The following is a 57,671-nucleotide window of genomic DNA, read 5'->3' as shown; positions in this document are numbered from 1 at the left end:
TGTAATGTGCCTAGCGAGCGCTCTATAGCTTCACGCGATAACTCATAGGTTTGATCGTATAAAGTACCGCTAATTTGCGTCACCACTGCTCCAATAAGCGCCTCGGCAAGATTATTGTGATTGCTTGCCGAGTCATGACTAGCTCTGGCCGTACCACGCCAAATAGTAGCGCCTGTACTACTGAGTACTAATTTCATGTCAGCTTTAACTACTGCTTGAGAGCTCACAACCTGATACTTTTGCCCCCATTGCCGAATATTAACGTACAACACAGCCTCTGCGCCTGTATGCTGCTTTAATAAATCGAGCGGTACTTGATGCATTTGGACAGCCGTATGCATCCCGTTATCACGCATCAAGCGGGCCACCACATCAACAGGAAACACATAGTAACCACGTTCAGCTAAAGGCTTTGATACCGTCGATAAAAAAATCGATGGGGCATCGACTTCAACCGAATCATTCACTGGCGGCAACACCAAAATAGAACGCGGCATCACGATATCAGCTCTTGGCGTGTGAGGCGCACTGGCGCACCCTGCTAATAGCAAGCACCCAAATAGGCTCAAAAAAAACTTCATTGCCGAACTCCTTGCAACTTCATCGCTTCATCACCGCGCTGCATCATGCCTTTAAGCAAAATAGCCGATTCAGGGTACAGGATTATCTCTCGATCAAACGCCGCTTTAGCCCCATCGCGCTGACCAAGCTCGGCCAGCGCTAAACCTAGCTGTGCATAAACCCCTGGGGCAACCTTTTGCCCAAGCTGTGTGGCCTTTGTAATATCGCGCTCCAGAATCTCTACTTGTCTACGCGCAGTCATTTTGTCCGGTTTGGTCAACTGGGTATGCAATACATTTTCGTACTCCCCCCAATAGTACAACCCGCTAGTGGTTGTCACACAGCCAGTCATGGCACCTAACAACACACCGCCTATAGCGAAAGATATCACCATCGTCGCCCATTGCTGACCTTTAAGCCATTGAAAACCCATATTGACCTGCATTTATTGACTGTGAATTAGTTTGATGTGATAGAAAAGCGCTCGGTTTCTAGGCCTTCAACTAAACGATTCACCGCTTCACGTACCGCTAAATCTAATACTTTGCCATTTAAGGTCGCATCATAACCAGCTTTTGAGCCAAAGCCTAAAACCTCACGTTCGCTTAACGCGTACTCGCCAGCACCTTGCGTGCTGTAGATCACTTCCGAAGTTAAAACATTAATCACATTAAGCTGTACTTTGGCATACGCAATTTGCTGCTTACCGGCACCCAAAATACCAAATAGCAAACGATCGCCGACTTGCTTGCGGCCAAATTCAGTCACCGCCCCTGCTACAACAAAATTAGCGCCTTTAATTTTTTGTGTTTTGGCAAGATATTTAGCCTCAACTTGCGCTTCATTCGCGCTGTCACGATCGACCAATCGAAAGCGATTAGTCTGCTGCAAGTGTGTTTTGAGTACTGTTTTCGCTTGACCAGCTAAAGGGTCTATACCAGTCGAGAACAAACCACGAGCATAGTCAGAGCGATTATCAAAATTGCCGACAACCAACGTCGTTTTTGCACCACTATAAGCTGTATTGTATGACGCAACGGTAGGCGCATCTATGGTTTTAAAACTGGTTTGAGAGGCACAACCCGAAGCAATCGCGACTACGACTAAACAATAAACGCGAACGTTAAATAAACACGCTGATAATAGACGAGATATCATAAGACCTATTCCTGAAAGAAAAATTTAATGACTAAGCCAGCTAAGAATATAGCGCTTAAGTTAATATAACCTGAATAAGCCACTCACCCATAACACGTGAGACATCACTCATCGTTAAACCGTCAGCAGTGCACGTGCTATTTTTGACGCAGCCTTATATGACACCGCCTTGCAGCACGATGCTCTAGCGCCAAGACTAAAGCAATCAATAGCATCATCAAGCCGCCATAAACTCTAGCACTTGCCATGCGTTAGGTTTATGAAAAACCAGCGCTAATAATCTTGCTCCGCAACTTAAGCCAAAAAAGAAGAGAAACGAGGCGAGGCAGCACCTAATGCACACTGAATCTGACCACCGTCTATTGTGTTGAAATGCTCGCTAAAAGCACCCCTTATCAAGGTAAACATGCAGGTTACCCAATAAAGCACAAGCACATGCTGCTTTTTAATGCTTTATGTTAATATCTTGTTTTAATATCTTGTTTTAATACAAAAAATTTGAGCATCAATAGTAAAGATAAGCGATTAACGAATAGAAAACCCTGCAAAAAAATCATCATAAACGCAAGTCATCTGAGGCTTTGTGCGCCTGCAAAGTCTACCGCTCGCGCATCCATGCTGGTGTTGGGCGCTGAAATACCAGGAAGATAATCATCAGCACCCTATTATTATCAGCATCCTATGAAGAGGAGGTGTGTCAGCTTGGTTAATAGTTGCCATTCAACTAACCTATTTGCTTCCAAGCACTTTGTAAGTCGCCCAGTAGCGTAGCGGCTTCATCGAGTAATAATGGGTCGTTTTTACTGTGTGCATTAGCTAAAACACGTTGTATATAAACATACAGATTATCAAGATTGTGCGCCAAATCCCCCCCTTCGTGCGTATTAAGGCTTTCACGCAAGCCACCCACAATACTCACCGCGCTATTAATTTTTTTGCCTTTGAGTTCGGTATTGCCAAACTGCATAGCCCCTTTTGCCTGCACAATACGCTCTATGGCGCCTTGATAAAGCATGTCAATCAAACGATGAGGCGAGGCAATTTCAACATCGCTGCGGTACTGTACTTTGGCATATGATTTTAAAGCAGTTTGATGATTCATAAGGGCTAAGACTCTTTATTAAGCGACAACTTTCATAACCCGATGTAACGGCGCATCCACTCAAAACTTTAGTGCTTTCAACAAAAAACATCGCATCTACGCTTAAGCACTCTTGGCATAGTCCATTCATTTAACGGCGGTATAACACATAATCAAATGCCACACCTATCAAGCCCCTACTGTAGTTATTGGCCGCGCCGTCATGATGATTTCGTCGATCGGCGTGCTGAGCATAAAAGCGGAGTGTGCCGTGGCGCACCAGTGAATTAAGACCAACCTCAACACGCCATAGCGCTTCGTCATAATCGCCTTGGGTATGTGTAAAGTCGACCTCAATGACACGGTAACTTGTGTTCAGGTAGCCATGACGGCTCTGCCGATAATTTAACTGCAAGTGACCAAACAGCTCAGTGCTATCAAATTGTGTGGCTTGCTGATAATCCTCACGCTGAGCGCCGAGTGTAACAGCCAGTGCACATCGCGAGCACAGCGCACGATACAGCCATTCTACATGGCCGTCGCGACGCTTGTATTGATCAAGTACACCCACTCGACCATCTAATTCCCCGCCTTCACTTGTCAGCGCCTGTGCGCCGGCGCCTTGTGATGTATCGGTAATCCACTGCCTAAAAGCCGTACTAAGCTCGTGCGTATCACCGAGATACTCTATTTGAATATCATACAGCGCAGAACCAGAACCACCATCCGTCTTGTTGCGACCTATACTCAAAGAATACTGCAAACGCTCAAGTGATGTAGACCACGATAAGGCAGCGCGTGAATAGTTAAAAGTCTCTTGTGATATCTGTTCAGCGACAGGTACCATCAACTGGTCCGTTGTGTTGTCATATTTTAACTGGTACCCAGAAAGCTCAACGCCAAAGCGGCTTATCGGGCTTATGCCTCGGTCGTAGCGAATACCGCCGCCTTGCCGGTGCGAATTACTTGCCTGGGCTAAATCAAATGCGACTTTTGACGTATTAATGTCAAGTAGCCATTGAGATTGCGGCGAGCCTAAACGCAGCCAGCCTGTGGCACTGGTACTATTGCGACGATCTAAATTATCAGGCGCATCCCCTTGACTGGGGTCAATCAATAACTCTGCCGAGCGGTGACTAATATCAGCCATAAAACGGCTCGTTGACGAACCTAAAAACCACGTAAGATCGCCTAAAAACAATTCATGATCTTGCACTTTTTGCTCAGAAAATCGCCTCATTTCGTAAGAGCCATCAATCTCTAGACGCATAAGACTACCCACCAATACGCCATTAGCCGTCAGCGATGGTCGCCATTGATATTCATCAATCATTCGTGTCGGCTCAGCCTCGCGATTAGCATTGGTCACATCCTCAAAGGCCACACCGGCTAAAAGCTCAAAGCCACTCCCTGTTTGTGCACTGAGCGGTAAACTTATCAATAGCACGCAAAGCAGTACAAACTTGGTGCTTAAAGGCTGTAAACGGCTCGCACCCCCTGCAAAACAATAGCTAATCACCCTCAATCCTCTCGATTTGATATCGATTTTTGTTTATTCACGGCTATTCGCCACTCTTTTTTGGAATAAACCACTTAACATTGCGTGCATAAACACCGTAAAAGGCCATCATTGGAGCATAAAGCGCTCAAAGATGTCGATTGTCGATACTCTTTACACCGCAGCGCGGCGCTCACAATAATCTTTTGCATACTCCTCCAGCGCTCTCTAAAACTACCATTAAAAATAAAAACACCATTTAAAAACAAAGAGATACCTTTTATTGTATAAAATAGGCATGCTTCATGCTTATGTGACCCATGGATAATGCTATTTATCTCACTATCGGCTGCACCTGTCACTACGCACACTTTTATGTGGTCCAGCCAAAGCCACTCACCAGAGGATTTATAATGAAAGGTTTATTACTGAGCGGCAGCTTAGCGGCATCACTACTACTCAGTGCTGCTAGCCACGCTATGCCGTTGTCTGAATATAGTCTTATTGTTGAAAAAGACTATCATCATAGCTCTGCCGTATGGGGCCGTACCTTTATTGGCGGCAACATGACCACTCACGGTGGCGAATTTGGTACCCGTCTAGGTAACGATAGCTCATTACCCACATTGACAGTCGCTGGCAACATTAAAGGTAACACCTTTAATATTCAAGCAGGCGATATTGTTTATGGTGGCAAACTCAAAGCCAACGTGAGCTTTAACGGTGGCGGTAGCGCAACCGACGTAGGCCGTAAGGCCCTTAAGCAAGAACGCAACAGTATTGTCAACGAGCTCAAGCAAACATCTAAAACATATGCACAAACCGCCAGCAATGGTCAGCTCAACAAGAATGGAAATAACACAACATTTAACTATACAGGCACCGCTAACACAGCTGTCTTTGACGTTAATGCGAGTGATATTTTCTTTCAGAACTCGTTTTTACAACTAGACCCAGGCAATGCTGAAACAGTAGTGTTTAATATTTCGACACAGAGCCAGTCAATGGGTTTTGATTTTTTAGCACCCAATGGTATCAATTTTGGTAACGGCTTTAATACGCAAACTGCCAGCAACATTTTGTGGAACTTTTACGATGCTAAAAACCTAGACTTACAAGATCTTAAAGTAAAAGGCTCTGTATTGGCTATGGGCGCCAACTTGTTAAGTATTGGCACTATTGATGGGTCTATTGCGGCAAAGTCGTTTATTCAGGACTCTCAAATACACAACTATACTTTTACGCCACCTTCAGAGGCGCCATTACCTGCCTCTATTCAGTTTATGTTAATGGGCCTTGCTGGCGTTCTTTTTGCCCGTAGATTACGTAAAAAGAAGCTCCAAGCTCAATAATGAATCAGATCGCGCTTTAAATTCTTTTATGTATGAGCTTAGTATGTCGCATTGCAGTGTTTAGTATTACAGTGTTTAGCGCTGACATGTAATCGTCTAGCTCATATCGCTCAAAAGCCTGCACCAGCAGGCTTTTTTGTGCCGACTCAATCAAGCATTGCTAGCACAGATGTATCAAATAAAACGCTGGTTGACTCAGTGCCTATCTACCACATACGCACAAACGAATCGCCAAGCACTCATCATAGATGGCCCATCGCAAAGCCTTCGGTTCGGTCAGTTTGGATTGTAGTCATTTAACCTTCACCAACCAATTATTCAGTTTTAGTTAACATCAACGCCTTAAAGCGAACCTGCTGTTGCTCAGGTAACTGCTCCAGCGGTAACTCGTGCAATAATTGCTCTAATGCCGAGTCGTTTTTTTGCGCCTGATAAACACGCGCCAAGTGGTATTTCACATCAAGGTGGGCGGTGTTTTTAAGGGCCACCCTTAACGTGTGCTCGGCGGCTTTTAAATCACCAGCCCAAAACTGCACCCAACCATAAGTATCGAGGAATTCATAGCGATCGGTATCGACAAAGTCAGCGGTTATTTGGACCGCTTTTCGGATACTCTGCTCATTGCGTAATGCGGGGGTATCGACTAACAATAAAGCATAGTTATTTCGAACCACCAAACTATTAGATTGCGTGAGTAAGGTTTCGTAATTTTCTTGCGCGCGCGAGTATTGTTTTACTTTTTGATACAAAAGCGCTTGCGACAATAATAAAAACCCATTGAGTGGGTGTTGCTCTAATGCTTGATTGTATACATCGATAGCCGCTTGATGGCGGCCATTAAACAACTGCTCATCGGCTAATAATTTATACCCTTGCAGCCAGTTAACGTTGTGCAATACACCTTGCCGGAAAGTCGCTACCGCATTACGCCCCACGCTGCGCTCAAGCTTGGCTTTGAGTGCATAGGCAGGCACCGCGGTGGGATTCTGCTCAATTAATTTTGCCAACCAACGAATAACCTCAACGCTCTCAACACCCTTATTATTCTCAACAACGCTGGCCAAACCGCTGTACGCTTCTACATAAGCGGGCTGCTCTTGAAGCACCTGCTGAAACAACGCTTTAGCGTGCGCTAACTCACCTTGCCCTAGTGCAATTTTTGCGCGCAAAAAAACCAACCGCCAATCCAGTACTGTACTTTGCTCTAGGGCATCTAACTGCACAGAGGCTTGTGGCCATAGTTTTTGGGCCATCAACAACTCGAGATGGCGCAGCTGCCAATCGGCCGTTTGCCGATCAGCCGGCGTAACCGACGACAAGTAACGCTGCGCTGCAGAAAATTTTTGCGCTTTAATTAACTCGCGAATATGTATGCTACGCGCTTTGGCGTGGTTTGGTGCCAGTTGCAAAATATGCTCATAGGTTTTAGCTTCGCGTACTTTATCGCCGAGCACACCATAAATATGCCCAGTTAATTCAAGCGCTTCAATATTATCAACCTGTTGACTCAATACGCTTTGGGCATCTTTTAAAGCGATATCATAGCGCTGCAAATCTAGCGCCACACGAGCGCGCAATGCTAATAAATCGGCATTTAAGGGGCTTGAGCTTAGTGCATCATTTAATAACGTTAGCGCTTGGGATTGTTTACCTTCAGCGCGTAATACACTAGCCAATAATAATTGTGCTTTAGCCTGCGTGTGAATATCGAGCTGCGGTGATGCCACCAATGACTGCAGTGCAGCCCCTGCATCAGCCAACTGATTACCCCGCAGCAGTAACCCCGCACGATAAAAGATAAGACCGGTATCGTTTGGCAACTGTTCTAAGAACGTATTGAGCAGCGCCGAAGCACGACCGGGCTCTTGGTGCTCGAGCACCTCTAATAATGCTCTTTTAACAAGGGTATTTGTAGGTTGCTGCTGATTGTATTGCTCGAGTATGTTAATAGCCTCATCAACACGCTGGCGCTGATAAAAGCGCTGCGCCAATGCCAAGGGGTAGCGCGCTTGCTCCGGATCTAACACCATTAGCCGCTGTAGTGCTGCCTCAACACCACTAGTATCACCCTTTAGTTCATTAATTTCTAAACGCAGTAGCTCAGCATTAATATCATCAGGGCGCGCAGCGCGTAAACGATTTACCAGTTCTAAAGCCTCATCAAAACGCGCCAAAAATTTTAAGGCGACTATTTTTAACGCGCGTAATTCGTGTAGAGCATTATCATCTTGGGCGTCCACTTTCAGTAAGCCCTCATCGACTGATTGCAATGCCTGAGGGTACTGCTGCAAACCAATAAGCCCAGCAATCAAGACAGGGTAAGCCTTGGCGTATTGATCTTGCGATAGGCGATCAGGCTGTTTAAGTAAGCTTGTCATGGCCGCCACAGCTTTTTTAAATTGCACTGTCAGCACCCAATATTCAGCGGCCTTTATTGCAATATCAGTGTCTTCAGGAGCTAGCTCTTGGGCACGATTAATATCGGCGAATGCAATAAAAATATTGTCATCTTTTTCGGCCACTAGGGCTAAATAATAATAGGCTTGTGCTAAGGTTTCTTTTTTGCGCAAGGCGTTGCGCAATTGCACGCGCGCACGTGCATAGTCAGCTTCGGCATAAAAAGCTTTTGCACTTTCTAGGTATTGCTGGGCTGTCATTTCCCGCTTAAAACACCCTCCGACGCTGAGGCCCATAACAGTCACCCAGACAATACCTAATACTTTTAATTTATACATAATTTAATCCAACGGCTAAAATCTTAAAGTGAAGCCCTATCATTTTGAAGCCCCTTACGGCGGTGCTGGTAAATAGGCTGTAATACCAACACGTAAATGTATAAACAAATCGGTTAGGCGCGCATCGGCATCCTCTATGCGCTCTTGAGTATGCAATGGCGTAGTAAGCCGAATTAAAGCACCATCAGAGCGCCCATAGACTAAAAAATCTTTGAGTAAAAGCCACTTGCGCCAATATTCATCTGCCGCCCACTGGCCACGCTCCATAAACCCATAATACACAAGTTGCTTAACACCCTGACGTGCAATCACCACGCGATTAACAGCTTGCCCTTGCACCATTATTCTCGTGATAGTCTCTATTTGCCAACCGCCACCGGGAATACATACCTTAGGTGAGTGCGGTGATTGACCCGCTCGTTGATTAGCATAATACGCGACATAAAAATTAACAGGTACCTGCGCCTTTGTCGCTGAGAAATTAATAAACAGATAATCATCAATCCCTAAAGACTCTGCCACCCCTGTCGATAAGGGTCGATGCTCACCGCGCCAATCACCCCACTCCAACGGAAAGCTCGACATATGAACCGCAGGCGGAATAACCAGTTGACGATGAGCGACGGCATAACCCGCAATTAATGTTAAAGCGCTTAATAGCGCTACACCACCCAAAGCGGCCCGCGATCGGGGACGACTGATTGAGCGCGCGGTATAAGCTACAGACTCACTCGAGGTTACACCTAGGTATTGCCATATTGAATGTCGCGTAAAAATAGCATTAAGGGCCCACAATAATAAAGCCAGCAACACCATACACAGCGCAAAGATCAGCCAGCCTTCAAAATCATGAAAAAAACCCTCAGCAACAGCAAGGCCAAAATGCTCAACCAACCAAGCCATCACCGCAATACGCAAACTGTTAAGCACGACCGTAATAGGAATAGTCGCGACAAAAATAACTCCCCGAATCCATAGCGACCCCTGATAACAATAAGCGGCCAAATACCCTAGGCTCATTAATGGGTATAAATAACGCAGGCCGCTACAGGCCTCAACAACCTGTAATTTGACCGGCCCTAAATCAATAACATTACCCGACAAATACACCACAATGCCCATCATGCGTATAACATCAACAGCAATACGTGATGACAACAGCTGCAATTTAGCAGTAAAAGCCACCTCGATAACATAAGGTAGAGGGATACAAAAAATAAGAAAGCCCAATGGCCATAACAACAGACGAAGACCCGCAACACCCAACCACAGCGCCACCAAGGCCATGATAACAATCACCAGCGCTAGTTGTACCAACAAAAAGAGGCCGCTTACCATTCCTATAAACGTCATTAAACTTGCTACAATCATTAATACTACCGCCATTGCACTGGGCGGCTGGCGGTGCACGTGCTCACGGTATTGCGCACAGAGATAAGCCACTATAAACGGCACTAGCCAACCGTGACCGTACTCCGGCTCGTCACTCCAGCGTCGAGCGAGCTCAAGCAGTGCTCCAAAAGATAAATAAGTAAAGACAAACAACACCCACATACTGACAAAAATACGTGGTATTTCTGTTTTGAGACCTGCGCCGCTTATTCCTTTAAGTGCTCTGCTTTTCATGTCGTGCGATATCGGCATATTAAAACTCGGTTTACTCAGGGATCTTAACGTTGATCATACTGAAAATTATTTTACAGGGTTCAAAAAATAGCTTCTTGCACACCTTATGTTGTCATTATAAAAAGCAAAAGACGATTTATAGGATCCGCGCTGGGTCTTTTAATGGCGCTTGCTCACTTGGTCTTTTTACCGATTTTGTTACAGCGCCGCCAACTAGGCCTTGCTGAATAATGGCCAAAATGCGATAGATTTATTCTATATGCCATACAAAACTAGCAAAGTACCAAAAAGCCGATAGACTCTTGCTTTAAATTACACCAAGCACCTAATATGACTCATAGCCTCGCTAAAGTACCCCAATGATACCTCCTTATAAAACATCTATTCTTGATCAACTTCGCGCCAAAACAGCTTCGGTCTCTATTAAAGCAGCACTTTGGACTATCCTCGGCTTTGGCTCAGGCAAAGTTATTCAATTAGTATCCAATATTATACTCACTCGTATTTTATTTCCTGAAGCCTTTGGCTTAATGGTTATTGTAAATGTAGTGTTAATTGGCCTTGCTATGCTAAGCGATATAGGCTTAAAACCAGCGATTATTCAGCATCCCAGAGGCCACGAGGATACCTTTTTAAATACCGCCTGGACGGTACAGATTATTCGTGGCTTTATTTTGTTTTTAGTCGCCTGCAGCCTTGCTTGGCCCCTTGCCATATTGTATGAGCAACCTGTATTAACCGCTATGATTTGCGCCTGTGCAACCACTACAATCGCTAAAGGCTTTTGTAGTATAGCGATGGCAACCGCCGAGCGAGACATGGCACTCAAACGTGTTACTTTAATTGAGCTCAGCGCGCAAATGCTTACCATGTGTATCACCATTGGTTTGGCACTGAGCATGCAATCGGTATGGTCATTGGTACTCGGCAATATTATTACCGCCTTTGTCACTTGCGTGCTGAGCCATTTATTTTTAACACCGCACAAACACAAAATACTCTGGCATACACAAAGCTGGCAAGAAATGAAAAGCTTTGGCCGATGGATTATGGCCAGTACGCTCTTTACTTTTGTCGGTGGGCACGGCATTAAAGCCATAGAGGCGACTTTTATCACCTTAGAAGATGTTGCGTTTTTGCAAATTGCAACCACCATGGCTTTAAGTATTCGCGAGCTCATCAGTGCCTTACGCTCCAAAGTACTCTTTCCGAAGCTCAGTCGAATACAGCGCGAAACCCCCACCCTTTTTACACCCGTATTCCAAAAATTATCCTCTAAGCTTCTACTGGCCGCACTGATAGGTTACGGGTTGCTCGCTTTATTATCGATGCACATTATCAACCTACTTTATGATGAGCGCTATTTTGTCTCTCATCAATATTTAACACTCTATGCGATTGGCGGCCTAATGGCGGTTATTGCATCAATGTACAGCGATGCCTTACTATCAAAGGGCCTCAGTAAAGAAAGCTTTTACATCACCGCCAGTAATGCTTTTTTACAAGTGATCAGTGTTTTTATTGGCTTCAATATTGCTGGTATTATAGGGATGGTTTCAGGCTCTATTTTTGCCTCTACCGGGACCTACATTTTAGCGATTATTTTAGCGTCAAAACACAACATACTGCTCATTAAGACAGATATCGCCTATATTGTTTGCGTCATCATTATTGCCTGGCTCGCTATTACAATTAACTTCCCGCAAGCGCTCATACACTAATAATAAAAGCGCTATGCCGACTAGAGATTCAATTATGAAAATAGGCTTTATTAGCGTAGAAACCCCTTTTGATCGCGGCAATTTTAGCGGCACACTGTTTTATATGTATCAAGCATTATCCGAAGAGCCTGACACGCTAATCACAGCAATAGGGCATCCAAAAAAAGTGAATGCTTTACAACAAAAAATCAGTCGAAAGAGCCTATCAATGCTAAAGGCTATCGCACCTAACATACACGCAAAGGTGTTAAGTTCTATTAAAAAACGCTACAGCTTAACAGTGCAAAACGTCATCGATACCACAACCTTTGACTTGCTGATAGCCCCGGTTAACTCTGGGGTTGTTGCCACACTCACACTGCATAATCAAAAATTAATTTTTGTCACCGATGCGACTCCTGCATACATTGCACAAGAGTACCAGCAACAGCCTAACCAAGGTATGTACGATAAAGAAATGCGCTGCATTCAAAAATCATTTAAAACGCTGTATTCCTCGGCCTTTATGGCCTCCAAAGCGCGGACTGAATTTAGCAGTATTCACGATATCAACGATAAAATAGACGTGGTCAGATTTGGTCTTAATTTAGACAGCCCCCCCAAAACCATAACCCCAAAAGCCCCACCAAGCCCTGTGAAACTGGTTTTTATTGGAAAAGAGTGGGAAAGGAAAGGCGGCATTATTGCTGTTGAAGCTGCCCAAACTTTGCAGCGGCAAGGCATTGCCTGCCAGCTCACCATTATTGGTTGCACGCCGCCTATCACTTTAGACTCAGCACTGTGCACTGTTATTCCTTTTTTGGATAAAAACAAACCTGCTCAACAAGCGCAATACCATGACTTGTTGAGCCAGGCGCACTTTTTATTACTACCAACACGTGCAGACTGTACTCCTATGGTGATTGCTGAAGCTAACGCTTTTAGCTGCCCAGCACTCGCGTCTGATGTAGGTGGTATACCCAGCCTTATCAGTAATAATGACAATGGGTTTTTATTGCCGCGCGACGCTACAGGCGATGATTATGCCCAAAAAATAATCACATTTATAAATGATGCCAAACGCTACAAGGGGCTCTCTGAGCGAAGTTTTAGCTTTTACCAGCACAATCTCACGTGGTCGGCTTGGGCAAAACACGTACTTCACACAGCAACTGCCGTTTAGATCAACACGCTTGCCTCGCTATAAGCCCTCCACACTAACGGCGACTAAATAACCCGCGCCGGAATCCCTACCACTGTGGTACCCGCAGCAACCGGCTTGGTTACCACAGCATTCGCACCAATTCGCGCATCATCACCAATGGCCACCGGTGCAATAATTTTTGCACCCGCACCAATATCAACATGCCCACCAAGCACAACACCCCCGACTATTGTTGTATTTTGCAAAATAAGGCAGTTCGGACCAATTATTGCATCAGGGTGAATGACCACGCCCACAGGGTGTATGAGTAATAATCCGCCCCCTATTTGGCAATTAATGGGAATATCGCATGCACAAATCACAGACCAAAAACGATGGCAAAAAACCCACCATTTGGCGCGTAATGTGGCGATAAAGCCTGTACTGGCTTGGGCTCTCTGATAACCTCGTATGGCCCGCAACAGCTGCTTACTGGGCTGCCAAAAGGTTGTGCAGTACTCGCGAGACCAGTCAGGCTCAGTTGTCGAGATTTTTTCCATTGAAATATAATCCGCTCAGTGTGAGCTCAATAAACTAACATTTTAAGTATCGAATTATTATATACAAAGTGGCTCGTTAAAAGGTTTCATCATGACTCAACCGTCCAACTTAGTCATTATTCTCTGAGTACCGCGGGCCTGCCAGCTAAATACACAATGCTCGAATTCATTAAAACATTCATCATCGCACTTGCGCGAGCAGATGTGATGATTATGGGAAGCCTATTATGCCTGTCATCGTTATTGGTTTAGATTCTGCCGAACCCCGTCTCATAGAACAATGGATGGCTGACGGCTCACTGCCCAACATGCAAAACCTGAAAAACAGTGGCGTTTACGGAAGACTAGACAACTACGATTTATTCGCCGCCGAACTCCCTTGGACCACCTTTGCAACGGGTACCACCCCCGAAAATACAGGCTACTGGACGCCCTTAAAATACTCACCCGACTATCGTATTGAAACCCGCGCTGCTTATGAGTATGACGAATATCCGGCCTTTTATGCCCTAGGTGATGACTATCGCGTGTGCTCGTTTGATATTCCTCAAGTCCGGCTGCAACCCGAACTTAAAGGGATTCAGATTAACGCCTGGGGTGCTCACTCACCGCAAATTGAGCAAGAATCTTCGCCGCCACAAGCGCTTGCACAAATACGAGCGAGCGTTGGCTGGCACCCAGGATTACACCGCGATTATGCTCATGCCTTAAACATGAAAAGCACTCTGCAAGTTTACAACATGCTGATGACGGGTATTGAGTACCGTGGCGATGCTTGCATCGAGCTGCTCAAAAAAGAAAACTGGGATTTATTCATCACCGTTTTTGGTGAAGCCCATGGCGCAGGGCATAATTTTTGGCAATTTCAACCCGAGCACCCGTTGTACCACGCGGATATAGCAAACAAAAACCTCTTACCCAAAGATCCATTAAAAGATACCTACATGGCGATGGATCAGCAGATTGGGCGCATCATCGAAAACAGCCCCAAAGACAGTGAGATCATTGTCTTTTCCGCCCATGGCATGGGCATGAACACCATGGATCTCCCCTCTTGTTTGTTTTTACCGGAATTTCTGTACCGGTACAATTTTAATCGCCCAGCACTGTGTAATGGTGTAGACGGCAACGGAGAACTCACAAAAGAGCCCCTCACCGCGCAAAAATGGAATGACTGGGAGCGCCATATCTGGTCGTCACTCAGTGTAGGCAGCGCTATCGCGCGCTGGTCGCGACAAAAACTGCGCAGCAAGCTATACAACCTGCTTGCCCCGATAGTCGGCGATGATGTAGATGGCTATCCTATGAGCCCGCGCACCTCGGCCAAAGTGAATGCTGGCAAACCCTGGTATCAGCCCACCCTGTGGTACGCTAACCTCTGGCCTACCATGCGGGCCTACGCCCTACCGAGCTTCTCCGATGGTTACATTCGCATTAACGTTAAGGGGCGAGAAACTCATGGCATTGTTGAGCCCGAGCAGTACCATCAAGAGCTCGATGCGATTTGTGCCGCATTAGAAGGGCTTGTCTGCGCACGCTCGGGAACCCCCATGATTAAAAAAATAGTGCGCACACGCAAAGACCCTATGGATACCAATCCCAAATTAAGTGATGCCGATCTTGTGATTGGCTGGCAAGAGACGTTCGCCAGTGACAGCGTGCGCCACCCGAGCTACGGCCTGATTGGCCCTGCGCCTCACTTTAGAGCTGGCAGCCATAGGCATAGCGGATTTTTTATGGCGGCAGGTGGTAAACTACCCGTAGGCCTCTCGGTGCAAGGACACGCCCTCGATGTAGGCCCCACCATACTACAACGCTTAGGCGCTCCTATTCCCCTAACCATGCAAGGCAAACCGCTTATATAGTGGTTTGTTTTTAGTGCAAAATACATATCGCCCTACAATGTCTACAAACTCAACAACAATACCATTCACCCAAAAAGAAAGTCATTGCAATGCCTATAGATGAAATCGCCATTCTTAATTGTCAAATACACAATTTAAGTCAGCAAGAACTACTAGAGCAACTGACGCAAGGCGTTGTTGTTACACCTAACATCGATCATTTAATGAGACTCCAAAAAGATCCGGAGTTTCACCGCCTTTACACGCAAGCCGACTACCGCGTCTGTGATAGCCGCATCATTTTTATGCTGTGTAAACTGTTTTACCCCAAGCGGCATCTAAAAGCACAAATTACAGGCTCCGATCTCTTCCCTGCTTTTTGTAACTACCATAAAAAAAATACTGACATCAAAATATTTCTACTCGGCGGCAGTGAAGAGTCCGTTAAAACAGCCGCGCATAATATTAATGCGAGTAATGGCCGCGACATTGTGTGTGATTACTACTCGCCTCCTTTTGGCTTTGAGCAATCAGACGCTGAAAGCGAGAGAATTATACAGCGAATTAGCCAGTCTGAGGCCACCGTACTCGCTGTAGGTGTAGGCTCACCCAAACAAGAAAACTGGATTTTTAAGCATAAAGAGCGGCTAACAAATATTAAAATACATTTTGCAATCGGCGCCACCATCGAGTTCCAAAGCGGCTCGCTCAAACGCTCACCACAGTGGATGACCAAAATGGGGCTTGAATGGCTTTATCGTCTGTGCCAAGAACCCAAGCGCTTGGCTAAGCGCTACCTGATTGATGATTTACCCTTTCTCTGGCTTTATACCAAACAACGTTTAGGACTCTACAAAAAGCCTTGGTAATTTATCGCGCCTAACACCTATTATCGTTGACCACGCACACTCAATAACCCAAAGCGATACATCATTTAACTATTCACTTGATATAGGCCCAGCATGAGAGTCATTATTTTTTTCATCTGTTTATTTGCCAGTATGACGGCAAGCGCTGATGCCAAAAATCTCAAGCGCTCATCGCTAGGCATGGGGCTTAATGGCATTGCCGATTGGTCAACCCAAATGCCTTTTTTAGATTTAATGAAGCAAGCTCGAGCATGGCAAGACTGGAATGCAAAAGCCAATAAAGAAGTGAGTTTTGATACCGATGAAAACGACTGGATTAAAACCCTCAAAAAAGGGCAGACGGCAGGCACCGTTTTTTTAGTTTCCCCGCGTAATGAACCCGTTATTTATCAGCGGTACGTTGTCCTTTATGACGGCGAGGGTGTGATTAATTATCGCTGGGGCGCAAAAAAAATACGCCAAGAATCGCGTCCCGGCAGAGACATGATTACTGTTTCACCGGGCAACAATTTATTAGAAATATCAAAAACTCACCCGACTAATTTTTTACGCAATATTAAAATTATTCCAGAAAAACACATTAAACTCTATTTAGCTGGCCATATATTTAATCCCGATTGGCTAAAACGCATTAAAAACTTCAACACATTACGCTTTATGGATTGGATGCAAACCAACCATTCAACCCAAAGCCAGTGGCGCAATCGCCCCTTAATAACACACAGAAGCTGGGCATCTGCAGGCGTACCCTTAGAGGTCATGATTGAGCTTAGCAATATCACATCTAGCAATCCGTGGTTCAACATTCCCCACCTTGCTGATCAACACTACATTACGGAATTTGCCAAGGTCGTCAAGCGCACGCTAAAGCATACTCTCAAGGTTTACATAGAACACAGTAACGAGGTATGGAACTGGCAATTTAAACAGGCGCAATATGCCAATACAGTAGGACGTCAACGCTGGCAAGGTATAGGGACTGCCTACATGCAATGGCATGGTATGCGAACCGCCCAAATTTGCGATATATTTAAACGTCCCGAACCAAAGCACTCACAGAGCGCACAAAGTATTACTGCTACAACACCGAAGCAACCCACAATAAAGTGCGTGCTAGGCACCCAAACAGGCTGGCACGGCTTAGAAACTGCCGCGCTCGAATGCCCCGAGTGGGTAAAAGAAGGCAATGCACCATGTTACAGTCATGGCATTGATTACATCGGGATAACGACCTACTTTAATGGGAAACTCAACGGTCCCGTTAAGTCAGAAAACCCTGCATATTCAAACCAATTAAAGCAATGGGCCTCTAGCGGTGACAAAGGCATTGAGCAAGCGTTTACTCAGTTACAAACAGGAAAGCCCTTACAGCATCTACCCGCTTTTAAAGACTACCAAGGCATCGAGAAACAACTCGAGAAGAATATGGCTTACTGGCGCAGCGTTGCTCAAAAATATCAATTAGCTTTGGTCGCCTACGAAGGCGGGCAACACATTACCGCCAATGGGCATTTACTGCAGGATAATTCGGCTATCACGCAATTTCATCAAGCGATTAACGAAGACCCTAAAATGACTGCAATCTATACCAATCACTTAGCCAAATGGCAACAGCTAGGCGGAGAGTTAAACGTATTATTTGTCGATATAGGCGCCCCCACCAAGTGGGGCAGCTGGGGCGCACTTAAACGTGTCGATCAGGTTTCCTCGCCTAAATGGGACGCTATTCAAACATTCAACACACAAATACCGTGCTGGTGGGCGGCCTGTGCTATCGCCAACTAATCTTCAGTATCGCTCACCGTAAGGTACACATCAGATTAGCTGATAAACCTCACTAAAGGTCTGTGGATGATTTTTTGGCATTTCGGCGCTAGCAACGCTTAAATAGGAAGCACTTAAAGAGTTATCCTATTTTTGATTAATGGGCAATAGTTCGCTTAAATAATATGGGTATCTTTATGCTTTCGCATCCCGTTTTAGCAGTACTGCTCGTCCTGCTAGCGCGCCAGCCATTAGCAGTGTCACACTCGACAACGATGAATTAGGAATAAAATCAATCATATTACTCATTAAAATCAATCCTATTACGGCCGAATAGTCAGCAGACTCTATAGGTACTTTATGCCTATCCGCTTCTTTTAATATTAAGAACCAGCGATACAGCGGAACAAAAAACAATCCAAAAAAACTCAAATACCCCACCCATCCCCACGAGCTAAATATAATAATCCACTGTCCATCGATAACACTGAGTTTTTGACCGCTGTAGTCATAAATCAAATTGCGTCCCCAGCTGCCCCAGCCAAACCACTTACGCTCACTCGCTTTAGCCAATAGATCGTCTTCATTATTTAAGCGAAACGCAAAAGATTGGGCGCGGTCCTCGTTGTACTGACTCACCAACTGAGTAAAACTACGTAGCTGGGGCGATGATGCTTCTCGAATAGCCGGATAACAGGTGACAAAAAAAACAAATATTGTAGCCATTAAAAACTGATTTTTAGGCTTAAACAGCAATAAGAGGGTTAGCAGCAAAAATAAATACAAGACAACGCCCATGGTTTTACATAAAAAAACCACCACAAACAACCCAATAAATACATAGCGAGCGGGTATTTTCCAAATAATGACTTTATTTTTCATTAAAACAAATGCACACATACAAGCGGTATAGGCAAAAAAGGCAACGAGCAAACCGTGCCCTAAAAATACAACAGGCCTAAAACCGCCGGCCCGAACTTGTTGGGCAAATTGATGTGGAAAAAAACCATAAATTTGCGCATGTAGCTGCGGGCTCATTCTTATTTCCCAGAGCATTGGTAGCGTATAAAATACCGCACAAAAGGCAATCCAATAAACAATACGACGATGCGCATACGCAGTATTTAAGACTAAATAGCCCACACAAAAAGGGATAACAATAGAGGTTGTTTTGATAAAAAAAACACCAATAAAATCCCAAGCTTTTAAGCCTGGCAAATAATTATCCGCAAACTCCAATGGCTCAGAGTTTAAAAAAATGGTGATAACTGGGCCAAACAAAAAACCCACCAAACACAATCGATAAACTCTACCGAATTTAATTTTGGCATTATCTAAAGAAACACGATACAACAACAAAAACGCCATAATCGACGCTAGCGAATCTTTATTGATGGCAGGTAACACTGGAAAATCAAATGCTGTTTTAACCGGCAGCAGCAAGTAAGGTAGCAAAAAAAGAAGAATAGCGGCATCAACTAATTGCATTTTTTGCTTAATGATTCTAGCTAAAAAGGGCCATGCAATCAGCGCTAAATACGCGAGTAAATTAGGCACCTAACATTACCCCGTTAAAAAAAACCATACGACGACTACTTTTTTTTAGGCGGTTGAGCGGGTAACTCACGCTGAGTTTTATGCCAGCGCGAGCGCTTGCCTGACGTTAAAGCTCGATATAAGCCGATTTTATTCAAAGCATACTCACTTAAAGCATACACATCTTTTAGCTGTAATCGATCAGAGCCTCTCAACGCATTCGCGACTATTAAAGCCACTAGCAGCATAATATTCAACCCTACAATCCAATATACAAACACGCTCCACCCAATAAGATACATCGCACTGCCTAAAATAATCGACAGGCCTGCGCTTAAAGTCAGCAATACGATAAAAGGTAATATGCAAAGATCTAATGCCGTTATCAATGACGCCCAACGTAGTTCTTTCAGCGAAAACAGTAACAATTTAGGCACATATTTTGTGATCATACCAATATGGCCATGCTCCCATCGCGCGCGTTGCACCTGCGAGGTTTGATTATCAGTCGGGAGTACACTAGTAATTTTAGCCGGCAATACAAACTCGACCTTTCGACCTAGCAGCGCCAAATCCAAGCCCAATTTCATATCTTCAACAATTTCACCTGAGGCTAGATCAATGTGATCAATTAAAGCGCCAGCAATAGCAAAGCCCGACCCCGTAATAGGCACGCTCCCTCCAAGCTTGGCCAAACCTAAAGGCCTAATAATATTTTTAATAAACACGGCAAATGCCGATATTCGAGTGGCGGGCTTGGCATGCTCAGGAGCCACTAAAGTATAGGCGCCTTGTACAATCGTTTGATAATGATCGGCACACCGCATTAAGTCACTTAAAGCGTTAGCATTTACAGTGCAATCGGCATCCACAACCATAACAACATCGGGATTATCTGCGCGGCAATGCTCAAGCCCAAAGGCTAATGCAAAGCCTTTGCCTCTGTCTTGTGCGTGAGTACGTTCAATAACCTCGCAGTGATACTGTCGCGCTATAACTGCTGTATCATCTGAGCAATTATCGGCAATCACAATAATACGCATGTTCTGACTACAGGCACTGAGTAAAGACTCTAGTGTAGCGCCAATCACACTGTGCTCATTATGTGCCGGAACTAACACAACGCCCTTTAGCGTTTGATCTAACGCAGGCACGATCCGTAGAGATTCCGTCGCTCGCCGAGCTATCGCATACCTAAAACAACCCACAACCACTTCTAGGCAAAACAACAGCAAGGGAAAGAGTAAAATTGCAAAGCTCCAGATAAATACATAGGCCATTACAGACCACCCATCTTTTGATATAACGTATGCGCCTGTGCACCGGCGCTATGACGCTCTTGTATCGCTTTGTACCCCTGCTCTCCTTTTTGGGCCAAGCATTCATTAGGCATCACCAATACAGACTCAATCGCTGCAACCAGGTGATCAACAGATCCAGCAGGAATTAGCCAGCCATTCTCTTGATTAACCAGTTCAGGAATACCCGCAATAAAGGTAGATACGACCGGTTTTTTTCTTGCAAAGGCTTCCATAATAACAACAGGTAAACCCTCAGCAAAACTTGGCAAAATCATGGCTTTCGCGGCATCTAATTGCGCTTTTATGGCACTCTCACCTTGCCAGCCATAAAAAATTACATTGTTCTCTAGGCGATGCGTCGCAACATATGCTTGCAGAGCATCTTTTAATTCACCATCACCAATAAGGTGTAATTCAATTTGAGGATACGTAAGAACAAGCTCGGCTAACGCTTGCAGCAAAAGCCACTGGCCTTTTTGCTCACATAAACGCCCAATGGATACTAGCCGATAAGCGTTCTCAAATAAGGGGCTACCCTCTAGCAACAATGCCTCATCTACCGCACAATGGACTTCCACAACTTTAGACCAGTCATCGAAGTCTGCCCAACGATACAGCTGGCTGGTGCAATAGGCAGTGATAGCGACTGTAAATTTTGAATAATGTATTTTCTCGCGTAACGATAATGCCACGGGTGAATCAAACTCTTCCGGACCATGTACTGTAAAGCTATATTCAGGCCCGCCGAGTATACGGCAAAAAAGTGCCACCGCCGCTGGGTTAGTTCCAAAGTGTGCATGTACATGATGAATATCATTTTTACGGCAAAAACGCAGTAGCCAGCACGCCTCCATCACATAAATAAAATGCTTAACATAGGTTCCATTGGCCGCGGATGATAGCTTTACCCAAAGACGCAAAACCTTAGGCAAACGCGTTATACACAGCAGTACGCCAATCATTAAAAAGATCAAAGACTGAAGCGTACTTGAACCAATAATACAGACCGTTTTATCCAGCTCGGCTTTATCCTCTTCACTCACGATGCCTTCATCAACACCCCGTACCGTTACTCGGGAGACCTTTGCTCCCAAGCGCTCAAGCGCTTGTATTTCACGCCGAATAAAAGTATGGCTCACCTTAGGATACTGATTAATCAGATAACAAATATTCACATTAACTCTACCTAATACTGGGATTACTTATATTCGATAATCCGAGAAGTACGTCTAAACATCCTACCTATGAGGTACTTTAAAATCCCATAGCATTCAGAAAACTTTGAAACAACCATAAAAAAAGACCACTGCAGTTTTATCTCTTTAATACTGCCGGCCGCTAGAAATACTTTTAGCATCTGTAATGGATAAACTAATACTAGCCACAAGCTGCGCACATCTAAAAATGCTAGCGCAACAATCACACAAGGCAATAATGCCCCCCAAAATAAAGCTCTCGCGGTTTCTTTAAGCCAGTGCTTTTCAGGTGAAAAGCCATGCAGTGCAACTCCATTGGCATAAGCAAATCCGCAGCGCACACTGCGCTGCCACCACTGTGAAAAGTGATGAATGGCTGCATCATGCCACGTCATCGCACAGTCTAGACGTCGAATAGCAAAACCTTCGCGCCTTAAACGAATACACATTTCAGGCTCTTCACCGGCAATTAAGTGATCTAGATAACCATTAACACGCATAAGCGCCGACACTCGAATTAAAGCATCGCCGCCACAACTTTTTGCATCACCACAAGGGGTATTCCACTCTATATCACACAATGCGTTGTACACAGAGGCGTTGGGGTACATTTCTTGTCGGCGACCGCAACATACCGCATATTCTTTATGATCATCTAAAAACTGTTTGGCTGCACCAAACCAGTGATCATCAAAATAACAATCGCCATCGATAAACTGTACATACTCAAGGTCATTAAAAGCAGACAATAGCTTTTTCCAGCCTAAATTTCTTGCTCTTGCGGCGGTAAAAGGCAATTGAGTATCTAGCGCCACAACGATAGCGCCATGACTCACGGCGTTGACAACACTGTTATCACTCGATCCCGAATCAACATAAACAATAGGTGTGCCATGAGGAATAGACTCTAGACAGCGTATCAGTCGTGCGCCTTCATTACGCCCTATAATAACAACACCAATGGGGCCGCTTAATTTATTCACCGCTATTTTCTCCAAAATCAAATACTCGACCTACGCACTGACTCATTAGTATAATCATCTCTATTCATAGCATTTTATTAGGTAATACTTTATGTCACCAATACCGGCTAAGGGTTCAACAAATACCAATCCCTCTTCACTCAGCTTTTACGCATTGATAAAAGAAGATTTTAAAACACATGAATGCGATTTTTTTTCTCAAGGGTTTTGGGCTGTATTTAATCATCGGCTGGGTAATTGGCGAATGAAATTAAAATACAAAATCATTCGAATCCCTTTTACAGTACTTTACAATACACACAAAAAACTCATCCAAATAACCTGCGGTATAAAGCTTGACTATACCGTCAAGTTAGGTCGCCGGGTAAAAATTGAGCATTTTGGCGGAATGATTATAGGCGCCAACACGATCGGTGACGACGTTATCATTCGACAAAATACAACAATGGGAATCAAAAACTTAAATAACCTCGAAGGTAAACCTCACATTGGTAACTCCGTATCAATAGGTGCTGGAGCTGTCATCGTCGGTGATATTACAATCGGAGACCACTGTGTAATAGGGCCCAATACTGTTGTTTACCAAGATATTCCACCTTACTCTACAGTCTACCCAGCCACTCCTACTATCATTACGCGCACTAACAATTAAACTTCACCGCCAGCCACTAAAAGCGATTATGTCTCGCAATAAGCGCTCAGGCCGCGCTACATGCCGCCCAGTTAACAGATTCTTTAATCTATGTAATAAATTTGCAAATACAAAAATTACATCAATAAAAATAAGGTAGGTTCTGCCAAAATTTTTGAGATAAAAATAACGTCTCGACTCAAACCAGTAAGCCGGTTTACGCGGCAGGTGATTTTGTGTCGTATGCTCAGTCACTCCAGTAGAGGCACCTGCAATATGATGCACGACACTCCCTACAGAAATTTGTGACCTATAACCCAACTGCTTTAGCCGATAGAAAAGATCCACCTCTTCAAAGTATAGAAAAAATCTTTCATCAAAACCATCAACCGCACAAAAAGCCTCGCGCCTCATCATAAAAGAAGCACCTGTTAGCCAATCGGCACTATCGCCATCATTACTGTAATGTAATGTTTTATTGGAAAACATTTTATCAAATACGCCAATGCAGGCATGACTCAAAAAAGTTGTCATCGCAAAAGGGAACCGAAAAGCGCCCACAACAATACGACCATCCATATTCTGCAATACACTCCCTAATGCTGCAATGTGTTTATGGTTTATCAAGCCATTTAATAACTGTGTACCCGCCTCTAGCGAAAACTCCGTATCAGGATTCAAAAACCAATAATAATCTGCATCGCCAGCTAAAGAGGCTCCAAGATTACAGCCTGCACCAAAGCCAGCATTTTCAGCCGCAAGATGAAAGTTCACTGCCCCATCCAACCCTTTTTCACTGATATATTCGGTAACGATTTCAGCAGTATGATCAGGCGAGTTGTTGTCGACAATAAAAACTGAAAAACGTGAATCTGAAGCAATCAAGGCAGCAACGGAATCTAAATAGGCACGAATAAAACCACTCGCATTATATGTCACAGTAATAATGGCGACCTTATTATCACAGTTATCAGATTGTATTATACCGGCCACTTTAGCTACTCCAATTGTAGTCGAGTAAGAATTGCAATACGGCATAACAATAGAATGCAATCAATAAAAATGCCCAAAAAAGGAGTACAACCATATCCTTTTTTAATAAGCGGGTGCTTAGTAGCGATCCTTGGTGCGGGATCACGGCGAGCAATGCAACATGACTGGGAAGTACAGTACGCAGTCGACTAGCCAGCCGTATGCGGGGGTCAATAAATACATACACCAAGGCCAAGCCGATCGGCGCTAAAACAGCAATAAAAGGGGCCAGCAATAAAATAGCGACAGGATTAATCCCTTCCGCCTTTAAAGGGTAAACAGGCGGCTGCGCTAATTTATAATTTTCGCCTTGACCTTCATTGTTCAACGCCATAGTTAATTTGGCATTTTCTTTTCTGACTAACATCTCTTCATAATGTTTTTTGGTTACATTGTAATCCCGTGTCAAGTCAGATAACTCAGCTTGATTGCCCGCAACCTCGTCGGCTAATAACCGTTCCTCTTCTAATAGTTTCTGCATGCTCGTCAATCTGCGCTTTTGAGTTGAAAGTTTCAAACCGATATCAGCATACTGCTTTCGTAACTCTTCATAGAGTGGCAGCTCAGAAATATCACCCGCTGTACTCCCTTTTACTGATGACATTGCATAAGAAATTTCATTTTCTATTTCTAGCACTTGAGATTTAAGCATGACTATATCCGGATAGCCATCTTGAAAGGATAATCTCAGTCGATCTAATTCCTCCATCAATAAAGCTTTGCGCTCCTCCAAAGCGACAACCTTGGTTCTGAGAGTTAAAAAGCGCCCCTCCTCTTCTAATTGTTTTTTGGTTGCTTTTAAAGCCTCGATAGACTCTTCTATACCCATTTCAAGATCTTTGACTGCTGAAGATAAATCGGCAATACGTTTTTTTACTGACACCTCTGTCACGTCTGCACTATTTTCTTTAAAGTGTTTTAGATTATTTTCAGCCTCTTCTAACTGGGCTTTATATTTACTGACCTGCGTGTCAATAAAGTTATATGCTTCAAAACTATCTTTTTGCTTTTCTGCTGCTCGATCGGCTAAGAACACCGATACTATAGCCTCCAAGCTTTCATAGGCATCATCTTGTGTTGCCGCCATAAAACTCACATGGGTAATTGCACGATTTCTAGCTTGTGCTTCTACAGTAATATTTTGACGAAAGTAACGAACACGCCGCTCTAGCTGCTCAGCCGAATATTCAACGCCCAATTTATCAGCACCCTTGCGGATAGCCGCTTCAATGATACGCCTCGAAAGCATTAAATCAGCCACTCGCTCATTAACTTCAGTGTCAGTGACACCTACAGCGCCGCGCAAAAGTGGTTCAATAACGTTAGTGTGGTCCAAAGTAATAATCGCTGTAGAGCGATAAACTTGTGGCCAATTAAGAGCAATAATATAAATAGCAAAAAATAAAAGTGTCGATATAAAAGCCGCTAAAAAACGGAATTTAACTAATTCGCGCTTCGCTGCAATAATTAGCTCTTTATAAAGCTGAATAGAGTCCACAAACCAACCTAATCACAATAACAATTGAAAAAACCTGCAACTATTCAAGGCGCTATCTTTAGCGCCAATCGATAATGACCAGAGCACTTGCAGTACGTCCAACTCCAACATTGCTTGCAAAATAAACACTGCAAAAGTACAAAGTCACAGGTGGCTTAAGCGGCCTAGCTAATAATTCAGTAGCGCCAAGCTTCAGTATCTCTGAATAGTTACAAAAAATAATATAAAGCGTTTAAAGCAGACTACAAACTGTAAATCGACTAACACTCATTAAACACTATACCTGCCAATTTTTGTGGATCAAGTTTGTCAATCTGAGTCATAACTTGTCCACCCATCACTTTACCATAGGGAATAACAACCAGAATAAAATCACATAATTCAGCCAAAATAGAGATTTCAGATTCATAGTGTGATGACGGTGGTGCATCCACAAAAATAAAGCGATCGTCGTAACGACTATTTAGCTCACCCATAATTTGCTTCATGCGCTTGGAGCCTAGTTTCTCAGTACCGCCCTCACAATTATTACCAACCGGTACTAACCTAACACGCGCCAATCCCGAGCCGTAAACCACATCCCGGCACAGCAATGACTCGTCATCCAAATAGTCTGTCAGGCCATAATTAGCACCGGCTGGCATGTAGCGCTCGACCGAAGGGTTATACAAATTACAATCAACAACCAGCGAGCTTTTTGTTTTATCTAAAGCAAAGGCGGCGGCCAAATTAATAGCGACATGTGAGCCGCCGCCAGATTCTAAAGGAACGACTAAACATGAAAAACTTTTGCCCTTACTCAAACCTAACAAGCGAGTTCGCAAATCTCTAAAAGCTTTAATTTCCTTAGACTCACCAACACCTGCATGTATTAATTTTAGCGCCTGAAGCTCAGCCACCGAAAAAGGCTTCACCTCAGCCATAGAACTTAAGGTTCCGGTGGAACGCTTTATTGCAGTCAAACTCTTTTTGCTTAAATTTTCCAAAGCTAATCCTAAAAAATACGTTCGGGCACAGTAAGAATATCTGAGGGCGCTAAATGATAATTGGTTTCAAGCAAGCCCTTATCGAGTATATCTTTTAACCTAATAGGGTAAATTTCTACTTTATCGCCAACAGTGCGATAAAGCTTAGTCTTATTCGCATTAGCAAAATCCGAAAGGCCTCCGCCCTCCAGTACTAAATCTAATATCGTCATACCTTGGTGGTAGTTAAGACTGACCGGCTGTACTACAGCGCCCGTTAAGCGCACTCGACGTAGGTAAGTCGCGCTGACAGGATCAATCACCAAAACCGTGACTTGAGGGTTACGAATATAATTTGAGAATTTTTGAGTGAGATCAGCCGTCAGCATGCTTGCGCTTTTGCCTGCCACCATAATGTCGCCAACCAGTGGTGCTGATATTTTACCATCTGGCCTTACAGGTAAGGTAATGGATAATTCAGGGGATTTCCAAACCTGAATAGAAATTTCATCACCCACACCAAGAAAGTATTCAGGCACCGCATTATAAACGATATTGGGTATGGGCTGCTTGCCCTCTTGGTAGCTCGAACAAGCCGTTAAGGCAAGCAAGATCAAGCTCATCATAGCACTAGTATAATACTTCACTTATTTTCCCCAAAAAATACAATTAACTTCACGCATTCAATGCCCCTATTATAGCACCTGCAACCCTACAGCAAATTATGCGCCAAAAACATGTCAATTGACTAGCCAAAACGATTCAATAGTGAAGGGGCTACTTGATATCGACGCTTTTAACCTCGAAACATTGAAGAGTAAACAAATAACGCAGCCAAACACCCAGCAGTAGCCTCATCAAGAGGGCTTAACCGCCAAAATAAAAGCCATCAATGCCATACAGGTCAATCATAGTCAATTCATCGTGACAATTCGGGTATAGAAGAGAGTAAAAAGCGTACTGGAGCAATATTAACGCATGACACATTCAGCCAACAAAGTTGTTGACCGAACGAACGAGGGGTATTGTCGGTTTTATTGACATATGTTTATAGAATATCGCCTCTATTTTGAGAGGGTAAACCAAATTCAGTCAGGCTAAGGCCAGCTTTAATGCCCACTTCACGCCATAAGTCAGCATTTGTTCTATCACTAGCAGAGCGGGACCAGCGCACATTGCCCTGCAAGGTACCGTTAATATCTTCACGCCGTAGGCCGTCTTTAGCACTTCCGGTCACAACAGGAACATGAATTAAGCGCCCTACATCAAAATGATTGCCACCGCCAATTAATATATGACCTTTTTTAACCACATTATGACGACCATCACCCACTTCGCCAGTCAATACAATTAGCGTATTATCAAGCAAGCTATTATCATCAAAATCGACCACCTTAGACATTTCAATGACCATTTTCACAATGGCTTGGGCGTAAGTTCTGCGCGTATTCCAGTAAGTACTGCTATTGGTATGTGCATGTACATGATGGAAGTCACTTAACGGGATAATATCACCGACACCCACAACAGCCGAGGTTGTCAGATTATTGGCAAAGCCGACCTTCACCATATCGAGATAACTACTAAAATCATCCAGTGAGCTTTGCCCAAGTTTTGGGATCTCTGCCAGGCGCTCTGTACCACTGTACCCTACGGTAACCGAATACTTATCTTCTAAATGCTTCACTGCCAACAAATAACGATCGAGTTTGTCTTTCTCCGATACCGGAATCAGATCATACTGTTGCTGTGCGGGGTTTTTAATAAATTCAAAAACTTGATTCAGTAGACGCGTTTCAGTGCTATCACTCCCACCAAGGCCAGGCATTTCTAGAGTCGGCAAACCCTTATAGATACTATTATAAGCATCGCTCGCTTTGGTATAAAACGGCAAAATGCTTGAATTGCGATCGAAGCTCAATGGGTGGTATTGCACACCCCAAGAGCGATAAGCCGCACTAAACCTAAAAGCCGCTTTACCACTGTGCTCTTGCAATAAATAGTCGATCGATGGTGTTACCGATAACGGCATATGCTGATCATAAGAAGAGCTTTGCTGACCAAAGGGCACGCCAGCCGTCAGAATATCAGCATAAGATAAGTCGTGGTTATTCCCCCACTCACCTAAACCCAATAAACCATCAATCACCGTGCAGTGCTCTTTAATGCTATTAAATGGGTCTAAACCATCAGGAAACACAAAGCCATTGGTATCTTCGCTCATAAAGCGATTACTCGTACCCGACAACCCCCAACCGTGCTGCAGGACTATTGTTAGTACCCGCAGAGGCGCTTCAGTGGCCGCCAAAGCTCGCTCAACACTTGATGCACTTAGCAAGCCTGCGGCACTTAAAGCCTTGATGAGACTACGGCGATTTAACGTCTTAAATTGTGTCATAAAAAACACCCATCACTTAAGCTCTCTACGCGTAAAGCTTTCTAGTTGAATTAAGGATAACAGTAAATCTTGTACCGCCGATCCACTGGCATCAATCAGGTCATTATATTTTGTTGCTTCACAATCGCTAGGTGCTAATTCTTGTCCTAAAAAATTCTCTAAAAAGCGCGTCGCTACACATGCTTTTAATTGCGGGGAGTCGATCAGCTCCCGTGAGAATTCAGCACTCGTGCCGTAACTTAAAACATAGCGCCCAATATTATCCATGACCCCTGACGCATCAATGGGGACCGAGCCTTTTTCAACGGTGCGATAACGCCCAATAGTATCAAAGTTTTCAAAACCAAAACCGGCGGGGTCAATCACCTGATGGCAGCCTATACAAGCCGCTTGCGCACTATGGGTAAGCTGTAATAGTTCTCTTTCGGATGTTATCGATGGATCGATGCCTTCAGGTAAAGGGACAGGCATAACATCACCCGGCGCATCGGGCAGCTCTTGGCATAACAGCTGCTCTAATGTGAAAACACCTCGTTTAACAATACCTGATTTTGCCAGTGTAGAATGCACCGCTAAAAAAGCGGGGTGATTAAAAAGGCCCGAGCGCTGCGCACTGTCTATATCCACCCAGCCTTGCTGGCTATCGCGATAATCAACACCAAATATATCAGCTGTTTTATCATTCACTACATATCGGCTACCGGAAAATACATTTGTAAAAGAGCGATTTTTTTCAATATTATCGATCAGCATCAATTCTGCACTATCAAGTAAATCACGTCTAATATCATCCGAAAAACCCAAGCTTTCATCTTTTGGCCTAGAGCGTACCAAATCTAGTTTAAGGTAATCTTTGTATACCTCCATCATTGAAGCGCTCGCGTTAGGCGACTGAAAGAGACGAGTCACCTGTTCCTCTAGCTGAGAACGACTAATGGCCGCGGTTTGGCTCGCCAGCTCCAGTAATTCATCATCTGGAGTACTATTCAATAGTGCATATGACAGGACAGCAACCACCTCAAAATTAGTTAACTCATACTGCGCTGTACCGTCTAGCGGCACTCCAATTTCACTTCTAAACAAAAAATTAGAGCTTAGAACTAATGCATGCAATGTAAATGCTAATTTTTCAGCGTTGCCGGTGATATTATTTAAGGCCGATGTAAATGCGGCAAGCTCATCGGTGGACAAAGGCCTACGCCACAGCCGCTTCCCATAAGTAGTCAAAACAGTAGTAACGCACACCTCATCGGTTTCGCGCGCACAAGCTGTAATAACAGGATGCTGAGCCAATAGGGTTTCAGTCATCGCTTTTGAGAAGTCCAGCATGCGTTCAAAATTAATATTATTAATATTCAACTTATCAGCATTACTATTCATGCCGATTAACTTGGCACCATCTTCTAACTTGGGCCACACATTGTCATTAAAAATATTACCAAAAATATCGACCACTGAATTTTTGATTTGTAATTCAGATAAACGCCGCAGCTTTGGCTCCAATAAAGCACCTTGCGCAGCACAACTGGCGTTTGCCGAATACGACTTAATTGGTGAGGCTCCAGCCACTAAAGTCTCACCGCGCCGCACTTCAATCCGTAATCGCTCAAGATTAGCTAATGCAGCCGATGGAATACTTAAGCGTGCTGCACCACTGGTACAATCGGCGGTGGCGGTATGCACTGTTTTAAATGAGTCTTTACTGGCTTGACCATCAATAAGACTTAAGCGCGCTTTGAGTGGTGTCGGTGCATGCGAGGACGCCACAATATAAATACGCTTAGGTTTAAAATTGAATTTTTTCGGTAACCCTACTGCTGGGCTATCACAGTGATAACACCCACCCACTTTTAACGTTTCGTTTTCATACACCACTTTTAAACGTACCGGTAGGGTAGTTGCTACACTGGTGTCGATATTTTTTTCAATTTGCCTATAAGTATCGAGTTTAGCCTCACCACTATCTTCGGCTAAACCATGCTGGCCAGCCCAGTGTACAAAAACGAGTTCACCGGTTAAATCATCACTACTCGACACCAATAAACCTACTTTTGCAAATTCATGCGACAAACCTTCAACCTGATGAACATCAAGTGTCATATTGATATCGCCATTATGTGTAATTGCCGTAGAGAGTGCATTAAAATAGATTTTCGACTCCCAAATATCTAAACCCTCTCCGGTTAACCAAAAACTATCATCAGCGGCCACATCTGTTAATGCCTGTATCCCGACAGAGCTTTCACCCTCTGCACGCACTTTAATGCCCTCATATCCGGCAATCGTTGACGCATTAAAACGCTCTGGATCTGAAATTAGCACCTCAAGCGGCTGAGCACTGACTGCACTGCATTCGAGCGCTAGCTTAAGACCATTTTCATCAAATACTTGGCTCACCTTCACCGAATCATCTCCAACTGGCTCAACGGTTCGGCCTGCCAGCGCAACCACCCAGTCATGTACTTTTTGATAATGCGCACGCGTAAACGGTTCAGTTTGATTGGCATTATCCATGGGCATATCTTTTGCGCCCATACGATAAAAAGTCATGCGCTTTAACAACAGCGAATTTTCGGGATCAAGCTCATTAATATAACTTTCGCCTTTTGCATTTTGCGCATTGAGCCACAGTGCATCGGTTGTGTAGTTTTCCCATTGCATGTGAGTATCAAAATGACAGCTAGTACAGTAGCCTTGAAGAATATCAATAGCACTGCCTAGGCTAGGCATTGAACTCGTCGTTGAGCCCGTATTTGAACTTACCGAAGCCGAACTCATGGCACTCGAGGATGCCTCATTTATTTGCGAACGACTAGAGTTTGAATCATTCAACGAAGAGGAGACATTATTAGCTTGCGATGATCTAGATTCTTGAGTGGCGCCGCACCCGGTAACCGCAATAACAGCAGTCAGTCCAAGGGCAATAGAGCAAATTTGAAAGGGTGACATAAAAACCTCTGATTAAGCTTTAAAAGCTCAGGCTTTAGTAAGAATCTCATATTCCATAACACACAAAAACGCAGAATATATTAAGACAGTGTTGATTTTATAACTAGAGTAGCAGAAGTCTAAAAATAAATAAGCCGATACCCAGAAAAATAATTAAAATTAATGCTATAAATAAATTTAATGTGATAAGTTACTTAAAAATGATGTTATTACGAGTGCACCATAAAAAAGCCGATGCACCACCTTCAAGCATTCACATATTTGTCATACTGCCATGCTATTGCTGTGTTAACGCCTGCCTCATCTGAGTAATCACATCACGGTAATCCTCTGCGCCAAAAATAGCTGAACCAGCAACAAAAGTATCGGCTCCTGCAGCAGCAATTTTTGCAATATTATCAACTTTAACGCCGCCATCAATTTCAAGACGTACATTCAACCCCCGCGAATCTATCAACTGCCGAGCCTCTCGGACTTTATCTAGTACATAGGGGATAAATGATTGCCCCCCAAAACCTGGATTCACTGACATAAGTAGTAACATATCCAATTGATCCAATAAATGCGCAACTGATGAAACCGATGTAGCTGGATTTAATACTAATCCGCACTTAAGACCCGCTGATTGAACCAATTTAAGAGAGCGGTCTAAATGCTTGGTAGCCTCAGGGTGAAAGGTAATATAGCTGGCTCCCGCATCAATAAATTGAGTAATTAAATCATCAACAGGCTCGACCATTAGATGTACATCAATAGGTGCTGTAATGCCATACTGGCGCAACGCTTTACACACCATTGGCCCAAACGTTAAATTAGGCACATAATGATTATCCATAACATCAAAATGAATCATATCAGCACCTGCGTCAATCACAGCTTGGGCCTCTTCACCTAAACGTGCAAAGTCTGCTGACAAAATAGAGGGGGCAATAATAAAATTAGATTCAGACACTGTAGCTCTCCTAAAAAATATCCCTACATTGTACGTTAAAAAATAGCACTGCGGGCACTTCAAACAATCCGATAACACGTTAAAAAATCGAGTGTCGAATTTTTTATCACATTGTAATTTAGCATCATACCGCACAGCCAATGTAAAAAACTACGACACTCAAAAACACAGCGATATCCACAATAGATTACTCTATTCACCTGTGTACTCCGGTCAATACCATTAACGACAGCACTGCACGATCGCTGAGTAATGATAAATACAATATCGAGTTACGGTGCCGAGCGGGCCATACCTTCAAGTATTTGACCAAATACAGCCACTACAGCCTCTTTTGCGTCGACCCCCTCAGGCAAAGAAGATTGCACCAGCTGACTGATTAAATAAAGGCTACGCTGCCCATCGACAAGCTCTAATACGCGTGTAATAAACTCATGCCCTCGCTCGCATTCAAAGGTTATTTGAGGGATTGGTAAGTGATGCATAACGAGCCAGCCAGGGGTTAACCATTGTGGAGTATTCGAGGGTTTAGGTAAGGCTTGAGGCTCTGGCTGTTTATAGGCATTAAACGAGAATATTTGCTCATGATGAAATCGTGCATTAAGCGGCGACACCATATGTGCAATTTCATCAACCGATTGCATCTGCACATCAAAGCCTGCCATACAGGCAAAATCAATGATTTCCTCTGCTGAATATTTTTTATCGAAAGATAAGTTGCGTGAATATAAAAGCGGCCCAGTATTAATCCAGCGCCCACCAGGCTTCAACAAGTAAGCAATAACGCTAATTAAATCCTTAACATCACCACCTGTGACATCAAGTAACCAAGAGGTCACAATAGTATCCATACTGGCTTCTTTGAGTGGCATATTCCAAACATCCGAGCCCAGCGCAAACCAACGCTTACGCGCAGCATGCTCATCTGTCGGTGGCACCATGTTCCATGACTTTGCAAAAGAATAACCTATTTGCGGATAGGTATATAACTCGGGTAAAGAGATCGCTCGACGCTCTTGAATTAAGCGCTGTGCACTGGCCAACAAAAAGGGGTTGATATCCGAGGCAAGGGTTAAGGGTGCATCAAGGTGAGTATGCAAATCCCAACTTAATCGCCCCGCCCCAGCACCTAAAACCAACATTTTTCCTGGCTTAGGATTTTGCCACACGGCCAAAACGCGCTGCAAATTGGCATCATTGGCATGTGTTTCAAAATACTGGCTTTTCTCGTTGTCCCACGCCCAATCACGCAAAATATGGTGATAATATTCCGTAGGGTTATCTATTTCAGCCTGATCAAAACGCGCATCGCGTTTAGCCCGTAACCCACCCTCTTCTAACAACGTCATAATACTTTTTAAACTTTGCGCCATAGCGGCATATGCAATTTCTAGGCGGTCACGCGTTAACGCCGATACATCATAACCTTGCAGCATGTTGTCTAGGCTAGCCAAAGCCTCGCCACCTTGCGCGGCCATCATAGCCATCTGATGCTCCCATAACACTTTTTGCTGCAGCCCCGATGGGAATACACAAGGGATATCGGCAAGTATAAAATACTCATTCTGACAGCCATCACAGTGTGTATGGGTAAGTTCAGTCGCGCAGATGGGGCAAATCAATAAATCAGCAGGAAAATTAAATTCACATTTTTGTGTCACAAAGCAACTCCAACATTTGAATAACGAAAAGCCAAAAAAAAAAAGCCCTACTGCAAAAAGTAGGGCTTTTAGGGCAAATAACAACTAAAGTATCGTGCAGCTTTTAGCTGAGTAGATCAACATCACCGCCGCTAGCGCCAACAATCGTCGCACTGGGGTCAACGCCCAAGCCTTTAGTTACTTCAGATAAGAAATTTTTAGCGCTCGCTGCTGTGCCTTTAGAAGAGAACGAGCCGCCACCAAATTCGGGGAGCTTAGTCGCTAACATAAACGGTGAATCCGCAGAGCTGTGCGATAAACCATTACCTGCGCAGCTCACTTGGCAAAATGCCGTGCTATTAATTAATGGCTGGCCATTAGAGTCATTAGTTTCGCTCAGCTTTTTAATCAAGTATGCCGGCACCTCAAACTTTTCAGTCATCATGGCATTCCAAACAGAAGCGCCACCAGAATGCCCGGCACTGTGACCATCAAAACCTTTATAGTTCCAACCGCCACCTTGATGGTTACCAATTTGCATTACCGCAACGCGCGTAATATCACAAGCAAATGCCGCTGTAATCACATCGGCTTGTAATTTAGCATGTGTCACCATGCCGGCGTTCTGGCCATCATCTGGGTCACTAGCAATATTCGGCTTACACGCATTTAAATCAGGGGCTTGTGCACTACTTAACTCAGTAATGCGCGACTCAAGCTTTTCAAGTGCTTTAAAGTGTGTACTTAAGCGAGCCTGCTCTTCGGTACCTAGCTTTTTCTTCACGGCTTCAACCGCCGCTTTTTGCGCTGCAAACGACTTTTTATAGGTTTCATCATTACCTAGATCAGGCAATGCACCAAAAAACTTTTCGACTGCCGCTGTAGGCTGCTCGATAGGCTGGCCGCCAGAGCTCACAATAATACCGGGGCCAGTACCGGCTGCTGTTGCATTCGAGCCTAAAAATATGGTCGAGTAATAGCTAGTCGCACCCAGTACATTACCTAAGTCGACATCAATGGTATTGCCATTGTACCCGCCACCTAACGCTTGACGCGTACCACCGTGTACAGCCACCCCTGTATCAACACCGCGAAACTTACAAATACCCGCAATATCATGCCCTTGGGGGCCGTAATGGTAAGTACCGCCAGCCATATTAGTGGCCGACGTGGGGCGAAAATCATTTTCTGGCGCGCCACTGTGTATATAACAAAAGACAACACGCTTTGGGCTATCAGCGGCCTGTGCGTAGCGCGCAGTCATGACGCCACCTAACAAACTGGAGTAGCGCAGTGTCGATGATGCGATACCCGCTTTGCTCACCATATCTAAAAAACCACGGCGCGCTTTTTGCACATGCCGCTTCTGAGATTCTACAGCCTTATCATTTGGCTTATCATTTTTTGAAAAATTCATAGTTGCAACCCTTTACTGTGTATGCATTTCATACAGAGGGAGCATAGCTCCCCCCTAGGTTATTTATTTACGGAAGCGGAAAGCAGAAGACTTAACCAGCGCTTTTAAAACATCGCGAGGGCTTTTAGCCACGTTGTAAGCTGCATTGAGTTCATCTTGTACACACACAAACTCCGCTTCTTGTGCATCAGTAATATTTAAGTAGCTCGCACCTTTTAATTCTGCATCTTCCAGAAGGTCCTTGCGCAGGGTATAGCCCATGGCATAGCGTGTAGTTTTCTCGATCAAACACGCAGAGATACCCGGTACATCTTCGGCAACAATTTTTTGGCCCAAGTCTTTAGCGCCACTAAATTTAAGGCCTTCGCCAGCAGCTTTATCGATGTCTGCTTGCTTAGTCGATAAAGTACCCACAATTTTTGGTGAAAAGAGGTAGCCATCTTTATTCACAAAATCAATGGCCAAATCGGCTTCACCCTTCGGTACCGCAACGCCATTGACAATAATCAAACCATCTTGCACAACGTCGCCATTCACACGCTTGCGTAAGCGACCAACGTTATCAAAGTCATCTAAACCAAATAAAGGGTTAAGAATGGCATTGTGACAACCCGCGCATGAAGAGCCTTCAACGTTAGTTTGAATATCATAGTACTCGGCAGTCGTAATTGTGCCAGCTTTGGCTCGCTCGGCAGCACGTAAGCCCGCTTTATCGCGCTCATCAGAATCTTCCAAGTTAGTCGGCTGAGGAATCGCCTGGCACAAAACATCTTGACGGAAGTGTGCGGCACGCTGAATAGGTGAGGTGTAATCCATATGTGCGTTGTAGGCCATAAAGCCACCAGAGGCAATAATGCCACCGCGCAATTCGCCGCTGGTATCGACCCAACTAAAGTCACCATTGCTCGCCCCCCCTTGACCGGCCATGCCATAAAAACTGGCAAGCGTGCTATCTAAGTAGGTAAAGTCACCCGCGTACATGCTTGGGAAGTCACCATTATAAAAAACATGCTTATAGATTTCGCGGATTTCTTGCATCATCGAGTCGCGAACTTCGGGTGTAAACTCGGCTACATTACGTGTGCGCGTAGGGAGCTTATCGGTACGGAACCACTTACCCGCTAAACGCTCAATGTGCGCCTTACCGAGGTCAGAATCGATTAGCGCATCGATATGCCCATCTAGTTTAGCCGCATCAAAGAGCTCGCCCGCCTTTGCGGCATCAAGCAATTGACGAGAAGGTGCACTACCGGTCAAGGCAAAAGATAAGGCCGACGCATATTCAAATGAGTTCAAGACATAGGCATCAGGATCTGCTTTTGCCAGTAAAGTTTTATCTTCTTGGGCCGGTGGCTCAGCAACAGCGACTGTGCCAATTGTCACCTTGCTCACTTTAATAGGGTTACCACTGGCATTATAGGCCTGTACATATTTGCCCGAACCCATTGCATGAGTGACTTTAAAGGTTAATGTCTTAGGCGCACTAGAGGTCAGCTCCATTTCGGTCACAATTTTATTATCAACTTTTAAACCAAACTTACCTGTTCCGCTTACAGTAACCTTAACAACATCGTTACCCGTCCAGTTGTAATTGGGAGTTGTACCTACGTATTTATGCGCACCAAAACCACCAAAACCTTTTGCATCGTAGGTGACTTCACCAAATTCAATAAAAATAGGATTGGCAATAGCGATTTGATTAGGGTCGGGCTCGATAGGTTTTTCAACTAACGCATCAGCAACAGTACGACCTAACTCAGAGCGATAAAGAAAATGCGGCGAGCTCAATACGGTCGTAATTGCCCACTTTAAACCTGTATTCAAGTCAGTCGCACCGCCAATCATGTCTCTAAATTCAGTGCGTTCCTCTGGTGTCAACAAGCGTCTGTAAGCCTCATAGGCAAATTCGCTAATCACATTGGTTGCACATGAATCGGCATCGCTGCAATCAAACGCCAGTGCACCAGGTGTTGCAATCGCCCAATCAGCTAATTCAACGGCATTATCATAGTAGCCGTTTAAACGTGTTTCAGAAATATTTTCGCTAATATGGTTAGGTAAGCGAGCCAGCTCGGTATCAACACTGACCTTTGAGGCTGATGAGTAATCAGCAGGTAGTGCTTCGCCAAAGAGCTTAGAAAGCGAATTGTGATATTCATAAGAAGTCAGCACATGCAGCGCTCGACGACCATAATGAATAGCATCGGCGGCAGGGTTCGCACAAGAGACGGCTTCGCCCAAAGGCCCTACTACGCCATTTTTTTGTGACCATAAATAAGCGGCGATATCTTTACTGCACTGCTCGTCACAGCCACCAGCGGCAAAAGCCGACATAAAGCCCTTAATAAATGTCGCCACACCCGATGGCGTACTCGCATCATAAGTGCCTAACGCTCCGGCATTACCAAAGCTATCAGGGTCAAAATGGTTGGCTTTATCGCTAAAGAAACCATCACCATCAAGGTCTAAATGGCAACCAACGCAGAGTTTTGATGAAAACAAAGCCAAGCCATTAGTTGCGTCGCCATCAAAACCCGACGGCGCACTTGAAGATGCAACCGGAGCCGATGACGGAGCAGAGACCGACGACGACGCAGGAATAGACGACGCAACAGAGGAAACAGCCACACTGCTCATTACCGAGCTCACCGAACTAACAACCGGCGCGCTAGAAGAGCTTGGAGTCGTTGCCTCAGAAACGCTAGAGACCGGTGTCACTGGATCCGTCCCCTTATCTGGTTCTGGCTCGCCACCACAGGCAGCTAGGGCGGCCGATATCAACCCTATCGTTAGAAGTCTATTCATCATTATTCCTCATAGGCAAACCTCAAAGAGATTCACAAAACAGTAGTGTAAACTTGTGATAAAAATTAACATGCTAATATTTATTTATTGGCTAATAATAGCAAATTCAAGTGCCACATTCAGTGACGAAGTTGGCAAGATTACTGACTTTTGAACAAAATACGATCAGTGCCCACTATATGATAGACGCCCCTAATCTGCCGATAGCCTAAGCAAATCGAGACTACTGAGCACAAGCGATAGGTCACTGCCTTTTAGCACTTTATCCCAAATTAAGCCTTATCAGTATTAGGGCTAGGGTTAGGATTAGGGTCAATATCGGCGAGTGTAACAGCCACGCATCGACGCAAAATGCGACTCACCGAAAACTGTAATAAACCAAAAAAAAACAGCGTCAACACCGCCCATTCAAAAGCAATCCAGCCAAATAGCACCGGCGCCCACATCATTGTCGACATCAGTGATTGCTGATAATAAAAAAACCACGGATGCCCTGGTGGAAAAACCCATTCGTGCATTTGGCTAAATGCCTTAGTTGGGCCAATCACCAGTAAAACGAGTACGAACACCGCCATCAAAATCAATAAGGCCAAACACTGGTTCAGCACAGAAGGGGGGCGTATACGAGCCCGATAATAATGAATTGCCATGGCCAGCCAACCCAATGCCCCTAGAATCACCAACCATTCTACTTTATTAACCAAAATAGCTACGTCAGTCAAATGCCCAACCTCATCGGCGGTTAATAGTGTTTGTGTGGGGTGACCGGGTACTGAGTACACAATGCTTTCTAGCCCGACAGCATCATGGTGAACACTATAATTAATTTGCTGAAAGAGAGACTCACGCTGCGCTTTAGTTGTATCGGCAAAGCCTGAACGGTAATAGTTTTGCGGGGCATACTTTTCAATAGCGGCACCAATTCCACCCACGTCATGCCAGCGGCCATACGAAAAATCAATATGATAGAGCAGCGACCAAGCTAAGCCAAACGCCAAAAAAACGCTCGATAAAGAAAAAATTCCCGCCGAAAAGAGCTTCTTAACTGTAGAATTCACTGTGACCTCTGTATGTTTATCGAGTACCAATATTACAAGTAATCACCCAAAAAGAACGAGCAAAACGCCTCACTCTTTAAAATAAAATGGCATATTTAAAGCAATGCTATATAGCTAAAAAGTGGTGTAGCTAAAAAGCAGTCACTTTTCAGAAATATCAACATTGAGCACTCATAAACTATTGACTGGGCCTTTCAAGCCACCCATCGCGCACTATAAGCGCTCCTTGCGCTTCAATGCCCAGAAAATAATCCATCAGCACTCTAATCAGTGAAGTTTGTCAGCCTAGTGAATAGTCACAAAAAAATATCAAGCGCTTTTATAGCGCATGCCAAGCCAGCACTAGCCAGCAAAGCGGTTTTCGATTCGGCCAGCAACCTCAACACGCACACTAAAGACCGCGCCAGAATCAGGGTAGGCTAACAACTCTTCATCAGGGCGCCCGCCCACAGTCGTAATATAAATCGTTTTAAGATCTTCACCACCAAAAGCAACCATTGTGGGGCATTTAGCTGGCACAGCAATTTCTTGCACAATCTCACCTTGAGGACTAACACGCACTATGCGTCCTCCCTCATACAGCGCACTCCAGTAGTAGCCTTCACTGTCAACGGCGGCACCATCAGGGCGACCACAGCCATGCTCAAACTGGTGTAAAACTGAACAATTACTCACCTCGCCCGAGTCTAAATCATAATCGCAGCGAGTAATGGCATGGCTTGGAGTGTCGGCATAGTAAAACGTTTTATTATCGGGGCTAAAAGCAATACCGTTCGCGGTTAATAAATCTTTAACCCAACACTTCACTTCACCTTCAGCACTTAGTGAATAAATACTAGCACCGCCATAATCTTTTGGCGGGTATACGCTGCCAGCAAATAAACGGCCTTTATCATCACAACGCCCGTCATTAAAGCGGTTTTTCTCCATGCCTTGCTCAGGGTCTGCAATAAAGGTTCGCTGTGTATTCCAGCCATCAATAGTATATAGCCCTGTGCGCATCGCCAACACAAAACCGCCCTTTTCTCGCAAAGCAAAACAACCAATTTCTTCATCAAATTGTAAAAAGCGATCCTCGCCCGTTGCCGGGTCTAAGCAATGTAGCTGTCCTGCATTGATATCCAGCCAATACAATAATTGCTCTTGTTCATCCCAGCGCGGACACTCACCTAAACTTGCTTTTATTTTAAGGGCAACTTCCACTTGACTCATAAATATCACTCTTATCTAAATAGGCTTATGTTTTTACCCGCAAAATAGCCAAGCACAGCAACTGCAGGCACAATTTAAAGTCGGCATAATCGCACAAAGAATTACAAGACACCAGACAAGGGCGACCCTGTCAGTATTTTAATACCCCTCAAGCATCAAACAACAAAAAACTAACGCCCATAAAAAAACCCCCAAAGCTAAGCTTTGAGGGTTTTTTTATGGCTACTTAATGAGTAGCTAAACTTCCATATCACACACTAGGCTTCAACATCAAATACGTCGCCATCATTGTGCTCTTCTGGCTCTTCTTCTAATAGAAGCTCTGGCTTACCTTTACAGGCGCGCGCCAAAATATCGCGACGCTTAGCAAGCAATAAGCCCACAGCTTCGGCTTGCGCTTCGTCTATCCCTTTAATATTTTGCTCAATGAGGGCTGTAATATTCTCAGCCAGCTCAAGCATTTTATCATGGTCGTCGGCATCTTTTTTGTTTTTGAACATAGCCCCATCCCGATCACATTGCCAAACAGCAATTACTGCCATAAATGTATCCTCATCATTAACTGTATGCGCATACAGTATTTGTTTTATTGCTGCAGGTCAAGCTTTGCATCGATTTTAATTATAGGCCTCACTAAAACCGCCACCTTTAACCCACAAAAACACGGGCATTGCGGAAGATGCGCAACCAACCACCATCTTCATTCCAATCACTTGGCTTCCAAGAGTTTGCCACTGTGCGGAATACGCGCTCAGGGTGAGGCATTAAAATAGTCGCGCGACCATCAGTACTGGTTAAGCTGGTAATACCCGCTTGCGAACCATTCGGGTTGGCAGGATACGCCTCAGTGACATTGAGGTTGTTATCAATAAATCTGACTGCCACTTGACCACTAGTATTGCAGGCTTCAAAAGCAGCTTTATCGGCAAATTCGGCACGGCCTTCACCGTGTGCAACCGCCACTGGCAAATGCGAACCAGCCATACCTTGATACAAAATCGAGTTAGATTCTTCCACTTTGACAAGCGCTACACGCGCTTCAAACTGCTCAGACATATTGCGTACAAAATGCGGCCACAAATCGGCACCGGGAATCAAGTCTTTAAGATTAGACATCATTTGACAACCATTACATACGCCTAAACTGAAAGTATCATTACGATGGAAAAAAGCCTCAAATTGATCGCGTGCAATCCCGTTAAATAAGACGGTTTTTGCCCAACCTTCGCCAGCACCTAAAACATCGCCATAACTAAAGCCACCGCAAGCGGCTAAGCCTTTAAAATCCTCTAAGCGTACACGACCGTTCAGCACATCACTCATATGTACATCAACAGCTGTAAAACCGGCGCGCTCAAAACCCGCCGCCATTTCTAGCTGGCTATTCACACCTTGCTCACGCAAGATAGCCACTTTAGGACGTACACCGGTTGCAATAAACGGCGCTGCTATATTATTGCTCGGATCATACGTTAACTGCGTGCTCAACCCAGGGTCTGGCGCTGCAATGCTGGCAAACTCCTGCTCAGCACAATCAACATTGTCGCGCAAAGATTGCATATGAAAACTGGTTTTGCTCCATAGTTGCTGCCAGTGAGCACGCGTTGTATCAATAAGCACTTGCTCGCCCGCACGCAATACAATGGCCTCATCTTTAGTGGCTTGACCGAGCACAATTAACTCACCGGTAAACCCTGCGGCGCTAAACGCATCTCGTACAACATTAAGGTGCTCACCGGTAACCTGAATAACAGCGCCCAACTCTTCATTAAAGAGCGCTGCCATCGGGTCACTCCCCAAAGCAGTCACATCAAGGGCCAAACCACAGCGACCAGCAAATGCCATTTCAGCGACAGCCGCTAATAAACCACCATCGCTGCGATCATGGTAAGCGCCAATCGTGCCGGCCTCTAAGCAGGCCTGCATGCCTTCAAAAAATGCCTTGAGTGCGCTCGCATCTTCAACATCGGCACAGTCGTCACCCATTTGATTGCAACTTTGCGCCAAAATAGAGCCACCCAGACGCTGCTTGCCAGCGGCTAAATCAATCAATACCAACTGATTACCTTCGGCAGCATTGATTTCGGGCGTTAAGGTTTTTCGCACATCCGTCACTGGTGCAAAAGCCGAAATAACGACCGACAAAGGCGAAGTCACCGCCTTTTCTTGACCATCATCTTGCCAGGCCGTACGCATACTCATCGAGTCTTTACCCACTGGGATCGTTAAGCCCAATGCCGGACAAATATCCATACCTACAGCAGTCACCGTTTCGTACAACTTAGCATCTTCACCTTTATGGCCAGCAGCACACATCCAATTCGCCGACAGCTTAATATCACGCAAGCGGGCAATCGGCGTGGCAGCAATATTGGTAATCGACTCAGCCACAGCCATACGGCCCGACGCCGCTGCATTAATCAAGGCGATAGGCGTACGCTCGCCCATACTCATAACTTCACCAGCATAACTATCAAAAGTTGCCGTAGTCACTGCGCAATCGGCCACAGGGACCTGCCAAGGCCCAACCATTTGATCGCGTACCACCATACCGGTCACCGAGCGATCGCCAATAGTAATTAAGAATTGCTTGCTCGCGACCGTAGGGTGTTGCAACACTCGCTCAGCGGCATCACTGACACTTAAATCAATACGTAAAGGGGTTAATGGTGCATTGTAGGTGGTGGCTTCGCGGTGCATTTTAGGAGCTTTACCAAAAAGGATATTCATCGGTAAATCAACAGGCTTTGCGTCAAAATCGCGATCATTGACACGTAGCACTTGCTCGCTAATGGCTTCGCCTACCACAGCATAAGGACAGCGCTCACGCTCACAAATTGCCTTAAAGCGCGCCAAGCACTCTGGCGCAACAGCCATCACATAGCGCTCTTGCGACTCGTTACACCAAATTTCTAACGGTGACATGCCTGGCTCATCATTAGGTACATCGCGCAATTCAAAGTTAGCACCACAGCCGCCATCTTTGGCAAGCTCAGGAAAAGCGTTTGATAAACCGCCAGCACCCACATCGTGAATAAATGCAATCGGGTTATTCGTGCCAAGCTGCCAACACTGATCGATAACTTCTTGGCAGCGGCGCTCCATCTCGGGATTTTGCCGCTGTACAGAGGCAAAATCGAGATCTTCTGAGGAAGTACCCGATGCCATAGATGAAGCCGCGCCACCACCCAAACCAATGAGCATAGCTGGGCCACCCAAGGCAATGAGGTGACAACCCGGTGCAAACTCTTCTTGTGCAATATGCTCTTCTTTGATATTGCCATAACCACCCGCTAGCATAATAGGCTTATGGTAACCGCGGCGCTCACCATCAAAATCTTGCTCAAACGTCCGGAAGTAACCACAAATATTGGGGCGGCCAAATTCGTTATTAAACGCCGCGCCGCCAATGGGCCCTTCAAGCATAATATCGAGTGCATTCACAATGCGATCGGGCTTACCGTAATCTTGCTCCCAGGGCTGGTTATAACCGGGAATTTGCAAATTAGAAACAGTGAAACCATTCAGGCCCACTTTGGGTTTAGAGCCTTTACCCACAGCGCCTTCGTCACGAATTTCACCGCCAGAGCCGGTTCCCGCGCCAGGGTTAGGCGCAATGGCGGTGGGATGGTTATGGGTTTCAACCTTCATTAAGATATGAACAGGTTCTTGATTGTAACCGTAGATGTGGGTGTCTGGATTGGGGTAAAAGCGCCCAGCAACCGTACCCGTAATCACAGAGGCATTATCGGCATAGGCCGACAGTACATCTTCACCACCTAATGCATAGGTGTTTTTAATCATTTTAAATAACGATAAGTCTTTTTCTTCGCCATCAATCGTCCAGCTCGCGTTGAAGATTTTATGGCGGCAGTGCTCACTGTTTGCTTGTGCAAACATCATCAATTCAACATCGGTAGGGTTACGCGCTAAATCGGTAAAGCTCGCCACCAAATAATCGATTTCATCATCGGCTAATGCTAAGCCCAATGAAATATTGGCCGCCTCTAAAGCGATTTTACCCCCCCCTAGAATGTCAATATGAAATAGCGGCTTAGGCTCATGCTTAGCAAATAACGCTTCGGCCTCATCAAGACTGCCATAGGTCACTTCGGTCATACGATCATGCAGTAAATGCGCGACCCTATTTAAGTCAAAATCCCCTTCTAAATGGTAGACGACACCTCGCTCAATGCGGTTCACTTGACTCAGGCCTGCATTATGCGCGATATCAGTCGCCTTAGAAGACCAAGGCGAAATAGTCCCCGGGCGCGGCACAGATAGTAACAATTGACCGGCAGACGCTTTTTTATCGGCCTTTGGGCCGTAGGTCAGGAGTCGAGCAAGGACCTCAGTATCAATAGCATTGAGCGTTTCACTTAAATCCGCAAAATGCACATATTCGGCATAAACCGCCAAGATACTTGGCTCAGTAGCCTGCAAAGTAGAAAGAAGTTTTTGGGTTCGAAATTCAGAAAGCGCTGGCGCACCGGGCAAAATCAACATAGAGGAATCAGTCTCAAAGTCTGCTAAACGTGTGATCGAAAAAAGCGCGCATTGTACTCGATTTCCTCTCGAGTCGCAGCAAAAGGCGTCAATTTGATGTCGGTTATTATCAATCTCTATCGCTTAGCAACAACCTCAATATGGCGCGCCAATCATCCATTATGACGTAACAAGCTTCCCGCCGCTGCGTATACGCGGTAACATCAACGCAATTACGCCCGCAAAAGCAAGATACTTGGACCCAAAAGAGACCGGAGATATAACAAAACGTTAATTCTAAGATCACCCTTAAGGCTCAACTTTAATGGCATTCCGGCTGGAGCTTTTAAGTTCAAAATGGTTTAACACAGCAGTGGCGTAACGCCGCGCTGTAGCCAAAACTTATGGTAAACCGCATGTGGCGATACCCCTGTTAAGCCCTTTACTCACCCGATTTTAGCTTAAAAATAAATAGACGCACCGACCTATGCATAAATGGCAACACATTATTCGCGAAATTAGCTACAGAGTAACCAATCATGTGATTATGGTGACCTGTGTCTGCCTTTTGTGTTATCCACTGCAAGCGAGCCATTGGCCCACACTGCTCGAGCGCATTAAACTCTCGGGCACCTTAACGGTTGCCTCGCGCAATGGTCCAACCACCTATTATCAAGATAACGAAGGATATACCGGTTTTGATTATGAACTACTACGCGGCTTTGCCGAGTCAATAGGTGTAACGCTACAGGTTATTGAAATCGAAGATTTAGGGCTCATTTTTAAAGCCATTAATCGACGCACTGTACACATGGCAGCCGCGGGCCTAACCGTTACCCCAAAGCGCCAGCAACTCGTTCATTTTAGCGAGCCTTACTTGCAGGTGACTCAGCAACTGATTTACCGATCAAACTCTCCCAAACCCGCTGGCATCAGCGATATTATCGGTAAAGACATCTTAGTGATTGGCAACAGCAGCCATGCCGAGCGCCTACGCGCCATCAAAAAACAATACCCCGATCTCGTATGGCAAGAGCAGTACGACATAGAAATGCTAGATCTTATGGAAAGTGTACATAATCAAAAAGTCACTTATGCCATTGTCGACTCCAATGCACTAGAGATGAATAGCAGCGCCTATCCTCGAGCCCTAGCGGCATTTGATATTAGCGAGCCCGAGTCGCTTGCTTGGGCACTGCCTAAAATGGAAGATAACAGCCTAGTCAATGCAGCTAATCACTACCTGAAAACGCTGCAAAGCAGTGGCAAACTCGCCGAAATCACCGAGAGCTTTTACGGTCATGTTGGCCATATTGATTACAGTGGGGCGCTTATTTTTACCAAGCGCCTACGCACGCGGCTCCCTAAATGGCAAGCTGCTTTGCAAGCCGCCGCTCAAAAATATGATCTCGACTGGCAATTACTCGCAGCATTAAGCTATCAAGAATCGCACTGGAACCCCAAAGCCAAATCGCGTACAGGGGTACGCGGCTTTATGATGCTCACATTAAACACGTCAAAAGAAATGGGGGTCAAAAGCCGGTTAGACCCTCTCCAGAGCATTGAAGGTGGTGCTAAATATTTCCGTAAAATGTATGACCGCTTAAGTGATGATATCACCGAGCCCGACCGAACATGGCTAGCATTAGCGGCTTATAATATCGGTTTTTTGCATCTACAAGATGCGCGTAAAATCACTCAAGATCAAGGCGGGAACCCCAATTTATGGAGCGATGTACGCGAGCGATTGCCGCTTTTAACCAAGCGTCAATATTACAAGAAAACCCGTTACGGCTATGCCCGAGGCCACGAGGCCGTTAGCTACGTCAATAACATTCGCAATTTTTATAATGTTATTGCTTGGAAGCAAGCCGACAACACCAAGGACTCGATGAGCGATGAGACGTCATCGCCCCAGCCCGATCACAGCTACGAATCAATCATTAGCAGTGCCCTAGAAGAGCTAGAAGACATTAATGCAATGTAATCAGTGGGCGTTGCACTGATTACATTGTCTTATGCTTGATGACGCGATGCTAACAAAGCGCGTTGCTTTAAGCTTTTTTTTAGTGCCCTTCGCTCAGCAAAAAAAGCTTGCATCAAATCGCTTGCGGCTTGGGCGCACACCCCTACCGTCACCTCTAATCGATGATTAAAACAAGCATCATCTAATAAACTATGGCTGCAGATTCGGCCCGCCTTGGGCTCCAAGGCAGCCAATACTACTCGCTGCACACGAGCATGAATCAAAGCCCCTAAACACATCGTACAGGGTTCGACTGTGACATAGAGCGTAGTGGCCGGTAAACGGTAATTATGTATCGTTTGCGAGCCCGCTCTTAAAGCCTGCATCTCGGCATGTGCCGTTGGGTCGGTCGCGGTAATAGGCTGATTAAAACCACTGCCTATCACTTGATCACCGGCAACCAGCACGGCACCTACGGGCACCTCACCTTTGCTATACGCTTTACGAGCTTGCTGCAAAGCCAAATGCATATAGAATGTGTCATTTCGCGCTTGCTGTGCTGTAGCGGCCTTATTCGCTGCCTTTGGGGCATGTGTCACTACATATCCCCAACAAATTCAAAGCGTGGCATGTCTTTACCGTCTACCGTTACCCGCTCGGTAAACATTACCAGTGGCCGCACCCACAAGCTAAAATCGCCATATAAGCAACGGTATACCACCAATAACTCTTGCGTCTCACTGTGATTAGCGATGCCTGTCACGTGATAAAAGCTCCCTTTGTAATGCCTGTACTTGCCCAGTGCTAAATGCATAATGCCCTCATTACCTTAAATAAATAACGGCCTATTGTCGTTGCTTTCAAGAAAAAGATGAACCTTAAAGTTTTAAAAATAGGTGATCGCCCCGTTAAAATCTCATTCACCCATAGCGATAGTATTGTTCACACTGGCTCCCGCCCGTATACTCTGGTGCTTCATTAATAAGGGGGGCAGCGTCACGCTGTATAGATAAATGACACAAGCGGCTTTAACCACCATTACAACGTCCATAGCCGCTAGCGTACTTGCGCTGGTGCTAAGTGGTTGTGGTCATAAGGGACCATTAGTGGCACCTAAACCCAATACCGTGGACACCAAAGCGCAGCATTCGCACGATAATAGCGCGACACAAAGTACATTTAAGCTCCCTAACAATACCTAGGCTTCCTGATGTCTCTCACTTTAGAAAACGACAGCTTACATTTTGAGCAAGTCAATTTAAACACGCTTGCCAACCAATACGGCACCCCCTGCTTTGTGTATAGCCGCAAAGCACTCATCGATGCCTATCAAGCCTATGCGAGCGCGCTAGGTGACTGGCCGGGTGCGATTTGTTATGCCGTAAAAGCCAACTCTAACTTAGGTGTATTAAGCTTACTCGCCGAGCAAGGTGCAGGGTTTGATATTGTGTCGGGTGGTGAGCTTGAGCGGGTGCTACGCGCCGGTGGTGACCCCGCAAAAATTGTTTTTTCGGGCGTAGGGAAAAGCGCCAGCGAAATAGCTCGCGCACTGAATGTAGGCGTAGGCTGCTTTAACGTCGAGTCACAAAGCGAACTCGAAACCTTATCGCAAGTCGCCAGCACCCAAAACACCGTTGCGCCTATTTCTATTCGGGTCAACCCCGATGTAGATGCCAATACACACCCTTATATTTCAACCGGCCTTAAAGAAAATAAATTTGGTATTGATATCACCGAGGCCATCAGCGTTTATAAACACGCCGCCAGCCTGCCGGGCTTGCGCATTAATGGTGTAGATTGCCATATTGGCTCGCAGCTTACTGAGACTCAGCCCTTTTTAGATGCGCTTGAGCGCGTTCTTAAGCTGGTTGACACCCTTGCTGGCGAAGGGATTGATATTCGCCATCTCGATTTAGGGGGCGGCTTGGGTGTCACCTATAACGATGAAACCCCGCCTGCCATTAGCGATTATATTAATGCCATTAAGGCCCGCTTAGGCAACCGCGATATTGCTTTAATGTTTGAGCCTGGCCGCTCAATTGCCGCTAATGCCGGCATATTACTCACCAAAGTTGAATACCTCAAACCCACTGAGCACAAAAACTTTGCCATTGTTGATGCTGCAATGAACGATCTTATTCGCCCAGCACTGTATCAAGCGTGGCAAGACATTGTGCCCGTCAACCCGCGCAAAACGCCCCCTTTAACGTGGGATATTGTAGGTCCCGTCTGCGAAACCGGTGACTTTTTAGGCAAAGATCGCAAGCTGGCATTAGAGCAAGGTGATTTACTCGCCATTAAATCATCAGGCGCTTACGGTTTTACCATGAGTTCCAACTACAACTCGCGCCCACGCGCCTGTGAAATTATGGTGGATGGCGCACGCACTTTCATTGTTCGCCAACGCGAAACCCTTGATGACCTAATGGCTCTAGAGTCAACTCTCGCCAACGCTACGACTGCTGAATAAGGCTTGCTATGAAAATCCGCTTCACCAAAATGCACGGCTTAGGCAATGACTTTGTCATGATCGATGCCATTAGCCAGCAGGTTAATATTACCCCTGAACGTGCGCGCAAACTTGCCGACCGTAATTTTGGTGTAGGCTGTGATCAGATTCTTATTGTCGAAGCCCCTTCGCGGCCCGATGCCGATTTTAAATACCGTATTTTTAATAGCGATGGTTCAGAGGTCGAAAACTGCGGTAATGGTGCACGCTGCTTTGCCATTTTTGTGCGCATGCGTAAACTTACCGGCAACCATACGATTCGCGCCGAAACCGCAGCGGGCCTACTGGTATTAAACGTGGTTGACAAATACAACGTCACAGTAGATATGGGCGTGCCCGAACTCAACCCGACCCGCATCCCCTTTAAGGTCAATAGCCAGCAAGCCAGTTATAACCTACCGTTACCCCCCAATAATATCGCCAATTCCCTGACGATCGGCACCGTATCGATGGGCAACCCTCATGCGGTAACCTGCGTTGACGATACACACCAATACCCCGTAGCCACAATAGGCCCTCTTGTAGAAGCCCATAGTCAATTCCCTAATAAAGTGAATGCTGGCTTTATGAGTATTATCGATCGCAATACGATAAATTTGCGCGTTTACGAGCGCGGTGCAGGCGAAACACTCGCTTGCGGCACCGGCGCCTGCGCTGCTGTAGTGGCAGGGCAATTGCAAGGGCTGCTTGATAATATCGTCACCGTCAATTTACCAGGCGGCAGTCTAACCATTGAATGGCAAGGCGCCAATACTCCGGTACTTATGACCGGTCCAACAGCCACAGTCTTTCACGGGCAAATGCGCATTTAATCACAGGCCAATAGCTATGAGTCATAGTCCAACAAACGCTCAATCCACACACAACAACCCCAATAGCCCAACGCCTGCCGAACTCCCAAATGCGCCCTCTCCTGTAAGCGAAAAACAAGTGGCCCTGTATTTACAGCAACACCCTGAGTTCTTTGAAAAGCACCTCGATTTACTGCTCCAGGTTCGCCTGCCTCACCCTTCGGGCAGCGCAATTTCACTGATCGAAAAACAAGTGCACACCTTTCGCGAGCGCAACAGTAATATTCGCGAACGCTTAAATATCTTACTCGGTAACGCACGCGATAATGATAGGTTATTTGAACTTAGCCAACGCCTAACCCTCGCCTTAATCGAATGCAGCGAGCTTGGGGATATTTTTGACGCACTCAATTACAGCTTAAACCAAGAGTTTAAAGTTCCCCACGCGGCGATTTGGGTACTCGATAAAAAACTCAATTCAGCAACAACGCAATTTTTACATACCACCGAATTTCAACCCGCACTTAACAAACGCTTAAACGGCAGCAAAACAGCCTTTAGCGGCATTAGCCAACCCGAAATTAACGCACTTTTTAGGCAGTCCGAAGATGTTGGCTCGGCTGCTTTATGTGTCGTGCACCACGGCAGTCGCCCTATCGCGCTCATTGCTGTAGGCCACCCCGACAAAGAGCGCTACCTGCCCAATGGCGGCACGCTTTTTTTACGGCATTTAAGCGAACTCCTCAGCCGCATACTCGCCCGCTATGTATAAATAGCGCAACGCTTTATACTCGACGCCAAAACTTTTACTGATTGACACTCACACCAAGCACACGCTAAAGGGCGAGGCGATTTTGCACTGCGTAGATTTATCTCGCAGCCTCAGCCTTCACGACACAGGGCCGCTACCAGTTCATCCCTGAAGGCTGCACGCGGGCGTCCTGCCCGCATAGCCCGCTGAGTAGTAAAGGCTGAGGCGCTGGCAAACGGATAGTGTGTTCAGTGCTATTGTTATAGATGGCGTGAGCCTATCTATCTTCCTAATGTGTAGTTTAAAAAAACGCGTTTGAGATTTGCCCACGGGCTTACTCAAACAAGCCGACGAAAGACATCCACACATGCAACAGGTCTATCGACTCCGGAAATCAGCATAATCACTCGCTTAACGTGACTATCCTTATAGCCTTCCCGATCAGACAACGCGGTCGGCGATCTCAAACTATGATTTCGGAGCTCAATACTGCGCCTATGCTTTCCCCTGTCAACGCTTAGCCATAAGGGTTACCCATTACCACCCAGACTTAGGGCCTCGGCGATGCGCTACATCTTACCGAGCAGAGGACTTACACCTCTTGATCTAATCGCCAGCTTTGCTTGGCGCACTGCTTGTCTAAGTAGATTTTAGATTGGTTGGTATTTGGGGACGATATGCGGGGGCCCGATGATGATCTCAAGCTTCAGTTTGAAGCCTTGCAACAGTTTGATGAAGAAGACAAGAAAATAGCGAAGGCTTTGCTTGAAAGCTTAATCCTAAAGCACAGCGCTAAACGGGCTTTTGCGAACTGATCATGAAGCCTGCCATCAACCACTCTTGGTTCGACCTTTAGAATAGTGTTTGACCATAAAAAAGCAGCTAAGGCGATTAAGCTTTAGCTGCTTTTAGGCTTGGGTTTAGACCCTGAGAATACTAACTTATTGATTTAACAGATTTTTGTTGTGGATGTCCCCGATTATGCGACTTCTTTAAAGCACGCTGTGTGATTTTTAAAGCACTTTCTATTTTTCCACCCACAGTTTTGAGCGATGAACCCTCTCCAGCGAGAAGTCTATTCACTTGCGCCAATGGTTCAGCAGACAGGAAAAATCGTCGTGCCGCTTCTAGCTGCCGCAGTGATTCGCCAATACCCTGGGTCATGCCCGAATCATGCAACTGACGAACACCTCGAAAAATGTCGAGAGGTAACTTAAATAAACAGAGTAGATTTGTGTCTAAGTAGATTTGACCTATGATTAGTATGGCAATTATTTGACGTGTGAAAAGATGCCATTGTATTAAATAGTATACCTTATTAAATTTAACTGTTCCTCCAAAATGCCTAAATTTTACCTATAGTTAATTTAATTCCAAAAACTAAAAAGGATTACTGATGAAATTTTTAAGTGAATTAAGTATTTTGGCTTTGGCTATTGGTTCTATGAATGGTTATGCAACCGAACCAGTACAAGCGAGTTATGACAACGCCTATCTTAAATTTAAAAGTGACAGTGGTAGCTTCAAACTGTGGCTTGATGGCCGCATTATGTTAGACACTGGCTTTGTTAGCAGTGACAAAAATGATTTTGTTGAAAAAACTAACATTAGACGTGCCCGTCTAGCGTTTAAAACTGTGTTTGATAATAAGTGGGCTGGTGAGTTTGATATCGATTTTGCCGATCACGAACCTGAAATCAAAGATATGTGGATTGCTTATATAGGCTTAGAAAATTTCAATTTTAAGATTGGTAATCACAAACCTTTTTTCAGTATTGCTGAAATGACCACGTCACGATGGTACACGTTCATGGAAACTCCAATGGTTACCGACGCATCGAACCCTGGTCGAGCCATGGGACTTAGTGCCAGCTATTTCAATGATTCATTCTTTGGCGGTGTAAGTATCTTTGGTAATGAGCTTGGTGTAGATAACACCGAAGTAGAAGACGATGAAGGCGAGCTGGTTGGCGTTCACATCCCTTATTCTTATTCTGGCCGTTTTGTTTATCGCCCCTTTGTTAACGCCGATGCAACTCAAATGTTTCACGTAGGCCTTAACCATATGGATTGGAAACCTCAATCTGATGGTGAAAGTAAAATGCGCTTGCGTGTTCGTCCAGAAAGCAAGGTGTTAGATTATGAGTTAATTAATACAGGTAAAGTCAAGCGAGTAGCTAGTCAGCGCAGTATTAGTTTAGAAATAGCGGCTCGATATAATAAATTTATGTTGCAAGCTGAGTATCTAGAAAACACTTTTATTCGAAATGACATCGATGATGAAGATGTAGATACTAGTGGTTATTATGTTGATGCGTCTTATATGATTTGGGGAGAAGGAAGACCGTACAACTTGTCTGATGCGGAGTTTGGTCCTGTTCGACCCACCACAGAGCATGGCGGTCTTGAGCTAGCAATTCGCTACAGTAGTGTCGATTTTAATGACGCAGACGCAGACGTATTTGGTGGTAGTTCAGACAATATTACTATTGGTCTAAACTGGTATGCCCATTCAAACGTAGTATTCAGGCTGAACCATACTCGTGCCTCGTTAGATGAGTTTGCTGACGGTGACGGTGACTTTGTTGGTGGTGATGATGTTACTATTACCGGTCTTAGAATCGAATATTTGTTCTAAACTTTTTTGTGTAAGTGTCGATGTTATATACATCGCCATAGTTTGAGCCTTCAATTTTCATGGTCGTGCATTGTTAAAACTACGAAAGTAAATAACCTCATTTGGATGGTCAAAGTGTTTAAAAAATTAACGATTATAATTTCCCTCGCCTTATTTATTCCTGCTTTAACTCAAGCTGCTTCTGTTAAAGAAATTGATTCAGGTAAAACCTCACAATATAAATTCAATGGAAATATTTCCCAAGACTTAAGTGGTTCTGCATACGTCAATGGCACAGTATTTATGGCCTATGATGGCGGCAAAAACTCTGAATTTCCCGAAATTCGCTATAATTCTTTAGGGAAAATTAGTGATCCATCACCAATTTTAGGTCGGCAAATTATTCAACGTGATATCGAAGGGACAACGCAAATTAAAAATTCTGTATTTGTTACGTCAAGTTTAAGTCAAGTGAATGAAGATACCAGTGATTACAGAGTATTATCCGCTTTTACAGTAGGTGATGATGGTACAGTAACTAACGAACGTTACGTTTATGCACGTGAAATGTTATTGAATGCTCTTGAAACTAAATTTGGCAATAATGACTGGCTTCGCCGAGTGCGTATCTCATTTGGTAAAAGTGGAGGTTTAAATGTAGAAGGCTTGAGCGCCTCACCTGAATCTGAAAAAGCCTTGGTGTTTGGTCTTCGCTCGCCACTGTATGATGATAATTTTGGCTCTCCTGAATTTGATGGAAAATTATCTCTTAATACGGGAAAAGCAATATTACTAGAAGTTAGCGATCCATTTAGCGGTGACTACAGCACCAAAATTACTACCTTAGACTTAAAGGGAGAGGGGATCCGTGGACTTGAATACATTCCTAAAATGAAGGGGTATATCCTGATTTCTGGCAGTGTTGAGAAAAAAGACCATTATGCTTTATGGTTTTATTCACCTAAATCAGAACAACTCACTTCGTTGACTAATGACAGTGCAATGTTTGGCAAATTATGCCGCCCTGAATCTGTATTAAACATCCCAGAAAAATCAAGTTTCTTAATACTCAGCGAGGAATCTGGTAATGCTTGTCAAGATTCAGAAATTACTTTTGTGAAATATTCTTATTAGATATAGAAAATATAAATGGCAAATATAAATGGCAAATATAAAAAAAATACGTCCAAAATTTTTAACAACTTTAATTCCCGTATTGATATTAGGCTTTGCCTCTTTGGCAACAGTGTCGACTATATCGACGGTAAATGAAGTCAGGTCATTATCTGCGGAGAAAGTGAGTACATCAAATGAATACCTGAAAAAGAACATTAATAATTGGATTGGCTTTCAAACCGATCTAACCACAGCGTTAGCAAACATGGAACTTTATTCTCAGCAAGGTAATGCTGATCATACTTTAGTGAATAATGCTCTAGTGGATATTAATGATAGTTTAGATTACCGAAACATCGCATTTGTTAACCCCGATGGTGTGGCTATTTTCGCTGGTAGCGCAAAGCGTGTTGGAGCCAACTACGGCAAGATGCAATACGTCCAAGATGCAAGAAGCTCAACTGAAGTTGTTATATCTGATGTCCGCTTCAGTCGGATTGATGGTACCCCGCTAGTCAGTTTTGCCAAATCAATGCAATCTAATAATGTGGTATTTCTTAGCGTTCCACTGCAAAATCTGTATAAAGATTTTGTTGATGCTAGCCGAGTAGACAATCAAAGTTACTCTTTTATTCTTACCTCAGATTGCAAACCACTAGCGCACCCATTACTTGAAGATGGTAAGGAAATAAGCTTTGACTACACAAGTTTGTGCTCCCAAGAAGGAGTGAGAACATTCACCGAAGATTCAAACACCTATCTCGCTGCGGTGAGCAAACAAGCTGATACAGGCTGGTATTTAGTGACCAGTATTAATGAAGCAGAGGTTAACCGCATTATTACCGATACTGTAGTTACTACAATTTTAATGAGCACCACTACTCTTATCGTACTTGTTATTGTTATTTATTTTCTAACAGGAAATATTACTAACCGCATCGCAAAGATTGTCAATTTAATTACCGCTCTTGCGCGGGGTGATATTAAGTCCCTCACTGATAATGAAACAACTCTCAAAGGTCTAGCCGCTGAGCCTGACGAAATTGGTCAAATTGCACGGGCAACGCAAAATGCTATAAAAAACCAGTTTAAAAAGGTCAGTTTTGCCAAAAAAATTGCAGCAGGTAACTTAACCGAACACATAGATGCGAGTGAAGACGACGCACTGGCTCAAGCGTTAAACCAAATGTCAGCTAATTTGACGGGACTCATTCAACAGCTAAAAGAAGTGGTTTCCAATGTGGACAACTCTTCAGCATTTATTAATCAACAAAGTCACGATCTGCAAGATGGAGTAGTGACTCAGCAAAGCTCCATAGATAACGTATCTGATAGATTGACTCATTTGCTAAACGAAATAACAAATAAGAACACCATTATTTTGGGCATGAGCGATCAGGCGAGTAAAACCCAAAATGAAGCGACACAAAGTAAGAGTAAAATAAACGAGATGGTTCATGCGTTTGAAGATATTGACGAGTCGGGTCAAAAAGTATCAAACATCATGAAAGACATTGCCGCCATTGCCGGCCAAACCAATCTGATTGCATTAAATGCAGCCATAGAGGCTGCTCGTGCAGGTGAACACGGACGAGGCTTTGCCGTGGTGGCTGATGAAGTAAGAAACCTTGCAGGAAGAACTGGGGATGCCGCCGGTGAGACTTCAAAATTAGTGCAAGAGTCACTCGACGCAATCAATGTTGGTCAAGTGGCCTCTGGCAGTACTGAGCAGGCGTTTTTAGAAATTATTAAGCATTTTGGTGTCTTTGCCAAACAAGTTCAAACTTTAGAGCAGCTTAGCCTTGAGCAATCTGAATCAATGAAAGCACTTGAAGTAGATTTAACTTCGGTCGCTAGTATTACTAAAAGTAACAGCTCATTGTCGGATAACCTCACATCACAATGCAGCTCTCTGGAAAAGCTCACTCATACGTTGCGCGATGAGATAAACAAGTTTAACGTAAATTAATT

General features: G+C 44.7%; 45 protein-coding genes (1 of these 45 running past the window's edge). 16 read left to right on the top strand and 29 right to left on the bottom strand.

Features of this window, described 5'->3' with window-relative positions; genetic code table 11:
- The 5 genes from AC438_RS03535 to AC438_RS03515 form a co-directional block, all read right to left on the bottom strand.
- A protein-coding gene (locus AC438_RS03535) for a DUF799 domain-containing protein (RefSeq protein WP_053979898.1) crosses the window boundary here: on the bottom strand, positions 1 to 581 show its 5' portion. The gene continues 49 nt to the left of window position 1, outside the view; the window shows 581 of its 630 coding nt (coding positions 1–581); it begins with the start codon at positions 579 to 581; its stop codon lies beyond the left edge, outside the window.
- Complete coding sequence (locus AC438_RS03530; RefSeq protein WP_053979897.1) at positions 578 to 994, bottom strand: DUF4810 domain-containing protein; 417 nt, start codon at positions 992 to 994, stop codon at positions 578 to 580. The genes AC438_RS03535 and AC438_RS03530 overlap by 4 nt, the downstream gene beginning before the upstream one ends.
- Positions 995 to 1,020: 26 nt before the next feature.
- The gene (locus tag AC438_RS03525; protein WP_053979896.1) at positions 1,021 to 1,719 is read right to left on the bottom strand and encodes a CsgG/HfaB family protein; all 699 of its coding nucleotides are present in this window, start codon (positions 1,717 to 1,719) and stop codon (positions 1,021 to 1,023) included.
- A gap of 724 nt (positions 1,720 to 2,443) precedes the next feature.
- Positions 2,444 to 2,821 carry a flagellar export chaperone FliS gene (fliS, locus tag AC438_RS03520; protein ID WP_053979895.1) on the bottom strand — a complete coding sequence of 126 codons (378 nt, stop codon included), beginning with the start codon at positions 2,819 to 2,821 and terminating at the stop codon, positions 2,444 to 2,446.
- A 130-nt stretch (positions 2,822 to 2,951) separates the two neighbouring features.
- Positions 2,952 to 4,319: a hypothetical protein gene (locus AC438_RS03515; RefSeq protein WP_053979894.1), complete on the bottom strand. Its 1,368-nt coding sequence runs from the start codon at positions 4,317 to 4,319 to the stop codon at positions 2,952 to 2,954.
- Between the two features lie 392 nt (positions 4,320 to 4,711).
- On the opposite strand from AC438_RS03515, the gene AC438_RS03505 reads away from it, so the two are divergent.
- Entirely contained in the window at positions 4,712 to 5,650 is a 939-nt protein-coding gene (locus AC438_RS03505) for a choice-of-anchor A family protein (protein ID WP_053979892.1), read from the top strand.
- Positions 5,651 to 5,964: 314 nt separating this feature from the next.
- Here AC438_RS03505 and AC438_RS03500 read toward each other — a convergent pair whose 3' ends face one another.
- Positions 5,965 to 8,385, bottom strand: coding sequence for a tetratricopeptide repeat protein (locus tag AC438_RS03500; RefSeq protein WP_053979891.1), 2,421 nt, complete (start codon positions 8,383 to 8,385; stop codon positions 5,965 to 5,967).
- Between the two features lie 54 nt (positions 8,386 to 8,439).
- Entirely contained in the window at positions 8,440 to 10,011 is a 1,572-nt protein-coding gene (gene xrtD / locus AC438_RS03495; protein WP_053979890.1) for a VPLPA-CTERM-specific exosortase XrtD, read from the bottom strand.
- Between the two features lie 359 nt (positions 10,012 to 10,370).
- Between xrtD and AC438_RS03490 the strand changes: the two genes are divergently transcribed.
- Both AC438_RS03490 and AC438_RS03485 read left to right on the top strand, forming a co-directional pair.
- Complete coding sequence (locus AC438_RS03490) at positions 10,371 to 11,732, top strand: oligosaccharide flippase family protein (protein WP_053979889.1); 1,362 nt, start codon at positions 10,371 to 10,373, stop codon at positions 11,730 to 11,732.
- 34 nt (positions 11,733 to 11,766) lie between these two features.
- The gene (locus AC438_RS03485; protein WP_053979888.1) at positions 11,767 to 12,894 is read left to right on the top strand and encodes a glycosyltransferase family 4 protein; all 1,128 of its coding nucleotides are present in this window, start codon (positions 11,767 to 11,769) and stop codon (positions 12,892 to 12,894) included.
- Between the two features lie 44 nt (positions 12,895 to 12,938).
- On the opposite strand, the gene AC438_RS03480 is transcribed toward AC438_RS03485, so the two are convergent.
- Entirely contained in the window at positions 12,939 to 13,415 is a 477-nt protein-coding gene (locus AC438_RS03480) for a serine O-acetyltransferase (protein WP_053979887.1), read from the bottom strand.
- A gap of 227 nt (positions 13,416 to 13,642) precedes the next feature.
- On the opposite strand from AC438_RS03480, the gene AC438_RS03475 reads away from it, so the two are divergent.
- The 3 genes from AC438_RS03475 (at position 13,643) to AC438_RS03465 (ending at position 17,913) form a co-directional block, all read left to right on the top strand.
- Positions 13,643 to 15,280: an alkaline phosphatase family protein gene (locus AC438_RS03475; RefSeq protein ID WP_053979886.1), complete on the top strand. Its 1,638-nt coding sequence runs from the start codon at positions 13,643 to 13,645 to the stop codon at positions 15,278 to 15,280.
- Positions 15,281 to 15,369: 89 nt separating this feature from the next.
- Positions 15,370 to 16,128 (top strand): WecB/TagA/CpsF family glycosyltransferase, encoded by a 759-nt coding sequence (locus AC438_RS03470; RefSeq protein ID WP_053979885.1) that lies wholly within the window; start codon positions 15,370 to 15,372, stop codon positions 16,126 to 16,128.
- Between the two features lie 93 nt (positions 16,129 to 16,221).
- Positions 16,222 to 17,913, top strand: a complete 1,692-nt coding sequence (locus tag AC438_RS03465) for a hypothetical protein (protein ID WP_053979884.1) — start codon at positions 16,222 to 16,224, stop codon at positions 17,911 to 17,913.
- 174 nt (positions 17,914 to 18,087) lie between these two features.
- Here AC438_RS03465 and AC438_RS03460 read toward each other — a convergent pair whose 3' ends face one another.
- Genes AC438_RS03460 through AC438_RS03445 form a run of 4 tightly spaced genes read right to left on the bottom strand, consistent with a single transcriptional unit; the run spans position 18,088 to position 22,908 of the window.
- A complete protein-coding gene (locus AC438_RS03460; RefSeq protein WP_053979883.1) occupies positions 18,088 to 19,449 on the bottom strand; it encodes a hypothetical protein in 1,362 nt (453 codons plus the stop codon).
- Between the two features lie 35 nt (positions 19,450 to 19,484).
- Complete coding sequence (locus AC438_RS03455) at positions 19,485 to 20,708, bottom strand: glycosyltransferase family 2 protein (protein WP_053979882.1); 1,224 nt, start codon at positions 20,706 to 20,708, stop codon at positions 19,485 to 19,487.
- Positions 20,708 to 21,904 (bottom strand): glycosyltransferase family 4 protein, encoded by a 1,197-nt coding sequence (locus AC438_RS03450; protein WP_053979881.1) that lies wholly within the window; start codon positions 21,902 to 21,904, stop codon positions 20,708 to 20,710. Before AC438_RS03450 ends, AC438_RS03455 begins: the two co-directional genes overlap by 1 nt.
- 23 nt (positions 21,905 to 21,927) lie before the next feature.
- Positions 21,928 to 22,908, bottom strand: coding sequence for a glycosyltransferase family 2 protein (locus AC438_RS03445; RefSeq protein WP_053979880.1), 981 nt, complete (start codon positions 22,906 to 22,908; stop codon positions 21,928 to 21,930).
- Positions 22,909 to 22,999: 91 nt separating this feature from the next.
- Here AC438_RS03445 and AC438_RS03440 point away from each other — a divergent pair, with 91 nt between their 5' ends.
- Entirely contained in the window at positions 23,000 to 23,560 is a 561-nt protein-coding gene (locus AC438_RS03440; protein ID WP_053979879.1) for a serine O-acetyltransferase, read from the top strand.
- Between the two features lie 3 nt (positions 23,561 to 23,563).
- Here AC438_RS03440 and AC438_RS03435 read toward each other — a convergent pair whose 3' ends face one another.
- From AC438_RS03435 to purL, 14 genes are all read right to left on the bottom strand, one after another.
- The gene (locus AC438_RS03435) at positions 23,564 to 24,532 is read right to left on the bottom strand and encodes a glycosyltransferase family 2 protein (RefSeq protein ID WP_053979878.1); all 969 of its coding nucleotides are present in this window, start codon (positions 24,530 to 24,532) and stop codon (positions 23,564 to 23,566) included.
- A gap of 1 nt (position 24,533) precedes the next feature.
- The gene (locus AC438_RS03430) at positions 24,534 to 25,832 is read right to left on the bottom strand and encodes a chain length-determining protein (protein ID WP_156316984.1); all 1,299 of its coding nucleotides are present in this window, start codon (positions 25,830 to 25,832) and stop codon (positions 24,534 to 24,536) included.
- Between the two features lie 497 nt (positions 25,833 to 26,329).
- Complete coding sequence (locus AC438_RS03425) at positions 26,330 to 27,055, bottom strand: P-loop NTPase family protein (protein ID WP_156316983.1); 726 nt, start codon at positions 27,053 to 27,055, stop codon at positions 26,330 to 26,332.
- 8 nt (positions 27,056 to 27,063) lie between these two features.
- Positions 27,064 to 27,681 carry an XrtA/PEP-CTERM system exopolysaccharide export protein gene (locus AC438_RS03420; protein ID WP_238376306.1) on the bottom strand — a complete coding sequence of 206 codons (618 nt, stop codon included), beginning with the start codon at positions 27,679 to 27,681 and terminating at the stop codon, positions 27,064 to 27,066.
- A 401-nt stretch (positions 27,682 to 28,082) separates the two neighbouring features.
- The gene (locus tag AC438_RS03415) at positions 28,083 to 29,432 is read right to left on the bottom strand and encodes a DUF1552 domain-containing protein (RefSeq protein ID WP_156312468.1); all 1,350 of its coding nucleotides are present in this window, start codon (positions 29,430 to 29,432) and stop codon (positions 28,083 to 28,085) included.
- A gap of 12 nt (positions 29,433 to 29,444) precedes the next feature.
- Positions 29,445 to 32,381: a DUF1588 domain-containing protein gene (locus tag AC438_RS03410; RefSeq protein WP_053979874.1), complete on the bottom strand. Its 2,937-nt coding sequence runs from the start codon at positions 32,379 to 32,381 to the stop codon at positions 29,445 to 29,447.
- Between the two features lie 277 nt (positions 32,382 to 32,658).
- Positions 32,659 to 33,333: a ribulose-phosphate 3-epimerase gene (gene rpe / locus AC438_RS03405; protein ID WP_082353941.1), complete on the bottom strand. Its 675-nt coding sequence runs from the start codon at positions 33,331 to 33,333 to the stop codon at positions 32,659 to 32,661.
- Positions 33,334 to 33,605: 272 nt separating this feature from the next.
- Positions 33,606 to 34,994: a class I SAM-dependent methyltransferase gene (locus tag AC438_RS03400; RefSeq protein ID WP_054113058.1), complete on the bottom strand. Its 1,389-nt coding sequence runs from the start codon at positions 34,992 to 34,994 to the stop codon at positions 33,606 to 33,608.
- A 103-nt stretch (positions 34,995 to 35,097) separates the two neighbouring features.
- The gene (locus tag AC438_RS03395; RefSeq protein ID WP_053979872.1) at positions 35,098 to 36,390 is read right to left on the bottom strand and encodes a DUF1552 domain-containing protein; all 1,293 of its coding nucleotides are present in this window, start codon (positions 36,388 to 36,390) and stop codon (positions 35,098 to 35,100) included.
- A 63-nt stretch (positions 36,391 to 36,453) separates the two neighbouring features.
- Positions 36,454 to 39,195, bottom strand: a complete 2,742-nt coding sequence (locus tag AC438_RS03390) for a DUF1592 domain-containing protein (protein ID WP_162230691.1) — start codon at positions 39,193 to 39,195, stop codon at positions 36,454 to 36,456.
- A gap of 272 nt (positions 39,196 to 39,467) precedes the next feature.
- A complete protein-coding gene (locus AC438_RS03385; protein ID WP_053979870.1) occupies positions 39,468 to 40,253 on the bottom strand; it encodes a lipoprotein intramolecular transacylase Lit in 786 nt (261 codons plus the stop codon).
- 342 nt (positions 40,254 to 40,595) lie between these two features.
- The gene (locus AC438_RS03380; protein ID WP_053979869.1) at positions 40,596 to 41,465 is read right to left on the bottom strand and encodes an SMP-30/gluconolactonase/LRE family protein; all 870 of its coding nucleotides are present in this window, start codon (positions 41,463 to 41,465) and stop codon (positions 40,596 to 40,598) included.
- 257 nt (positions 41,466 to 41,722) lie between these two features.
- Positions 41,723 to 42,007 carry a YebG family protein gene (locus AC438_RS03375; protein WP_053979868.1) on the bottom strand — a complete coding sequence of 95 codons (285 nt, stop codon included), beginning with the start codon at positions 42,005 to 42,007 and terminating at the stop codon, positions 41,723 to 41,725.
- Positions 42,008 to 42,113: 106 nt separating this feature from the next.
- Positions 42,114 to 45,971, bottom strand: a complete 3,858-nt coding sequence (purL, locus tag AC438_RS03370; protein ID WP_082353935.1) for a phosphoribosylformylglycinamidine synthase — start codon at positions 45,969 to 45,971, stop codon at positions 42,114 to 42,116.
- Between the two features lie 466 nt (positions 45,972 to 46,437).
- Here purL and mltF point away from each other — a divergent pair, with 466 nt between their 5' ends.
- Positions 46,438 to 47,937: a membrane-bound lytic murein transglycosylase MltF gene (mltF, locus tag AC438_RS03365; protein WP_082353933.1), complete on the top strand. Its 1,500-nt coding sequence runs from the start codon at positions 46,438 to 46,440 to the stop codon at positions 47,935 to 47,937.
- A gap of 29 nt (positions 47,938 to 47,966) precedes the next feature.
- On the opposite strand, the gene tadA is transcribed toward mltF, so the two are convergent.
- Both tadA and AC438_RS03355 read right to left on the bottom strand, forming a co-directional pair.
- Positions 47,967 to 48,515, bottom strand: coding sequence for a tRNA adenosine(34) deaminase TadA (tadA, locus tag AC438_RS03360; RefSeq protein ID WP_274377602.1), 549 nt, complete (start codon positions 48,513 to 48,515; stop codon positions 47,967 to 47,969).
- Positions 48,515 to 48,730: a DUF1653 domain-containing protein gene (locus AC438_RS03355; protein WP_053979866.1), complete on the bottom strand. Its 216-nt coding sequence runs from the start codon at positions 48,728 to 48,730 to the stop codon at positions 48,515 to 48,517. The genes tadA and AC438_RS03355 overlap by 1 nt, the downstream gene beginning before the upstream one ends.
- Positions 48,731 to 48,929: 199 nt before the next feature.
- Here AC438_RS03355 and lptM point away from each other — a divergent pair, with 199 nt between their 5' ends.
- The 5 genes from lptM to AC438_RS16740 all read left to right on the top strand — a co-directional run bounded on the left by lptM (position 48,930) and on the right by AC438_RS16740 (position 52,782).
- Positions 48,930 to 49,118, top strand: a complete 189-nt coding sequence (gene lptM / locus AC438_RS03350; RefSeq protein WP_053979865.1) for an LPS translocon maturation chaperone LptM — start codon at positions 48,930 to 48,932, stop codon at positions 49,116 to 49,118.
- 5 nt (positions 49,119 to 49,123) lie between these two features.
- Positions 49,124 to 50,386: a diaminopimelate decarboxylase gene (gene lysA / locus AC438_RS03345; protein ID WP_420798145.1), complete on the top strand. Its 1,263-nt coding sequence runs from the start codon at positions 49,124 to 49,126 to the stop codon at positions 50,384 to 50,386.
- A gap of 8 nt (positions 50,387 to 50,394) precedes the next feature.
- On the top strand, positions 50,395 to 51,237 hold the full coding sequence (gene dapF / locus AC438_RS03340; RefSeq protein ID WP_053979863.1) for a diaminopimelate epimerase: 843 nt from the start codon (positions 50,395 to 50,397) through the stop codon (positions 51,235 to 51,237).
- Between the two features lie 16 nt (positions 51,238 to 51,253).
- Complete coding sequence (locus tag AC438_RS03335) at positions 51,254 to 51,988, top strand: DUF484 family protein (RefSeq protein WP_082353930.1); 735 nt, start codon at positions 51,254 to 51,256, stop codon at positions 51,986 to 51,988.
- Positions 51,989 to 52,644: 656 nt separating this feature from the next.
- Positions 52,645 to 52,782 (top strand): hypothetical protein, encoded by a 138-nt coding sequence (locus tag AC438_RS16740; protein WP_202904702.1) that lies wholly within the window; start codon positions 52,645 to 52,647, stop codon positions 52,780 to 52,782.
- A 121-nt stretch (positions 52,783 to 52,903) separates the two neighbouring features.
- Here AC438_RS16740 and AC438_RS03330 read toward each other — a convergent pair whose 3' ends face one another.
- Positions 52,904 to 53,131, bottom strand: a complete 228-nt coding sequence (locus AC438_RS03330; protein ID WP_053979862.1) for a hypothetical protein — start codon at positions 53,129 to 53,131, stop codon at positions 52,904 to 52,906.
- Between the two features lie 232 nt (positions 53,132 to 53,363).
- On the opposite strand from AC438_RS03330, the gene AC438_RS03325 reads away from it, so the two are divergent.
- The 3 genes from AC438_RS03325 (at position 53,364) to AC438_RS03315 (ending at position 57,669) form a co-directional block, all read left to right on the top strand.
- Positions 53,364 to 54,605 carry an OprO/OprP family phosphate-selective porin gene (locus tag AC438_RS03325; protein WP_053979861.1) on the top strand — a complete coding sequence of 414 codons (1,242 nt, stop codon included), beginning with the start codon at positions 53,364 to 53,366 and terminating at the stop codon, positions 54,603 to 54,605.
- Positions 54,606 to 54,719: 114 nt separating this feature from the next.
- On the top strand, positions 54,720 to 55,718 hold the full coding sequence (locus AC438_RS03320; RefSeq protein ID WP_053979860.1) for a hypothetical protein: 999 nt from the start codon (positions 54,720 to 54,722) through the stop codon (positions 55,716 to 55,718).
- A gap of 28 nt (positions 55,719 to 55,746) precedes the next feature.
- Positions 55,747 to 57,669: a methyl-accepting chemotaxis protein gene (locus tag AC438_RS03315; RefSeq protein WP_053979859.1), complete on the top strand. Its 1,923-nt coding sequence runs from the start codon at positions 55,747 to 55,749 to the stop codon at positions 57,667 to 57,669.
- The last annotated feature ends 2 nt before the right edge of the window (positions 57,670 to 57,671 follow it).

It is taken from the genome of Marinagarivorans algicola, from assembly GCF_001292705.1.
Lineage (GTDB): Bacteria > Pseudomonadota > Gammaproteobacteria > Pseudomonadales > Cellvibrionaceae > Marinagarivorans > Marinagarivorans algicola.
The sequence above is the reverse complement of the archived record's forward strand: the minus strand, read 5'-3'. Positions and strand labels throughout refer to the sequence as shown.

Bases quoted from the DNA above. Each gene is read 5' to 3' on its own strand.
- AC438_RS03530 (WP_053979897.1), bottom strand. From the start codon at position 994: ATGGGTTTTCAATGGCTTAAAGGTCAGCAATGGGCGACGATGGTGATA.
- AC438_RS03525 (WP_053979896.1), bottom strand. From the start codon at position 1,719: ATGATATCTCGTCTATTATCAGCGTGTTTATTTAACGTTCGCGTTTAT.
- fliS (WP_053979895.1), bottom strand. From the start codon at position 2,821: ATGAATCATCAAACTGCTTTAAAATCATATGCCAAAGTACAGTACCGC.
- AC438_RS03505 (WP_053979892.1), top strand. From the start codon at position 4,712: ATGAAAGGTTTATTACTGAGCGGCAGCTTAGCGGCATCACTACTACTC.
- AC438_RS03500 (WP_053979891.1), bottom strand. From the start codon at position 8,385: ATGTATAAATTAAAAGTATTAGGTATTGTCTGGGTGACTGTTATGGGC.
- xrtD (WP_053979890.1), bottom strand. From the start codon at position 10,011: ATGAAAAGCAGAGCACTTAAAGGAATAAGCGGCGCAGGTCTCAAAACA.
- AC438_RS03490 (WP_053979889.1), top strand. From the start codon at position 10,371: ATGATACCTCCTTATAAAACATCTATTCTTGATCAACTTCGCGCCAAA.
- AC438_RS03485 (WP_053979888.1), top strand. From the start codon at position 11,767: ATGAAAATAGGCTTTATTAGCGTAGAAACCCCTTTTGATCGCGGCAAT.
- AC438_RS03480 (WP_053979887.1), bottom strand. From the start codon at position 13,415: ATGGAAAAAATCTCGACAACTGAGCCTGACTGGTCTCGCGAGTACTGC.
- AC438_RS03475 (WP_053979886.1), top strand. From the start codon at position 13,643: ATGCCTGTCATCGTTATTGGTTTAGATTCTGCCGAACCCCGTCTCATA.
- AC438_RS03470 (WP_053979885.1), top strand. From the start codon at position 15,370: ATGCCTATAGATGAAATCGCCATTCTTAATTGTCAAATACACAATTTA.
- AC438_RS03465 (WP_053979884.1), top strand. From the start codon at position 16,222: ATGAGAGTCATTATTTTTTTCATCTGTTTATTTGCCAGTATGACGGCA.
- AC438_RS03455 (WP_053979882.1), bottom strand. From the start codon at position 20,708: ATGGCCTATGTATTTATCTGGAGCTTTGCAATTTTACTCTTTCCCTTG.
- AC438_RS03440 (WP_053979879.1), top strand. From the start codon at position 23,000: ATGTCACCAATACCGGCTAAGGGTTCAACAAATACCAATCCCTCTTCA.
- AC438_RS03415 (WP_156312468.1), bottom strand. From the start codon at position 29,432: ATGACACAATTTAAGACGTTAAATCGCCGTAGTCTCATCAAGGCTTTA.
- AC438_RS03410 (WP_053979874.1), bottom strand. From the start codon at position 32,381: ATGTCACCCTTTCAAATTTGCTCTATTGCCCTTGGACTGACTGCTGTT.
- AC438_RS03395 (WP_053979872.1), bottom strand. From the start codon at position 36,390: ATGAATTTTTCAAAAAATGATAAGCCAAATGATAAGGCTGTAGAATCT.
- AC438_RS03390 (WP_162230691.1), bottom strand. From the start codon at position 39,195: ATGAATAGACTTCTAACGATAGGGTTGATATCGGCCGCCCTAGCTGCC.
- AC438_RS03380 (WP_053979869.1), bottom strand. From the start codon at position 41,465: ATGAGTCAAGTGGAAGTTGCCCTTAAAATAAAAGCAAGTTTAGGTGAG.
- AC438_RS03375 (WP_053979868.1), bottom strand. From the start codon at position 42,007: ATGGCAGTAATTGCTGTTTGGCAATGTGATCGGGATGGGGCTATGTTC.
- purL (WP_082353935.1), bottom strand. From the start codon at position 45,971: ATGTTGATTTTGCCCGGTGCGCCAGCGCTTTCTGAATTTCGAACCCAA.
- mltF (WP_082353933.1), top strand. From the start codon at position 46,438: ATGCATAAATGGCAACACATTATTCGCGAAATTAGCTACAGAGTAACC.
- AC438_RS03355 (WP_053979866.1), bottom strand. From the start codon at position 48,730: ATGCATTTAGCACTGGGCAAGTACAGGCATTACAAAGGGAGCTTTTAT.
- lptM (WP_053979865.1), top strand. From the start codon at position 48,930: ATGACACAAGCGGCTTTAACCACCATTACAACGTCCATAGCCGCTAGC.
- dapF (WP_053979863.1), top strand. From the start codon at position 50,395: ATGAAAATCCGCTTCACCAAAATGCACGGCTTAGGCAATGACTTTGTC.
- AC438_RS03335 (WP_082353930.1), top strand. From the start codon at position 51,254: ATGAGTCATAGTCCAACAAACGCTCAATCCACACACAACAACCCCAAT.
- AC438_RS16740 (WP_202904702.1), top strand. From the start codon at position 52,645: ATGCGGGGGCCCGATGATGATCTCAAGCTTCAGTTTGAAGCCTTGCAA.
- AC438_RS03330 (WP_053979862.1), bottom strand. From the start codon at position 53,131: ATGACCCAGGGTATTGGCGAATCACTGCGGCAGCTAGAAGCGGCACGA.
- AC438_RS03325 (WP_053979861.1), top strand. From the start codon at position 53,364: ATGAAATTTTTAAGTGAATTAAGTATTTTGGCTTTGGCTATTGGTTCT.
- AC438_RS03315 (WP_053979859.1), top strand. From the start codon at position 55,747: ATGGCAAATATAAAAAAAATACGTCCAAAATTTTTAACAACTTTAATT.